Origin of the sequence: Glaciihabitans arcticus (assembly GCF_004310685.1) — a bacterium.
In the GTDB taxonomy this organism is placed as follows: Bacteria; Actinomycetota; Actinomycetes; order Actinomycetales; family Microbacteriaceae; genus Conyzicola; species Conyzicola arctica.
This window is the reverse complement of the sequence record NZ_SISG01000001.1, coordinates 962495-1018684: the sequence shown is the minus strand read 5'-3', so window position 1 is coordinate 1018684 and position 56190 is coordinate 962495. Positions and strand designations below refer to the sequence as shown.

60 protein-coding genes (2 of these 60 only partly in view) are annotated in these 56190 nt (G+C 67.8%); 51 read left to right on the top strand and 9 right to left on the bottom strand.

The window, feature by feature from the left end; genetic code table 11:
* The 9 genes in view from EYE40_RS04820 to aroB are tightly spaced (at most 54 nt apart) and all read left to right on the top strand, a layout consistent with a single transcriptional unit that may run on beyond the window.
* Nucleotides 1-64, top strand: partial view of a DUF948 domain-containing protein gene (locus EYE40_RS04820; protein WP_130980885.1) — the 3' portion only. The gene continues 290 nt to the left of window position 1, outside the view; the window shows 64 of its 354 coding nt (coding positions 291-354); its start codon lies off the left edge, out of view; its stop codon occupies nucleotides 62-64.
* A gap of 43 nt (nucleotides 65-107) precedes the next feature.
* Complete coding sequence (locus tag EYE40_RS04815) at nucleotides 108-335, top strand: hypothetical protein (protein WP_130980884.1); 228 nt, start codon at nucleotides 108-110, stop codon at nucleotides 333-335.
* Nucleotides 336-389: 54 nt separating this feature from the next.
* Complete coding sequence (alaS, locus tag EYE40_RS04810; RefSeq protein ID WP_130980883.1) at nucleotides 390-3044, top strand: alanine--tRNA ligase; 2655 nt, start codon at nucleotides 390-392, stop codon at nucleotides 3042-3044.
* 5 nt (nucleotides 3045-3049) lie between these two features.
* Nucleotides 3050-3517 (top strand): Holliday junction resolvase RuvX, encoded by a 468-nt coding sequence (gene ruvX, locus EYE40_RS04805; protein WP_193554483.1) that lies wholly within the window; start codon nucleotides 3050-3052, stop codon nucleotides 3515-3517.
* Nucleotides 3514-4809, top strand: a complete 1296-nt coding sequence (gene mltG, locus EYE40_RS04800; protein ID WP_130980882.1) for an endolytic transglycosylase MltG — start codon at nucleotides 3514-3516, stop codon at nucleotides 4807-4809. The genes ruvX and mltG overlap by 4 nt, the downstream gene beginning before the upstream one ends.
* Entirely contained in the window at nucleotides 4802-5659 is an 858-nt protein-coding gene (locus EYE40_RS04795) for a shikimate dehydrogenase family protein (protein ID WP_130980881.1), read from the top strand. Before mltG ends, EYE40_RS04795 begins: the two co-directional genes overlap by 8 nt.
* 22 nt (nucleotides 5660-5681) lie before the next feature.
* Nucleotides 5682-6890: a chorismate synthase gene (gene aroC, locus EYE40_RS04790; protein WP_130980880.1), complete on the top strand. Its 1209-nt coding sequence runs from the start codon at nucleotides 5682-5684 to the stop codon at nucleotides 6888-6890.
* A complete protein-coding gene (locus tag EYE40_RS04785) occupies nucleotides 6883-7407 on the top strand; it encodes a shikimate kinase (RefSeq protein ID WP_240034716.1) in 525 nt (174 codons plus the stop codon). The genes aroC and EYE40_RS04785 overlap by 8 nt, the downstream gene beginning before the upstream one ends.
* Nucleotides 7404-8480, top strand: coding sequence for a 3-dehydroquinate synthase (gene aroB / locus EYE40_RS04780; protein ID WP_130980879.1), 1077 nt, complete (start codon nucleotides 7404-7406; stop codon nucleotides 8478-8480). The genes EYE40_RS04785 and aroB overlap by 4 nt, the downstream gene beginning before the upstream one ends.
* A 9-nt stretch (nucleotides 8481-8489) precedes the next feature.
* On the opposite strand, the gene EYE40_RS04775 is transcribed toward aroB, so the two are convergent.
* A complete protein-coding gene (locus EYE40_RS04775) occupies nucleotides 8490-8798 on the bottom strand; it encodes a hypothetical protein (RefSeq protein ID WP_130980878.1) in 309 nt (102 codons plus the stop codon).
* 17 nt (nucleotides 8799-8815) lie between these two features.
* On the bottom strand, nucleotides 8816-9196 hold the full coding sequence (locus EYE40_RS04770; RefSeq protein ID WP_130980877.1) for a hypothetical protein: 381 nt from the start codon (nucleotides 9194-9196) through the stop codon (nucleotides 8816-8818).
* Nucleotides 9197-9229: 33 nt separating this feature from the next.
* Here EYE40_RS04770 and EYE40_RS04765 point away from each other — a divergent pair, with 33 nt between their 5' ends.
* From EYE40_RS04765 to nusB, 3 genes are read left to right on the top strand one after another with little or no spacing between them, the layout of a single operon-like run.
* Nucleotides 9230-9670: a type II 3-dehydroquinate dehydratase gene (locus EYE40_RS04765; protein ID WP_130980876.1), complete on the top strand. Its 441-nt coding sequence runs from the start codon at nucleotides 9230-9232 to the stop codon at nucleotides 9668-9670.
* Between the two features lie 60 nt (nucleotides 9671-9730).
* Nucleotides 9731-10297: an elongation factor P gene (efp, locus tag EYE40_RS04760; RefSeq protein WP_130980875.1), complete on the top strand. Its 567-nt coding sequence runs from the start codon at nucleotides 9731-9733 to the stop codon at nucleotides 10295-10297.
* Entirely contained in the window at nucleotides 10297-10710 is a 414-nt protein-coding gene (gene nusB / locus EYE40_RS04755) for a transcription antitermination factor NusB (protein WP_130980874.1), read from the top strand. Before efp ends, nusB begins: the two co-directional genes overlap by 1 nt.
* 3 nt (nucleotides 10711-10713) lie before the next feature.
* Here nusB and EYE40_RS04750 read toward each other — a convergent pair whose 3' ends face one another.
* A complete protein-coding gene (locus EYE40_RS04750; protein ID WP_204742213.1) occupies nucleotides 10714-11316 on the bottom strand; it encodes a LysE/ArgO family amino acid transporter in 603 nt (200 codons plus the stop codon).
* Between the two features lie 70 nt (nucleotides 11317-11386).
* Between EYE40_RS04750 and EYE40_RS04745 the strand changes: the two genes are divergently transcribed.
* From EYE40_RS04745 to rpe, 20 genes are all read left to right on the top strand, one after another.
* On the top strand, nucleotides 11387-12232 hold the full coding sequence (locus EYE40_RS04745; RefSeq protein WP_130980873.1) for a LysR family transcriptional regulator ArgP: 846 nt from the start codon (nucleotides 11387-11389) through the stop codon (nucleotides 12230-12232).
* Nucleotides 12233-12292: 60 nt separating this feature from the next.
* Nucleotides 12293-13102: an ABC transporter ATP-binding protein gene (locus tag EYE40_RS04740; protein ID WP_130980872.1), complete on the top strand. Its 810-nt coding sequence runs from the start codon at nucleotides 12293-12295 to the stop codon at nucleotides 13100-13102.
* A 7-nt stretch (nucleotides 13103-13109) separates the two neighbouring features.
* Nucleotides 13110-14147 carry an aliphatic sulfonate ABC transporter substrate-binding protein gene (locus tag EYE40_RS04735; protein WP_130980871.1) on the top strand — a complete coding sequence of 346 codons (1038 nt, stop codon included), beginning with the start codon at nucleotides 13110-13112 and terminating at the stop codon, nucleotides 14145-14147.
* Between the two features lie 25 nt (nucleotides 14148-14172).
* Complete coding sequence (locus EYE40_RS04730) at nucleotides 14173-14985, top strand: ABC transporter permease (protein ID WP_193554482.1); 813 nt, start codon at nucleotides 14173-14175, stop codon at nucleotides 14983-14985.
* Nucleotides 14986-15011: 26 nt separating this feature from the next.
* On the top strand, nucleotides 15012-15833 hold the full coding sequence (locus EYE40_RS04725) for a nucleotidyltransferase domain-containing protein (protein ID WP_130980870.1): 822 nt from the start codon (nucleotides 15012-15014) through the stop codon (nucleotides 15831-15833).
* 56 nt (nucleotides 15834-15889) lie between these two features.
* The gene (gene pyrR / locus EYE40_RS04720; protein ID WP_130980869.1) at nucleotides 15890-16417 is read left to right on the top strand and encodes a bifunctional pyr operon transcriptional regulator/uracil phosphoribosyltransferase PyrR; all 528 of its coding nucleotides are present in this window, start codon (nucleotides 15890-15892) and stop codon (nucleotides 16415-16417) included.
* Nucleotides 16414-17358: an aspartate carbamoyltransferase catalytic subunit gene (locus EYE40_RS04715; RefSeq protein ID WP_130980868.1), complete on the top strand. Its 945-nt coding sequence runs from the start codon at nucleotides 16414-16416 to the stop codon at nucleotides 17356-17358. Before pyrR ends, EYE40_RS04715 begins: the two co-directional genes overlap by 4 nt.
* Complete coding sequence (locus EYE40_RS04710) at nucleotides 17355-18665, top strand: dihydroorotase (RefSeq protein WP_130980867.1); 1311 nt, start codon at nucleotides 17355-17357, stop codon at nucleotides 18663-18665. The genes EYE40_RS04715 and EYE40_RS04710 overlap by 4 nt, the downstream gene beginning before the upstream one ends.
* Before the next feature lie 10 nt (nucleotides 18666-18675).
* Nucleotides 18676-19152 carry a PH-like domain-containing protein gene (locus tag EYE40_RS04705; protein WP_130980866.1) on the top strand — a complete coding sequence of 159 codons (477 nt, stop codon included), beginning with the start codon at nucleotides 18676-18678 and terminating at the stop codon, nucleotides 19150-19152.
* Nucleotides 19149-20303 carry a glutamine-hydrolyzing carbamoyl-phosphate synthase small subunit gene (gene carA / locus EYE40_RS04700; protein WP_130980865.1) on the top strand — a complete coding sequence of 385 codons (1155 nt, stop codon included), beginning with the start codon at nucleotides 19149-19151 and terminating at the stop codon, nucleotides 20301-20303. The genes EYE40_RS04705 and carA overlap by 4 nt, the downstream gene beginning before the upstream one ends.
* Nucleotides 20303-23629 carry a carbamoyl-phosphate synthase large subunit gene (gene carB, locus EYE40_RS04695; protein ID WP_130980864.1) on the top strand — a complete coding sequence of 1109 codons (3327 nt, stop codon included), beginning with the start codon at nucleotides 20303-20305 and terminating at the stop codon, nucleotides 23627-23629. Before carA ends, carB begins: the two co-directional genes overlap by 1 nt.
* Nucleotides 23626-24462 carry an orotidine-5'-phosphate decarboxylase gene (gene pyrF / locus EYE40_RS04690; RefSeq protein ID WP_130980863.1) on the top strand — a complete coding sequence of 279 codons (837 nt, stop codon included), beginning with the start codon at nucleotides 23626-23628 and terminating at the stop codon, nucleotides 24460-24462. The genes carB and pyrF overlap by 4 nt, the downstream gene beginning before the upstream one ends.
* A complete protein-coding gene (gmk, locus tag EYE40_RS04685) occupies nucleotides 24459-25352 on the top strand; it encodes a guanylate kinase (protein WP_130980862.1) in 894 nt (297 codons plus the stop codon). Before pyrF ends, gmk begins: the two co-directional genes overlap by 4 nt.
* 52 nt (nucleotides 25353-25404) lie before the next feature.
* A complete protein-coding gene (rpoZ, locus tag EYE40_RS04680; protein ID WP_130980861.1) occupies nucleotides 25405-25665 on the top strand; it encodes a DNA-directed RNA polymerase subunit omega in 261 nt (86 codons plus the stop codon).
* Nucleotides 25666-25745: 80 nt separating this feature from the next.
* Nucleotides 25746-26924 (top strand): bifunctional phosphopantothenoylcysteine decarboxylase/phosphopantothenate--cysteine ligase CoaBC, encoded by a 1179-nt coding sequence (gene coaBC / locus EYE40_RS04675; protein WP_130980860.1) that lies wholly within the window; start codon nucleotides 25746-25748, stop codon nucleotides 26922-26924.
* 23 nt (nucleotides 26925-26947) lie between these two features.
* A complete protein-coding gene (metK, locus tag EYE40_RS04670; RefSeq protein WP_130980859.1) occupies nucleotides 26948-28159 on the top strand; it encodes a methionine adenosyltransferase in 1212 nt (403 codons plus the stop codon).
* A 21-nt stretch (nucleotides 28160-28180) separates the two neighbouring features.
* Complete coding sequence (locus tag EYE40_RS04665) at nucleotides 28181-30208, top strand: primosomal protein N' family DNA-binding protein (protein WP_130980858.1); 2028 nt, start codon at nucleotides 28181-28183, stop codon at nucleotides 30206-30208.
* A gap of 27 nt (nucleotides 30209-30235) precedes the next feature.
* Nucleotides 30236-31168, top strand: a complete 933-nt coding sequence (gene fmt / locus EYE40_RS04660; RefSeq protein ID WP_130980857.1) for a methionyl-tRNA formyltransferase — start codon at nucleotides 30236-30238, stop codon at nucleotides 31166-31168.
* Between the two features lie 2 nt (nucleotides 31169-31170).
* Nucleotides 31171-32520, top strand: a complete 1350-nt coding sequence (locus EYE40_RS04655; protein WP_130982784.1) for an RsmB/NOP family class I SAM-dependent RNA methyltransferase — start codon at nucleotides 31171-31173, stop codon at nucleotides 32518-32520.
* 2 nt (nucleotides 32521-32522) lie between these two features.
* Entirely contained in the window at nucleotides 32523-33182 is a 660-nt protein-coding gene (rpe, locus tag EYE40_RS04650) for a ribulose-phosphate 3-epimerase (protein WP_130980856.1), read from the top strand.
* Here rpe and EYE40_RS04645 read toward each other — a convergent pair.
* Together EYE40_RS04645 and EYE40_RS04640 are read right to left on the bottom strand one after the other, a co-directional pair.
* Nucleotides 33179-33481 carry a hypothetical protein gene (locus EYE40_RS04645; RefSeq protein WP_130980855.1) on the bottom strand — a complete coding sequence of 101 codons (303 nt, stop codon included), beginning with the start codon at nucleotides 33479-33481 and terminating at the stop codon, nucleotides 33179-33181. The two genes, rpe and EYE40_RS04645, sit on opposite strands and share 4 nt — an antisense overlap.
* Nucleotides 33482-33491: 10 nt before the next feature.
* The gene (locus tag EYE40_RS04640) at nucleotides 33492-33755 is read right to left on the bottom strand and encodes a hypothetical protein (RefSeq protein WP_130980854.1); all 264 of its coding nucleotides are present in this window, start codon (nucleotides 33753-33755) and stop codon (nucleotides 33492-33494) included.
* Between the two features lie 91 nt (nucleotides 33756-33846).
* On the opposite strand from EYE40_RS04640, the gene EYE40_RS04635 reads away from it, so the two are divergent.
* Nucleotides 33847-34221: an FKBP-type peptidyl-prolyl cis-trans isomerase gene (locus EYE40_RS04635; protein ID WP_130980853.1), complete on the top strand. Its 375-nt coding sequence runs from the start codon at nucleotides 33847-33849 to the stop codon at nucleotides 34219-34221.
* A gap of 49 nt (nucleotides 34222-34270) precedes the next feature.
* Here the strand turns inward: EYE40_RS04635 and EYE40_RS04630 are convergent, their stop codons facing one another.
* Complete coding sequence (locus tag EYE40_RS04630; protein WP_130980852.1) at nucleotides 34271-35224, bottom strand: LLM class flavin-dependent oxidoreductase; 954 nt, start codon at nucleotides 35222-35224, stop codon at nucleotides 34271-34273.
* Nucleotides 35225-35307: 83 nt separating this feature from the next.
* Between EYE40_RS04630 and EYE40_RS04625 the strand changes: the two genes are divergently transcribed.
* From EYE40_RS04625 to EYE40_RS04595, 7 genes are read left to right on the top strand one after another with little or no spacing between them, the layout of a single operon-like run.
* Entirely contained in the window at nucleotides 35308-35571 is a 264-nt protein-coding gene (locus EYE40_RS04625) for a phosphoribosyl-ATP diphosphatase (protein WP_130980851.1), read from the top strand.
* A 43-nt stretch (nucleotides 35572-35614) separates the two neighbouring features.
* A complete protein-coding gene (gene hisG, locus EYE40_RS04620) occupies nucleotides 35615-36454 on the top strand; it encodes an ATP phosphoribosyltransferase (RefSeq protein WP_130980850.1) in 840 nt (279 codons plus the stop codon).
* Nucleotides 36451-37203: an imidazole glycerol phosphate synthase subunit HisF gene (gene hisF, locus EYE40_RS04615; protein ID WP_130980849.1), complete on the top strand. Its 753-nt coding sequence runs from the start codon at nucleotides 36451-36453 to the stop codon at nucleotides 37201-37203. The genes hisG and hisF overlap by 4 nt, the downstream gene beginning before the upstream one ends.
* The gene (gene hisI / locus EYE40_RS04610) at nucleotides 37200-37556 is read left to right on the top strand and encodes a phosphoribosyl-AMP cyclohydrolase (RefSeq protein ID WP_130980848.1); all 357 of its coding nucleotides are present in this window, start codon (nucleotides 37200-37202) and stop codon (nucleotides 37554-37556) included. Before hisF ends, hisI begins: the two co-directional genes overlap by 4 nt.
* Nucleotides 37553-39073: an anthranilate synthase component I gene (locus EYE40_RS04605; RefSeq protein WP_130980847.1), complete on the top strand. Its 1521-nt coding sequence runs from the start codon at nucleotides 37553-37555 to the stop codon at nucleotides 39071-39073. Before hisI ends, EYE40_RS04605 begins: the two co-directional genes overlap by 4 nt.
* Nucleotides 39073-39696, top strand: a complete 624-nt coding sequence (locus EYE40_RS04600) for a Trp biosynthesis-associated membrane protein (protein WP_130980846.1) — start codon at nucleotides 39073-39075, stop codon at nucleotides 39694-39696. The genes EYE40_RS04605 and EYE40_RS04600 overlap by 1 nt, the downstream gene beginning before the upstream one ends.
* Nucleotides 39693-40091, top strand: coding sequence for a hypothetical protein (locus EYE40_RS04595; RefSeq protein WP_130980845.1), 399 nt, complete (start codon nucleotides 39693-39695; stop codon nucleotides 40089-40091). Before EYE40_RS04600 ends, EYE40_RS04595 begins: the two co-directional genes overlap by 4 nt.
* A gap of 3 nt (nucleotides 40092-40094) precedes the next feature.
* Here the strand turns inward: EYE40_RS04595 and EYE40_RS04590 are convergent, their stop codons facing one another.
* Nucleotides 40095-41600, bottom strand: a complete 1506-nt coding sequence (locus EYE40_RS04590) for a M16 family metallopeptidase (protein ID WP_130980844.1) — start codon at nucleotides 41598-41600, stop codon at nucleotides 40095-40097.
* Between the two features lie 99 nt (nucleotides 41601-41699).
* On the opposite strand from EYE40_RS04590, the gene EYE40_RS04585 reads away from it, so the two are divergent.
* From EYE40_RS04585 to pyk, 8 genes are all read left to right on the top strand, one after another.
* Nucleotides 41700-41930 carry a DUF6704 family protein gene (locus EYE40_RS04585; protein WP_130980843.1) on the top strand — a complete coding sequence of 77 codons (231 nt, stop codon included), beginning with the start codon at nucleotides 41700-41702 and terminating at the stop codon, nucleotides 41928-41930.
* Between the two features lies 1 nt (nucleotide 41931).
* On the top strand, nucleotides 41932-42702 hold the full coding sequence (gene trpC, locus EYE40_RS04580; RefSeq protein WP_130980842.1) for an indole-3-glycerol phosphate synthase TrpC: 771 nt from the start codon (nucleotides 41932-41934) through the stop codon (nucleotides 42700-42702).
* A 22-nt stretch (nucleotides 42703-42724) separates the two neighbouring features.
* Entirely contained in the window at nucleotides 42725-43969 is a 1245-nt protein-coding gene (trpB, locus tag EYE40_RS04575) for a tryptophan synthase subunit beta (RefSeq protein WP_130980841.1), read from the top strand.
* Nucleotides 43966-44754: a tryptophan synthase subunit alpha gene (gene trpA / locus EYE40_RS04570; RefSeq protein ID WP_130980840.1), complete on the top strand. Its 789-nt coding sequence runs from the start codon at nucleotides 43966-43968 to the stop codon at nucleotides 44752-44754. Before trpB ends, trpA begins: the two co-directional genes overlap by 4 nt.
* A gap of 37 nt (nucleotides 44755-44791) precedes the next feature.
* On the top strand, nucleotides 44792-45832 hold the full coding sequence (gene lgt, locus EYE40_RS04565; protein ID WP_420810037.1) for a prolipoprotein diacylglyceryl transferase: 1041 nt from the start codon (nucleotides 44792-44794) through the stop codon (nucleotides 45830-45832).
* Nucleotides 45833-45953: 121 nt separating this feature from the next.
* Nucleotides 45954-50531, top strand: a complete 4578-nt coding sequence (gene gltB / locus EYE40_RS04560; RefSeq protein WP_130980839.1) for a glutamate synthase large subunit — start codon at nucleotides 45954-45956, stop codon at nucleotides 50529-50531.
* Complete coding sequence (locus EYE40_RS04555; RefSeq protein ID WP_130980838.1) at nucleotides 50524-51981, top strand: glutamate synthase subunit beta; 1458 nt, start codon at nucleotides 50524-50526, stop codon at nucleotides 51979-51981. The genes gltB and EYE40_RS04555 overlap by 8 nt, the downstream gene beginning before the upstream one ends.
* 47 nt (nucleotides 51982-52028) lie before the next feature.
* A complete protein-coding gene (pyk, locus tag EYE40_RS04550) occupies nucleotides 52029-53471 on the top strand; it encodes a pyruvate kinase (RefSeq protein ID WP_130980837.1) in 1443 nt (480 codons plus the stop codon).
* A gap of 78 nt (nucleotides 53472-53549) precedes the next feature.
* Here pyk and EYE40_RS04545 read toward each other — a convergent pair whose 3' ends face one another.
* Nucleotides 53550-53729, bottom strand: a complete 180-nt coding sequence (locus EYE40_RS04545; RefSeq protein ID WP_130980836.1) for a hypothetical protein — start codon at nucleotides 53727-53729, stop codon at nucleotides 53550-53552.
* Nucleotides 53730-53818: 89 nt separating this feature from the next.
* Between EYE40_RS04545 and EYE40_RS04540 the strand changes: the two genes are divergently transcribed.
* The 3 genes from EYE40_RS04540 to EYE40_RS04530 all read left to right on the top strand — a co-directional run bounded on the left by EYE40_RS04540 (nucleotide 53819) and on the right by EYE40_RS04530 (nucleotide 55760).
* The gene (locus EYE40_RS04540) at nucleotides 53819-54289 is read left to right on the top strand and encodes a hemerythrin domain-containing protein (RefSeq protein WP_130980835.1); all 471 of its coding nucleotides are present in this window, start codon (nucleotides 53819-53821) and stop codon (nucleotides 54287-54289) included.
* Nucleotides 54290-54357: 68 nt separating this feature from the next.
* Nucleotides 54358-54549, top strand: coding sequence for a ferredoxin (locus EYE40_RS04535; protein ID WP_130980834.1), 192 nt, complete (start codon nucleotides 54358-54360; stop codon nucleotides 54547-54549).
* Nucleotides 54549-55760 (top strand): NAD(P)/FAD-dependent oxidoreductase, encoded by a 1212-nt coding sequence (locus tag EYE40_RS04530; protein ID WP_240034714.1) that lies wholly within the window; start codon nucleotides 54549-54551, stop codon nucleotides 55758-55760. The genes EYE40_RS04535 and EYE40_RS04530 overlap by 1 nt, the downstream gene beginning before the upstream one ends.
* On the opposite strand, the gene EYE40_RS04525 is transcribed toward EYE40_RS04530, so the two are convergent.
* On the bottom strand, nucleotides 55757-56190 hold the 3' portion of the coding sequence (locus EYE40_RS04525) for a hypothetical protein (protein ID WP_130980833.1). 94 nt of this gene lie beyond the right edge of the window; only the last 434 of its 528 coding nucleotides appear in the window; its start codon lies beyond the right edge, outside the window — the gene reads right to left on this strand; it ends in the stop codon at nucleotides 55757-55759. The genes EYE40_RS04530 and EYE40_RS04525 overlap by 4 nt on opposite strands.

Genomic DNA, 56190 nt, shown 5'->3' with positions numbered 1-56190 from the left:
GATGAAGATCGCGGCCTTCTCGGCCGGCGTGCGCCTCGCCATCCGGGGGAGCCGAGCGAAGTAAGCTGGTCTTTTCCACTCTTTCGTCACACCCCAGGGAGATCACTATGCGTGGTGCACTGCTTCTCATCATCGGCATCGGCGTCGGATTCATCGCTGCCCACCAGGTCGCGCGGACTCCTCAGGGCAAGCAGTTCTTCGACGACGTGGACGCGAAGGCGCGCGAGTTCGGCGACGCCGTCGTCGAGGGCTACAAGCAGCGCGAGGCAGAGCTGCGCGCTGCGGTAGCGGAGGCCGAAGAGGTCATCGCCGACCTCAGCAGCCGCTCCAAGTAGCTGGTTTCGACAAGCTCGACCACCGAATCACCCCTCAAGTAGCAACAGGACTCCATGCAGACCGCTGACATCCACCGCCGCTGGCTCACTTACTTCGGAGACCGTGGTCACACGGTGGTGCCGTCCGCCTCCCTGGTGAGCGACGACCCCTCGTTGCTGTTCACCGTCGCCGGCATGGTGCCGTTCGTGCCGTACCTCACCGGTCTGGTGCCGCCGCCCTTCCCGCGCGCGACGAGCGTGCAGAAGTGCATCCGAACTCTCGACATCGAAGAGGTCGGCAAGACTCCGCGTCATGGCACGTTCTTCCAGATGAATGGCAACTTCTCCTTCGGCGACTATTTCAAGGAGGGGGCGATCAGCTACGCCTGGGAGCTCCTCACGAGCTCGGAGGCCGACGGTGGCTTCGGCTTCCAGGAGAAGGATCTCTGGGTCACCGTCTACAAGGATGACGATGAGGCTATCGCGCTCTGGAAGAAGATCGCGGGTCTGCCCGACGAGCGCATCCAGCGCCTCGACATGGACACCAATTACTGGTCGACCGGCCAGCCCGGACCTGCCGGACCCTGCTCGGAGATCTTCTTCGACCGCGGCCCCGCCTACGGCGCCGACGGCGGACCGGCAACGGATGACGACCGCTACGTCGAGATCTGGAACCTCGTCTTTATGCAGTACCTGCGCGGCGAGGGCCAGGGAAAGAGCTTCGACATCCTCGGCGAGCTGCCGAAGAAGAACATCGACACCGGCATGGGCCTCGAGCGTGTCGCCTTCATCAAGCAGGGCGTCGAGAACATGTACGAGATCGACCAGGTGCGCCCGGTTCTCGACCATGCCGCCGAGATCTCCGGCCGTCGCTACGGCGCCGTTCATGAGGATGACGTCCGCATGCGCGTGATCGCGGACCACGTGCGCTCCAGCCTCATGCTCATGTCAGACGGTGTCACGCCGTCGAATGAGGGCGGCGGCTATATCCTTCGCCGCCTGATGCGCCGCACCGTCCGTGCCATGCGCCTCCTCGGTGTGGATGCGCCCAGCTTCGCCGAGCTCTTCCCTGCGTCGCGCGACGCGATGAAGGCCGCCTACCCCGAGGTCGGCACCGACTTCGACCGCATCCAGCGCCTCGCCCTCGCCGAGGAGGAGACGTTCCTGCGCACCCTCGCGAGCGGAACGCAGATCCTCGACCTGGCCGTGCTGAAGACGCAGGAGTCCGGCGCGAAGGAGCTTCCCGCCGACACGACCTTCCTGCTGCACGACACCTTCGGTTTCCCCATCGATCTCACGCTCGAGATCGCGGAGGAGGCCGGGCTCACCATCGACCGCCCCGCGTTCGACGCGCTCATGCTGCAGCAGCGCACCATGGCCAAGGCCGACGCGCGCGCCAAGAAGGGCTCGATCGCCGACCTCTCGGTGTTCGGTGAGTTCCGTGCCCTCGGTGAGACGGTATTCACCGGCTACGAGTACCTGCAGACGGAGAGCACCATCCTCGGGCTCATCGTCGACGGGAACAGCGTTTCTGCCGCGGTGACAGGACAGATCGCCGAGGTGATCCTCGCCGAGACCTCGCTGTACGCGGAGTCGGGCGGCCAGGAGGCCGATGCGGGAACCATCGTCGGCAACGGCTTTGAACTCGAGGTGCTGGACGTGCAGAAGCCCGTCAAGGGCCTGATCAGTCACCGCGTGCAGGTCACGAGCGGCGAGGTCTCGGTGGGAGCCGAGGCGACCACCCTCGTCGACCAGGATTGGCGCAGGGGAGCGACCCAGGCGCACTCCGCGACCCACCTGATACACGCGGCACTGCGCCAGGTGCTGGGCAACGAGGCGCACCAGGCCGGCTCCTACAACAAGGCCGGCTACATGCGCCTCGACTTCAGCTGGAACTCGGCGCTCTCCGCCGCGACCCGCAGCGAGATCGAGGAGATCGCCAACCTCAAGGTTCGCGAGAACCTCGAGGTCGACACCCGGATCATGAACCTCGATGAGGCGAAGTCCCTCGGCGCCATGGCCCTGTTCGGTGAGAAGTACGGCGAGACGGTGCGCGTTGTCGAGATTGGCGGACCGTGGTCCCTCGAGCTCTGTGCGGGCACGCACGTCGCCCGGTCGAGCGAGATCGGCCTCATCAACGTCGTGAGCGAGACCTCGGTCGGCTCCACCGCGCGCCGCATCGAGTCGCTCGTCGGACTCGAGGCGTTCCGCGACCTGGCCGCCGAACGCGCCATCGTGAGCGAGCTCACGAGCAACCTCAAGACGCCGCGCGAGAACCTGCCCGACCGCATCGCAGAGCTCGTCGCCAACCTCAAGGCCGCCGAGAAGCGCATCGCCCAGTTCGAGGCCGCGGCGCTCTCCGAGCGCGTGCCCTCGATCGCGGCGAACGCCCGCAGCGTCGGATCGGTCACCCTCGTGAGCGAGAACGTCGGATCCGTGGCGTCGAGCGATGAGCTGCGTTCCCTGGTGCAGAGCGTACGCGAGCGTCTCGGCGCGGTTCCCGTTGTTGTGGCCCTGGCTGCAGACGTCGCGGGCAAGCCCGCCGTCATTGTTGCGACCAACCAGGCCGCGCGCGATGGTGGAGCCAAGGCCGGCGCCTTGGCGAAGATCGCCGCCGGGGTGCTCGGTGGCGGCGGCGGCGGCAAGGACGACATCGCGCAGGGCGGTGGCTCCGACCTCGGCGCCATCGGTGCCGCGCTCGACGCGATCACCGCGGCAGTCTCGGCCTGATCGGGATGCGCTCCGGAGTGCGGGTCGGTGTCGACGTCGGCACCGTCCGCATCGGGGTGTCCCGTAGCGACCTGCACGGCATGCTCGCGACCCCGGTCGAGACCGTGCAGCGCGGAGACGGCGATATTGCGCGCCTTGCGGCGATCGCCCGGGAACTCGACGCGCTCGAGGTGATCGTCGGGCTTCCGCTCGCGCTCTCCGGCCGCGCCACTGCCTCAACGGAGGATGCCTCGCGATTTGCCGCTAGACTCGCGATCGCACTTCCGGTGGCGGTGCGTCTCGTGGATGAGCGCCTTTCGACGGTCTCCGCGCAGGCAGCCCTCCGCACCTCCGGACGCAGTTCGAAGCAGTCGCGACCAGTGATCGATCAGGTTGCCGCCGTTATAATTTTGCAGCACGCCCTCGACTTCGAGCGCTCCCGTGAAATCCCTGCGGGCATCGTCGTTGACCCGGACGAAGGACTGGAATCGTGAGCAACGAGCCAAGCTGGGACGAGATCTTCACATCGCAGCCGCAGGACGCGGCCAGCGGAGCCATGCCCTCCGCCCGCGACACGGGTGCGCCGCTGTCCCGGCGCGAGCTGCGCGAGCTCGAGCACGGGCGAACGTCATCCCGAAGCGCAGCGAAGTCACCGAGGAAGCAGCGCGGCTCCGACGGCGGCGACAACGGGCTCGGAAAGCCCAAGCGCAAGCGCCGCTTCGCCTGGGTCTTTGTTCTGCTCGCCTTCATCGTTCTCATCGCGGGAGTCGGCGTATACGGCTGGACCAACTACGAGCCGCAGATCCGCAGCCTGCTCGGTATCGAGCTGCCGAGTGACTACGAGGGAACCGGCACCGACGAAGAAGTCGTCATCGTGATCGAGAAGGACCAGATCGGCGAGGATGTCGCGCGCACCCTGCAGCAGGAGGGCGTCACGATGACCTTCACCGCCTTCTACCAGCTGCTGCTCGTTCAGGATCCGCAGGTCAACTTCATGCCGGGTAACTACACCCTGCACAAGGAGATGAGTGCGAAGTCCGCCCTCGCCGCGCTGCAGGATCCGGCCAACAAGGTCACCAATCGCGTGACGATCAAGGAGGGCTCGACCCTCCCGAGCGCTCTGACGCTGCTCGCCTCGGCCACCGGCCTGCCGGTTGCCGACTTCGAGGCCGCCGCGAAGGACTATGTGTCGCTCGGGGTTCCGGCGAGCGAGGTCAGCCTCGAGGGCTGGATCTTCCCCGCGACCTACCCGCTCGAGCCCGGCCAGAGCGCCAAGCAGGTGCTGCAGGTGCTCGTCACCGAGATGATCAAGCGCCTCGACGCGGCCGGTGTCGCCGAGGCCGACCGCCACCGGGTGCTCACCATGGCCGCACTCATCCAGCGCGAGGCCGGGCCGAACAAAGACGACTTCTACAAGATCTCGCGCGTCTTCACCAACCGCCTGAACACCAAGGGCTGGAAGCTGCAGTCGGACGCCTCCGTCGCCTACGGCACCGGCAACTTCACGACCGTGTGGACGACCAAGGCCGAACGGGCCGACGCGAGCAACAAGTACAACACCTACGCCAACCCCGGCCTGCCGATCGGCCCGATCGGACTGCCCGGCGATCTCGCGATCGATGCGGCGGCACATCCCGTTGACGGCCCGTGGTTCTTCTTCGTGCCGATCAACCTGAAGACTGGTGAGACCGTGTTCTCCGAAACCGCCGACCAGCACGAGGCAGCTGCCCAGCGGCTGCGCGACTGGTGCCAGGCGAGTGAGGAAAACAAGGCCTACTGTGGTTAGCGGCACCCGGCTGGCCGTGCTCGGCCAGCCGATCGTGCACTCCAAATCGCCTCTGCTCCACGCCGCCGCCTACGCCGCGCTCGGGCTCGACTGGCAGTACGACCGGGTCGAGATGTCGGGCGAGGAGCTCGCGTCGTTCATCCTCTCCCGCGATTCGGGATGGCGCGGCCTCTCGCTCACCATGCCACTCAAGCGCGACGTGCTGCCCGTTCTCAGCTCGAGCGATTCGCTCGTGACCCTCACCGGGGCCGCGAACACCGTGCTGTTCGAACCGGGCGCCCCGGGTGCCGACGGCGAGGCCACCCGCACCATCCGCGGGTTCAATACCGACGTGCACGGCGTCACCCAGGCGCTCCGCGAGGCCGGGCTGGGGGAGTTGCGGCGGGTGCAGCTCCTCGGGGCGGGCGCGACGGCCGCATCCATCGTCGTCGCCGTCGCCGAGCTCGGGGCACGGGAGATCGCCGTGCTCGCCCGCACCGCAGCGAAGGCTGCTCCGCTTGTTTCGCTGGGCGATTCACTGGGGGTGGAGGTCACGGTTCACCCGCTTGAGGTTCTGGATGGCCCGGCTCCCGATCTCGTCGCGAGCGCGCTGCCCGGCAGCGTCGACTCCGGGGTGCTGTTCGACGAGGCCACCCGCCGCGGTGCCGTGCTGTTCGACGTCGCCTACGACCCCTGGCCGAGCACTCTCGCCGTGCAGTGGCTGCAGGTCGACGGAACCGTCGTGTCCGGGCTTGAGATGCTGCTGCACCAGGCCCTCGCCCAGGTGCGCATCTTCGTGACCGGATCGCCGGTCACGGTGCTGCCGAACGAGGCGAGCGTGCTTGCGGCCATGCGCGGCGCTGTCGCGTAGCAGGCTGTGGGAGGATTTACCCATGCTTCGTTGGTTGACCGCAGGTGAGTCTCACGGGCCCGAACTCGTTGCCATTCTCGAGGGGCTGCCCGCCGGCGTCCCGGTGAGCCTCGACGACATCCGGGCCGATCTGGCGCGTCGCAAGCTCGGCTACGGCCGCGGTGCGCGCATGAAGTTCGAGGAGGACGAGCTCACCATCTCCGGTGGTGTGCGCTTCGGTCTCACCATGGGCAGCCCGATCGCCCTGCGCATCGGCAACACCGAGTGGCACCGCTGGGTCGACGTCATGAGCGCCTCACCTGTCGATCTCGAGAGCCTGCCCAAGGGCCGCGGTGCACCCCTGACGCGTCCCCGCCCCGGCCACGCGGACCTCGTCGGCATGCAGAAATACGGCTTCGATGAGTCGCGCAACGTGCTCGAGCGCGCGAGTGCCCGCGAAACCGCGGCACGCGTCGCCCTCGGCGCCGTGGCCCGCGCCTTCCTCGGCGAGCTGGGGATATCCCTCGTCGCCCACACCCTGTCCATCGGTACCGTGCGCGTCCCCGAGGGATCCGCGCTGCCCGTGCCCGCTGACGTCGAGTTGCTCGACGCGGACCTGCTGCGCTGCTTCGACCCCGCGACATCCGCCCTGATGGTGGATGAGGTCGATCGCGCCCAAAAGGATGGCGACACACTCGGCGGCGTCGTCGAGGTGCTCGCCTACGGTGTCCCCCCGGGGCTCGGCTCGTACGTGCACTGGGATCGCCGCCTCGACTCGCAGCTCGCTGCGGCGCTGATGGGAATCCAGGCAATCAAGGGCGTCGAGGTCGGCGACGGCTTCGAGACCACCCGCCGTCGCGGCTCCGAAGCGCACGATGAGCTCGTACAGGGCGACGACGGCATCGAGCGACTGAGCGACAAGGCCGGCGGCACCGAGGGCGGCATGTCCACGGGCACCATCCTCCGGGTGCGGGCCGGCATGAAGCCGATCGCCACGGTTCCTCACGCGCTGCGGACAGTGGACGTCGCGACCGGCGGTGCTGCGGAAGCCCACCACCAGCGCTCGGACGTCTGCGCGGTGCCCGCCGCGGGTGTAGTCGCAGAAGCCATGGTCGCGCTCGTGCTGGCAAATTCGGTGATCGAGAAATTCGGCGGCGACTCCATCAAGGAGACGAAGCGCAACCTCGCCGGCTACCTTGCCGCGATCCCGGATGCGCTGACCACCGCCCGTTCCACCGGCGACCGTGCCTGACACCCTGCCTGGGACCGATCGTCCGGTAGTCGTGCTCATCGGCGCCCCCGGCGCGGGCAAGACCCGGCTGGGCAAGCGCCTCGCCAAATTGCTCGACGTGCCCTTCATCGACACCGACAAGACCATCGTCGCCGAGCACGGTGCGATCGCCGCGATGTTCGAGCTGCACGGGGAGCCGCACTTCCGCGCAATCGAGCGGGAACACGTCGCCGCTGCCCTGCAGAACAAGGCCGTGGTCGCGCTCGGCGGGGGAGCCGTGCTCGACGCCGACACACAGGTCGATCTCGCCGCCCACCGCGTTCTGTTGCTCACCGTGACACCCGAAGCAGTGGAGAAGCGCATCGCCGGCAGCAAGCGCCCCCTCGTGCGCGACGGCCTCGGCGCCTGGGTCGCCCTCGTCGAGGCGCGCACTCCCATATACGAGCGGCTCGCGACGCGCAGCGTCGACACCTCGAACCGCCCACTCGACCACATCGCCACCGAACTGCTCGGCTGGCTGCAGGAGGAACGACCATGAGCGCGCACACCGTCATCCCGATCACCGGACTCGACCCGTACGACGTGACCATCGGTCGCGGGCTGGTCGCGAACATCGCCGAAACGCTCGGCGGTGGCGTCGCCAAGGTGCTCATCGTGCACCCCGCGACACTCGGCGCCAAGGCAAATGCGCTGCGTGAGTCGCTCGTCGGGCGCTACGAGGTTCTGCTCGCCGAGGTGCCCGAAGCGGAGGATGCCAAGCGCGTCGAGGTGGCGGCCTTCTGCTGGCAGATCATGGGCCAGACCGACTTCACGCGCACCGACGCCGTCATCGGCTTCGGTGGGGGAGCGACAACCGACCTCGCCGGCTTCGTCGCCGCCACCTGGCTGCGCGGAGTGAAGCTCGTCCAGGTGCCGACCTCGGTGCTCGGCATGGTCGACGCCTCGATCGGTGGCAAGACCGGCATCAACACGGCCGAGGGCAAGAATCTCGTGGGCTCCTTCTACGCCCCGGCCGCCGTGCTCGTCGACCTCGACACCCTCGACACCCTGCCGAAGAACGAGATCCTGGCCGGCTTCGCCGAGATCGTGAAGTGCGGCTTCATCGGCGACCCGACGATCCTTGACACGATCGAAGCGGATGTCGCGGTCGCGACCGATCCGACGACACCCGAGTTCCGCAGCCTCATCGAGAAGTCCGTCGCGCTCAAGGCCCGCGTCGTCAGCGAGGACTTCAAGGAGTCGGGGCTGCGCGAGATCCTCAACTACGGACACACGCTCGGCCACGCCATCGAGCATGCCGAGCGCTATCGCTGGCGTCACGGTGCCGCGATCTCCGTCGGCATGGTTTTCGCCGCGGAGCTCGCATCGCTGGCCGGGAAACTCGACCCCAGCGTGGTGGATCGACACCGCAGCATCCTGAAGTCACTCACTCTGCCGATCGACTACCCGGTGGGCCGCTGGCAGACCCTGCTCGCCACCATGCAGCGCGACAAGAAGGCCCGTGCGGGCATGCTGCGCTTCATCGTGCTGGATGCCGTCGGAAAGCCGACCACGCTCGCGGGCCCCGAGGAGCCGATGCTCTTCGCGGCCTACCAGGAGGTCGGGGTCTAGCCAGGCCTGCTAGACGTCACCCAGCACTTTCGCGCGAGCTTCCTTGTATTCGTCGGCCGTGATCTTGCCCTGCATCATGAGGTTGTCGAGGGTCGCGAGCCGGAACTCGGTGCTGCGCTCGGGCCGCTCCTGCGGTCTCGAAGGCGGTAGGTCGGCGTCGAACATCGGCATAGTCGGCCGGGACTTCATCACGCGGCGGAGGTTGCGAGCACGACCGACGATCAGCAGGACGAAGCCGAACACGGCGATGAGGGCGATGACCCCGATGATGGCGGCGATGGCAGACGTCGGGTCGGCGGCGGGTGTCTCCGGAGGCATGCGAAAACCCTAGCAATCTAGGCGGTTCGATTCAGCAGCCGCTCGAGGTCAGCGGTCGATAGCAGACCGCGCAGGTGCTGGCCCATGCCGAGTTCGGCGAGGATCGACGGCCAGACCCCGCTGAGGATCTCCGTGAGAACCTGGCTGCTGAGACGGGTCGCGCGCAGCACGGCGACCACGTCCGGGCCGGTCGCCCCACCGTGGGTGAGCGTTTCGATGGGACCGGTGCCGATCATCGACAACGATGTATCTGCTGGCACAGTCTCGACCATGGCTGCGATCGCCCCCGGCAGCTCCGGCGAGTTGGCCGAGGCGTAGTCCTCGACGACCGCCCACTCATCGCCGCCGGGCTCGGCCCAGTACGCCGCAGCCAGTGCCCGCATAGCCTCGTCGTCCATGGCTCGACACTAGCGCGCCGCTAGGCTGGCCCCATGAGCAGCATCCTCGTCCTCAACGGTCCCAACCTCGGCCGTCTCGGCAGCCGCGAGCCCGACGTGTACGGCGACCAGGACCTGCCGGCACTCGAGGCGCTGCTGAACGCCGAGGCGCCGGAGGGCACCACCATCGACCTGCGCCAGACCGACGACGAGGGCACGCTCATCGGGTGGTTGCACGAAGCGGTCGATTCCGGCGCTCCCGTCATCCTCAATCCCGCGGCATTCACTCACTATTCGTACGGTCTTCGGGATGCCGCGTCGCTCGTCACCAAGGCGGGAGGCACCCTCATCGAGGTGCACATTTCGAACCCGCACGCGCGCGAGGAGTTCCGTCACAACAGCGTCATCTCCGGGGTCGCAACGGGGGTCATCGCCGGCTTCGGATTCGAGTCGTACGTGCTGGCGCTGAGCGCCATTCTCCGCGTCCGCGCCTAGACCGGTAGACTCGCTGGGGTTCTTCGAGAGCCCCGCAACCTTCACACGAACGGAAACACCATGGCTGACTCCACCGCTGACATCAAGAACGGCGTCGTTCTCAACATGGACGGCCAGCTGTGGACCGTCATCGACTTCCAGCACGTCAAGCCCGGCAAGGGTGGCGCGTTCGTGCGCACCAAGGTCAAGAACGTCATGAGCGGCAAGGTCGTCGACCGCACGTTCAACGCCGGTGCCAAGATCGAGACCGAGGTCGTCGACCGCGCCGACTATCAGTACCTCTACGCCGACGGCGAGAACTTCGTCTTCATGGACCTGGGCACCTACGACCAGATCACGCTGTCCGCCGCGCAGGTCGGCGACGCCAAGAACTTCATGCTCGAGAACCAGAACGTGACCATCGCGCTGCACAACGAGGCGCCGCTCTACGTCGAGCTGCCTGCGTCGGTCACCCTCGAGATCACGTACACCGAGCCGGGCCTTCAGGGCGACCGCTCGACCGGCGGTACCAAGCCCGCAACGGTCGAGACCGGCTACCAGATCCAGGTTCCGCTGTTCCTCGAGCAGGGCACCAAGGTCAAGGTCGACACGCGCGACGGCAGCTACCTGGGTCGCGTCAACGACTGATGGGTGCTCGCTCCAAAGCGCGTAAGCGCGCTTTAGATGTCCTGTACGGGGCGGATGTCCGTGGACAGTCCATCAACGAAGCCCTCGCGGCCGAGCAGGCTCGTGCCGACAATGATCCCAAGCGGGCGAACTCGTGGGGCTATGCCCGCGAGATCGTTGTCGGGATCACGGAGCACGGCGACGAGATCGACGAACTGATCGAGACGTACGCGCAGGGCTGGACCATCAGCCGGATGCCCGCCGTCGACCGCGCCATCGTTCGCATCGGCATGTGGGAGATCCTCTTCAACGAGGAGATCCCCGACGGCGTCGCGATCTCCGAGGCCGTCGAGTCGGCGACGGTGCTCAGCACCGAGGACTCCGCCGGATTTGTGAACGGCCTGCTCGCGCGGGTTGCCCAGACTCGCGTTTAGGACTCAGCGCAGCAATAGCATCACCGCGAGGGTCGCCATGACCACCGCGATGATGCCGTCGAGCACGCGCCACGCAATGGGTCTCGCGAAGACTCCCGCCAGCAGGCGAGCTCCGTAGCCGAGGGCCGTGAACCAGATGAAACTCGCGAGCACGGCACCCGCGGCGAACCACCACTTGCCCTCGATCCCGTGCGTCGCGGCGAGCGAGCCCAGCAGCAGCACGGTGTCGAGATAGACGTGCGGGTTCAGCCAGGTCAGTGCGACCGCGGTGAGGACCGCCGCAATCATGGTCGTCGCCGTGCCCGCCCCGGCCTCGAGGGCTGACGGGCGGATGGCCCGCTTGGCCGCAAGAAACGCGTAGCCGAGGAGGAAGAGCGCGCCCGCCCAGGTCACGATGGTGAGCGCGAGCGGCGCGGCCTCGACAAGCGCCCCGATACCGGCGACGCCGAGCGTGATCAGGATCGCGTCAGAGAGTGCGCAGACCAGCACGATCGGCAGCACGTGCTCGCGGCGCACGCCCTGACGCAGCACAAAGGCGTTCTGGGCACCGATGGCGATGATGAGTGAGGCGCCGGTGGTGAAGCCGGAGAGGAGGGGGAGCAGCACGGTTCCCACGCTAGAGTGCCGCTCATCCCGAGTCCAACTAATGATTCTCACCGTTCATTAGAATCGCTTCATGGATGTACAACTCGACCAGCTCCGCACCCTCATCGCCGTCGTCGACGGGGGCAGCTTCGATGCCGCCGCGCGTTCGATGAACGTCACGCCCTCGGCGGTGAGCCAGCGGATCAAGGCCCTCGAGGGCCAGCTCGGCCGGGTGCTCGTGCTGCGCTCCAAACCGGCCCGGCTCACCGACTCCGGCGCGATCCTCATGCGCCTCGCGCGGCAACTCGAACTGCTCGAACGGGATACGGTCGCGGCGCTCGACCCGGGAAGCGCGCGCACGAGCATCCCGCTCGTCGCCAACGCCGATTCCCTCGCGACCTGGCTGCTTCCTGCCTTCGTGGGCCTGGACGGCGTCTGCGTCGACGTGCTGCGCGAAGACCAGGGACACTCGACCGACCTGCTGCGGGACGGCACGGTCATGGCCGCGATCACCTCGGTACCCGAGGCGGTGCAGGGCTGCACGGTGACGCCGCTCGGCAGCATGACCTACCGTCCGCTCGGCGTGCCCGCGATAGCCGGGCTGCCGCTCGAGTCCGCGCCGGTTGTCGTGTTCGACCGCAAGGACACGCTGCAGGACGACTACCTGCGCTCTCGCGGGGTGGAGCCGTCCGCCCCGCCGCGCCACCACATCCCGGGATCTAATGCCTTTGTGGATTCCGTTGCCCTCGGCCTCGGCTGGGGCATGGTGCCCGACCTGCAGTCGCGCGACCTGCTCGCAGAGGGAACGCTGGTGGAGCTCGATCCCGGCGCTGCCGTCACCGTGCCGCTGTACTGGCAGCAGTGGGCGCTCGACTCCGCGGCGCTCGGGCGAGTGGCGGCGGCCGTGCAACGCGAGGCGCGGTCGATGTTGCGTTAGATTTCGCCGCGTTACGCCCCGATTGTCGGGGAGGTGGGCGCGAGCCCTACCGTCGTACCCATGTCCTCCACCGCGCTGCCCGTCTCGCTGAACGGCGTGGGCCGCACGTTCCCCGCCGCGGAGAAGGGCGCCCAGCCGCGCCGGGTGCTGCGCGAGGTGGACCTCGAGATCGCTCCGGGGGAGATCGTCGCCCTGCTCGGGCCGTCCGGTTGTGGCAAATCGACCCTGCTCCGCCAGATCGGCGGGCTTGACCAGCCGACCGAGGGAAACGTCGAGATTGACGGCAACCCGGTAACCGGCATCGACCCGCGCTCCGCCGTCGCCTTCCAGGAGCCGCGCCTGCTGCCCTGGCGCTCGGTGCGTCGCAACATCGAGGTGGGCCTTGCCCGAGGCACCGCCTCAGACGCCGGCAGGCAGCGCGTTGAGGAGCTGCTGCGGCTCGTGCAGCTCACCGACGCAGGCGGCCTGCGTCCCCGACAGATCTCCGGTGGGATGGCACAGCGCGCGTCCCTCGCGCGAGCCCTCGCCCGCGGCCCGGGTGTGCTCCTGCTCGACGAGCCGTTCGGTGCCCTCGACGCCCTCACCCGGCTCACCATGCAGGACCTGCTGCTCGACCTGCACGCGGCCGAGCCCGCGACCATCCTGTTTGTCACTCACGACGTGGAAGAGGCGCTCTATCTCGCCGACCGCGTGGTGCTGCTCGGCGTCGAGCCCGGCTACGCAGCAGACTCTGGTGCCGTCATCCGCACCGTCATCACCGTTCCCGGCGCGCGTCCCCGCGACCGGGGCAACGCAGCACTCGCCCACCTACGCGCCGAGCTCCTCGAGGGGCTCGGCGTTTCGACACACCATCCCGCACACACCCTCTGAGGACCCCATGACCCACAAACGCATTCTCTCGATCGCCGCCGTCGCCACGGCAGCGGCGCTCATCCTGACCGGCTGTGTCGCCGGTGAAGGCTCGAACATCGCGCCCGAGCCGAAGGAGACCCTCCCGGGCAGCTTCTCGAGCGACGTGCTCAACATCGACTTCGCGACCTACAACCCGCTGAGCCTGATCATCAAGGACCAGGGCTGGCTCGAAGACACCTTCGGCGACAAGGTCACCGTCAACTGGATCCAGTCCGCGGGCTCGGCCGCCGCCAACGACGCCCTGCGGGCCGGTTCCATCGACATCGGCTCGACCGCCGGTTCAGCCGCATTGCTCGCGCGCTCGAACGGCTCGCCGATCCAGTCGATCGACGTCTACTCGCAGCCGAACTGGGCGGCGATCCTGGTCGGCAAGGACTCGAGCATCGACTCCGTCGAAGACCTCAAGGGCAAGAACATCGGTGCCAACGCCGGAACCGACCCCTACTTCTTCCTGCTCCAGGCGCTCGAGGAAGCCGGTGTGGGCCTCGACGAGGTGACCATCACGCAGCTGCAGCACGCCGACGGCAAGACGGCTCTCGAAGCCGGAACCATCGACGCATGGGCCGGTCTCGACCCGCTGCTCTCCGCGAGCGTTGTGACCGCCGGATCGAAGATCATCTACGACAACCCCGACTTCAACAGTTACGGCCTGCTCAACGGCACCGAGGAGTTCCTCTCTGCGTCGCCCGACATCGCGCAGGTCGTGGTGAGTGCCTACGAGAAGGCCCGCGCCTGGGCCGCCGAGAACCCCGATGACGCCGCGCAGATCCTTGCAGACGTCGCCGGCATCGACATCGCGATCGCCAAGTCCGTGCTGCTCGAGCGCACCGCCCTCGACATCGACCCGAAGCCGGGCACGGCGCAGACCGACGTGCTCGCCATCATCGGCCCGATTTTCGTCGAATCCGGCGCGGTCGCTGACCAGGGCGCGATCGACGACGCCCTCGACAGCCTGTTCAACACCGAGTTCATCGACAACGCCAACCCTGACCTGATCGGCTGACTCGTTGTCCTCTGAACCACTCCGCGTGGACGATCTCGCAGCCGTGAGATCGTCCACTGCGGTGCGCCGCCGTGCGGGAGGCGACCTCCCCCTCGGCACGCGTATCCTGCTCGGTGCTGCACTGCCGGTGGCGCTCGTCGGCATCTGGCAGCTCATCATCGTGCTCGACGTCATCCCGGCCTACCGACTGCCGTCACCCGCGTCGGTGTTCCTCGCCGGTGTCGACCTCGTCAATCGCGGGGTGCTCGGCATCCATATCGCGATCTCGGTGCAGCGCGTCATTCTCGGCTTTGTGATCGGCTCGACGATCGGCCTGGTCATCGCGTCGTTCGTGGGGCTCTCGCGTCTCGGCAACTACCTCATCAGCCCGAGCCTCGGCGGCCTGCGTGCGATCCCGTCGCTCGCGTGGGTGCCGCTGCTCGGCCTCTACCTCGGCATCAACGAGGACTCGAAGGTAACCCTGATCGCGATCGGCGCGTTCTTCCCCGTGTACACGGTGGTGTCGAATGCGCTTCGGCACGTCGACCCCCAACTGCTCGAGGCGGGTCGCGCCTACGGCTATACGGGCGTGCGGCTGCTGAGCCTCGTGCAGCTGCCCGCGGTGGTCCCCGCTGTCATCTCCGGGCTCCGCCTGGCCCTCGCGCAGTCCTGGTTGTTCCTGGTCGCCGCCGAGCTGCTCGGAGCCTCGATGGGCCTCGGCTGGCTGCTCACCGACTCGAACCAGAACGGCCGCATCGACCGGCTATTCCTCACGATCCTGCTGCTCGGCCTGTTCGGCATCATCACCGACACCATCGTCGGCCTGATCGAACGCGCGCTACTCAAGCGCTGGGGTTGATCGCGCCTCTCGACTAGCCTCGTTGGGTGGCCGAAATCGACGAGCGCGCGCTGCCGCGCATCGAGACCTTCGTCTCGGCGCTTCTCGCGCGCTTCCCGGGCCTGGTCGAGAGCGTGTACGTCACGGGCTCTGCGGCAACCGACGACTGGCACGAGGCGCGCAGCGACATCGACCTGGTCATCGTGACCTGGCGTCCGATTCTCGAGCGGGATGTCGCGGCTCTCGTCGCACTACACGCCGCCACAAAGGCGACGACTCCCGTCGACGCCCTCTATCTCACCGTCGACCAGCTGGCCGACGGTCCCGACTCGGTGCCGTCGGCACCCCAGGTTGTGGACGGCGAGTTCCGCCTCGGTGTTGCGGGCGACCAGCTCTCGTGGGTCACCTGGCTGGAGCTCGGGGGAGCGCCCCGCGCGGAAATCGCACAGTCGGGGCTCGGGCCATGGAGTCCCGCGCCGGAGGCGGACGCGCGGACCGCACGCCGCGCCGCGGAGTTCAGCGCGGCCAACCTCGTCTCCTACTGGCGCCCCCTCGGCCGGAATGCCCGCAAGCGCGCCCTCTTCACGAGAGGCAGCGCACCGGTCTCGGCTGCCGCCGTCGCCTGGGTCGTGCTCGGCCCACCGCGGCTCGTGGTGACCATCGAGCAGGGGCGGATCGTCTCCAAGGCCGAAGCCGGCCTGTTCGCCATCAGCGAGTTCCCCGAGTACGCGGCCCTGATCTCCCGGGTGATCGATTGGCGGCGTACGGGCGAGGGCAGCTTCACGGCGGCGGACGCGCGCGAGGCCACCCGGCTCCTCGCCGCGTGTGTGAAACGCGGTTCGTCGAGGGACGCTCCCGTCGGGCTATAGTGGTCGAAACAGACATCCTTTAAGTTCCGTCCAGAGAGGCGGGGAAGGAGGTCAGAATGACTGCACGGATCGTCATGCAGCAGGCTGATATCACCCGGGCGTTGACTCGCATCTCACACGAGATCCTTGAGTCCAACCGTGGCTCCTCCGATCTGGTGCTTCTCGGCATCCCGACGCGCGGCGTCATCCTCGCCCGCCGCCTCGGACTGATCCTCGACGGCATCGAGCCCGGGGCCGTGTCGATTGGGTCCCTCGACGTCACCATGTACCGCGACGACCTCGCGAAGAACCCGACCCGCGCGCCTTCCCCGACGAGCATCCCGTCCGGCGGCATCGACGGAAAGACCGTCGTGCTGGTGGATGACGTGCTGTTCTCCGGCCGCACGATCCGGGCCGCACTCAACGCGATCAACGACCTCGGCCGCCCTCGCGCCGTGCGCCTCGCGGCCCTCGTCGACCGCGGACACCGCGAACTGCCCATCCGCGCCGACTTCGTGGGCAAGAACCTGCCCTCTTCGCTCGCCGAGCGCATCAACGTGCACCTCGAAGAGGTCGACGGAACGGATGAGGTGACGATCGAATGAGGCACCTGCTCTCCACAAAGGACCTTTCGCGTGACGAGGCCGTCGCGATCCTCGACATCGCCGAGGACATGGCGGATGTCGCGACACGCGAGGTCAAGAAGCTTCCGGCGCTCCGCGGCAAGACGGTCGTGAACCTCTTCTTCGAGGACTCGACCCGCACGCGCATCTCGTTCGAGGCTGCCGCCAAGCGCCTCAGCGCCGACGTGATCAACTTCAGCGCGAAGGGCTCGAGTGTCTCAAAGGGCGAGAGCCTCAAGGACACGGCGCAGACCCTGGCCGCGATCGGTGCGGATGCGGTGGTCATCCGGCACCATGCATCCGGAGCACCGAACGTGCTCGCGCAGAGCGGGTGGATCGACGCGGGAATCGTGAACGCCGGGGACGGCACCCACGAACACCCGACCCAGGCGCTGCTCGACGCGTTCACCATCCGCCGCCGGCTGCACGGTCACGGGGCGCGCGGCAAGGCCCTCGACGGGGTGCGCGTCACGATCGTCGGCGACATCCTGCACTCGCGGGTCGCGCGCTCGAACGTCTGGCTGCTGACCACCCTCGGAGCCGAGGTGCACCTCGTGGCACCCGCCACCCTCGTGCCGCTCGGCATCGATGGCTGGCCGGTCACCATCGGCTACGACCTCGACCAGGCGATCGCGGCGCAGCCCGACGTGATCATGATGCTGCGCATCCAGAGCGAGCGGATGCACGCCGCGTTCTTCCCGACCGCACGCGAGTACTCGAGGCAGTGGGGGCTCGACGACGAGCGGCTCGCGAAGCTGCCGGACGGTAGTCTGGTGATGCACCCCGGACCGATGAACCGCGGCCTCGAAATCTCCGCGAACGCCGCCGATTCTCCCCGATCGACAGTGCTCGAACAGGTCGCTAACGGGGTATCGATAAGGATGGCTGTGCTCTACTTGCTGCTCGCTGGCGGTGTCTCGTGACCTCGATTCTGATCACGGGCGCAACCCTGCCCGACGGAACCACCGGCGACCTGCACGTGCGCGACGGCCGCATCGCTGAGGCGGGCGGCACCATCGACCGCACGATCGACGCCGCGGGCCTCACCGCCCTGCCCGGCCTGGTCGACCTGCACACGCACCTCCGCGAACCCGGATTCGAGCAGAGCGAGACGGTGCTCACCGGATCCCGCGCGGCAGCGATCGGCGGTTTCACCGCGGTCTTCGCCATGGCCAACACCAAGCCGGTCTCCGACACCGCGGGCGTCGTCGAGCAGGTGCAGTCCCTGGGTGCCGAGCACGGCTACGTCACGGTGCGTCCGATCGGGGCCGTCACCGTGGGGCTCGGCGGCACGCAGTTGAGCGAGATCGGCGCCATGGCGTCATCCCGTGCACAGGTCCGCGTGTTCTCGGACGACGGCATCTGTGTCTCCGACCCGCTGCTGATGCGCCGCGCCCTCGAGTACGTGAAGACCTTCGACGGCGTCATCGCACAGCACCCGCAGGAGCCGCGGCTCACCGAGGGCGCCCAGATGAACGAGGGGGAGCTGTCGAGCGAACTCGGACTCACCGGCTGGCCCGCCGTCGCCGAAGAGTCGATCATCGCCCGTGACGTACTGCTCGCCCAGCACGTCGGAGCACGCCTGCACGTCTGCCACGTCTCGACCGCCGGATCCGTCGACGTGATCCGCTGGGCGAAGGCCCGCGGCATCCAGGTCACGGCAGAGGTCACGCCGCACCACCTCCTGCTCACCGAGCAGCTCGTGCGCGGCTACGACTCTCGCTTCAAGGTGAACCCCCCGCTGCGGCGCGAAGATGATGTGCTCGCCCTGCGCGCGGCCCTCGCCGACGGCACGATCGACATCGTCGCGACCGACCACGCCCCGCACCCGCTCGAAGCCAAGGAGTGCGCGTGGGATGAAGCGGCGAACGGCATGGTCGGCCTCGAGTCCGCGCTGAGCGTTGTGCAGGCCGCGGTCGTGGATTCCGGCCAGCTGAGCTTCGCCGACGTCGCCCGCGTGCTGTCGACGAAGCCCGCCGAGATCGGTCGCCTCGCCGGCTACGACGCCCCCTTCGCCGTGGGATCCGTCGCCAACTTCACGCTCTACGACCCGAGCGTCTCGCGCACCTTCACTGTCGACCAGCTGCACGGACGCAGCGTCAACTCGCCCTACCTCGAGCGCACGCTGCCCGGGCAGGTCATGGCGACCATCCACAACGGCTATGCCACGGTGCTCGACGGCGAGCTCGTGGACATCGAGACGGTCGCAGCGCAGGTGCGCCATGGATAGGGGCGTTCTTATGGCGTTCGTCCTGGCCTTTCTGCTCGTGCTGCTCGGACTGATGTACTGGGGGTGGCGCGGGCGCCAGCGCCGCCAGGGCGGTATCCCGAAACCGCAGCAGGTGCCCGCCGAGCTCGGTTTCGAACGCGGAACCTTCGAGGGCTTCTACGTCGCCACGACGGTCTCCGGCCAGCAGCTCAACCGCATCGCGGTGGGCGGACTGGGCTTCCGGGCGAAGGTCGAACTGGTGGTCGCGGACGTAGGCGTCGCGTTCGGCATCCCCGGCGAGAACGTCTTCGTGCCAACCGCCGACCTGACGGGCGTCGACCGGGCGACCTGGACGATCGATCGCGTGGTCGAGGAGAACGGGCTGATCCGCATCGCCTGGAACCTCGGCGAGACGGCTGTCGAGAGCTACTTCCGGGTGAACGAACCCGATGATCTGCTGGCCGCGGTCAGCGCAGTGATGTCAAAGAGAACAGGTGCAACACAGTGACACAACCCACGAGGGGCTTCGAGCCCGCGGTACTCGTACTCGAGGACGGCACCCGCTACGACGGTGCCGCGTACGGCGCACGCGGTCGTTCGCTCGGCGAGGCGGTCTTCGCGACCGGCATGACCGGCTACCAGGAGACGCTCTCCGACCCGAGCTACGCCGGCCAGATCGTCGTGATGACGGCGCCGCACATCGGCAACACGGGCATGAACGACGAAGACCTCGAGTCCGCCAAGCTCTGGGTCGCCGGGTTCGTCGTGCGCGACCCCTCCCGTGTGGTCTCCAACTTCCGCTCCCAGCGCAGCCTCGAGGACGACCTCGTCGCGCAGGGCATCATCGGGATCAGCGGCATAGACACGCGCGCGGTCACCCGCCGCCTGCGCGACGCCGGTTCCATGCGCGCCGGTGTGTTCTCCGGTGGTGACGCGAGCCTCAGCCCCGACGAGCAGCTGCGCACCGTGCAGGGCGGTGCGGCCATGGCGGGCCTCAACCTCTCCGGCCAGGTCTCGACGATCGAGAAGTACGTCATCCCGGCCGAAGGCGACCGCATCGGCAACCTCGCGGTACTCGACCTCGGCGTCAAGACCTCGACGCTGAACTACCTCGCCGCGCGCGGCTTCGACGTGCACGTGCTGCCGCAGTCGGCGACGCTGGATGACGTTCTCGCCCTCGATCCCGTCGGCGCCTTCTACTCCAATGGGCCCGGCGACCCCGGCGCCTCCGATCAGCACGTCGAGCTGCTGCAGGGCATTCTGCGAGCAGATGTCCCCTTCTTCGGCATCTGCTTCGGCAACCAGCTTCTCGGGCGCGCGCTCGGTTTCGGCACCTACAAGCTGGGCTTCGGGCACCGTGGCATCAACCAGCCGGTGGTCGACACCTCGACCGGAAGGGTGGAGGTCACCTCGCACAACCACGGATTCGCGGTCGATGCGCCCATCGGCGTCATCTCGGAGAGCTCGACGGGCTTCGGCCGGGTCGAAGTCAGCCACGTCAACCTCAACGACAACGTGGTGGAAGGGCTGAACGCCCTCGACATCCCCGCGTTCAGCGTGCAGTACCACCCGGAGGCGGCCGCAGGGCCGCACGACTCCAACTACCTGTTCGACCGGTTTAGAGACCTGGTTGTCGCCAACCTGAAGGACAAGAACTAATGCCCAAGAGGGAAGACATCAAGTCGGTCCTGGTGATCGGCTCCGGCCCGATCGTCATCGGCCAGGCGGCCGAGTTCGATTACTCCGGCACCCAGGCGTGCCGTGTGCTCCGCGAGGAGGGGGTGCGCGTCATCCTCGTGAATTCGAACCCGGCCACGATCATGACCGACCCCGATTTCGCTGACGCGACCTACATCGAGCCCATCACCTGGCAGATCATCGAGTCGATCATCCAGAAGGAGAAGCCGGACGCGATACTGCCGACCCTCGGTGGGCAGACGGCGCTCAACGCGGCGATCGACCTGCACAACCACGGCATTCTCGAGAAGTACAACGTCGAGCTGATCGGCGCCAACTTCGAGGCGATCAACAAGGGCGAGGACCGCCAGATCTTCAAGCAGCTTGTGCTCGACGCGGGAGCGGACGTGGCGAAGAGCTACATCGCGCACACCGTCGCCGAGGCCATCGACTTCGCGGAGGACCTGGGCTACCCGCTCGTCATCCGCCCCTCGTTCACCATGGGCGGACTGGGCTCGGGCTTCGCATACGACCGCGAGGAGCTCATTCGTATGGTCGGCGACGGCCTGCACCAGAGCCCGACCACCGAGGTGCTGCTCGAGGAGAGCATCATGGGCTGGAAGGAATACGAGCTCGAGCTCATGCGCGACACGGCCGACAACACGGTCGTCGTCTGCTCGATCGAGAACGTCGACCCGGTCGGTGTGCACACGGGTGACTCGATCACCGTCGCGCCCGCCCTCACCCTGACCGACCGCGAGTACCAGAAGCTGCGCGACATCGGCATCGACATCATCCGCGCCGTCGGCGTCGACACCGGTGGCTGCAACATCCAGTTCGCGATCGACCCAGCCAATGGTCGCATCATCGTCATCGAGATGAACCCGCGCGTCTCACGCTCGAGCGCCCTCGCCTCGAAGGCGACGGGGTTCCCGATCGCCAAGATCGCCGCGAAGCTCGCCATCGGCTACCGCCTCGACGAGATCCCGAACGACATCACGAAGGTCACCCCGGCATCGTTCGAGCCCACCCTCGACTACGTGGTCGTCAAGGTGCCGCGTTTCGCCTTCGAGAAGTTCCCGGCCGCCGACACCACCCTCACCACGACCATGAAGTCGGTCGGCGAGGCGATGGCCATCGGCCGCAACTTCTCTACCGCGCTGCAGAAGGCGCTGCGCTCGCTCGAGAAGCGGGGGAGCAGCTTCCACTGGCGCCAGGTCAAGCGCGACAAGAAGGCGCTGCTCGAGCTCGCCTCGGTTCCGACCGACGGCCGGATCGTCACGGTGCAGCAGGCGCTCGTCGCCGGCGCCACCGCGGCCGAGGTCTTCGACGCCACCAAGATCGACCCATGGTTCATCGACCAGATCGTCCTGATCAATGAGGTGGCTGCCGAACTCGGCACGCTTCGTGCACTGGATGCCTCGCTCTTCCGTCTTGCGAAGGACCACGGTTTCAGCGACGCGCAGATCGCCGAGATCCGCGATCTCTCCGAGGCCGAGGTACGCGCCCTGCGCTACCAGCTCGGCGTGCGCCCGGTCTTCAAGACCGTGGACACCTGCGCGGGCGAGTTCCCGGCCCTCACGCCGTACCACTACTCGAGCTACGACTCCGAGACCGAGGTGATCCCGAGCGATCGTCGCAAGGTGATCATCCTGGGCTCGGGTCCGAACCGCATCGGGCAGGGCATCGAGTTCGACTACAGCTGCGTGCACGCGAGCTTCGCGCTCTCCGCCGCCGGCTACGAGACGATCATGATCAACTGCAACCCCGAGACGGTCTCCACCGACTACGACACCTCGGACCGCCTGTACTTCGAGCCGCTGACGCTGGAGGACGTGCTCGAGATCGTGCACGCCGAGAGCCAGAGCGGCGAGATCGTCGGGGTCGTCGTGCAGCTCGGCGGCCAGACCGCCCTCGGGCTCGCGCAGGGTCTCAAGGAAGCCGGCGTGCCGATTCTGGGCACGAGCCCCGAGGCGATCGACCTCGCCGAGGAGCGCGGGCTGTTCTCGAAGATCCTCGACGAGGCCGGGCTCATCGCGCCCCGCAACGGCACCGCGACCAACGACCGCGAGGCCGTGGCGATCGCCGAGCAGATCGGCTACCCGGTTCTCGTGCGTCCCTCGCACGTGCTCGGCGGCCGCGGCATGGAGATCGTCTACGACACCGAGTCGATGTTCGACTACTTCGAGCGCGTCAAGGACCAGGCGATCATCGCGCCCGGCTCGCCGCTGCTCGTGGACCGCTTCCTCGATGACGCGATTGAAATCGACATCGACGCGCTCTACGACGGCAAGGAGCTGTACATCGGCGGCATCATGGAGCACATCGAGGAGGCCGGTATCCACTCCGGCGACTCGGCCTGCACGCTGCCGCCCGTGACTCTCGGCCGTGACGTGATCGACCGCGTTCGGGATGCGACGCTCGCCATTGCCAAGGGCATCGGGGTTCGCGGACTCATCAACGTGCAGTTCGCCATCGGCCAGGGGATCCTCTACGTGCTCGAGGCCAACCCGCGTGCCTCGCGCACGGTACCGTTCGTCTCCAAGGCCCTCGGAATCCCGCTCGCCAAGGCAGCCTCGCTCATCATGGTCGGGCAGTCGATCCGCGAACTTGTTGCGGGTGGCATGCTCCCCGTTCAGGATGGATCCGTGGTTCCCCTCGATTCGCCGATCTCCGTCAAGGAGGCCGTGCTGCCGTTCAAGCGCTTCCGAACCAAGGAGGGCCAGGTCGTCGACTCTGTGCTCGGGCCGGAGATGCGCTCGACCGGTGAGGTCATGGGCATCGACTCCAACTTCCCGAAGGCGTTCGCCAAGAGCCAGGAGGCCGCCTATGGTGGCCTCCCCACCTCGGGCAGCGTCTTCGTGTCTGTCGCCGACCGCGACAAGCGCGCGATCGTGCTGCCCGTGCTGCGCCTGCGCCAGCTCGGCTTCACCATCCTCGCGACCGAGGGAACCGCCGAGGTGCTGAACCGCAACGGCATCGAGGCCCGGGTGGTGCGCAAATACTTCCAGGGCCAGCAGGTCGTCGAGGGCGAGCCGTCGATCGTCGAGCTGATCAACCAGGGCGAGGTGGACGTCGTGATCAACACCCCGAGCGGTCGCAGTGCGCGCGCCGATGGATACGAGATCCGCACGGCCACCGTCGCCGCCGACAAGCCGCTGTTCACGACCATCGCGCAGCTCGGCGCGGCCGTCGCCTCCTTCGAGGCGATCCGCGAGGGCTTCGAGGTCAAGTCGCTGCAGGCCTACGCAATTGACCGCGCTGGGCGGCTGGCCGCCAAGGACGCAGACGGGCTCGCCGCCGGATGACCGCGTTCGGACAGCGACTCAGCGACGTCTTCGCGGCGAGCGGACAGCTCTGCGTCGGAATAGACCCGCACCCGTACCTGATGAGCGAGTGGGGCATCGCGGACACGCCCGACGGACTGCGCGAGTTCGGCCTCCGGGTCGTCGAGGCCGCCGTCGGTCGCGTCGGTATCCTCAAGCCGCAGGTCGCGTTCTTCGAGCGGCACGGCTCCGCGGGCTTCGCCGCCCTCGAGACCGTATTCGCCGCCGCGCGCTCGGGTGGCCTCCTCGTGATCGCCGACGCCAAACGCGGCGACGTCGGATCCACCGTCGAGGCGTACGGGCGGGCCTGGCTCACGCCGGGCAGCCCGCTCGAAGCCGACGCGATGACGATCTCCGCCTTCCAGGGTGTCGGCTCCATCGGCGCCCCGCGCGATCTCGCCCTGGCGACGGGCAAGGGATTGTTCGTGCTCGCCGCGACGTCGAACCCCGAGTCGGCGTCGATCCAGACCGCCCGCGGTGACGCCGGTACGGTCACGGCGACGATCCTCTCCGGGATCCGGGACTGGAACACCGCCGAGGGCGCGCCGCTCGGCTCCGTCGGTGCCGTCATCGGTGCGACAGTTGACTTCGAGAGCTTCGGCTTCGATGACGCGAGCCTCGCGGTAATCCCCGTGCTCGCCCCCGGGCTCGGCCATCAGGGCGCGAGCTTCAGCGACCTGCGCCGCATCTACGGGAGTGCGACGCCGAATGTCGTGGTGAGCGCATCCCGCATCATTCTCTCGGCCGGGCCGTCGGGACTCGCCGCCGCCATCACGGCGCAGGCCGACGAAGTCGCGAAGGCGGTGCAGTCGTGAGCCCGCGTCCCACCCCGCCCGACGTAGACCGCGTCGCCGCCGGAATCGCCGCCGTCGCCGCACGTCGGGCACGTGCGGCAGTGAAGAACGCCGTCGCGACGCGCGAGCGCACCGCCCTCGACGTTGCGGAGACCGGCTGGGCCGAGCCGGAGAGCGCCGAGGCGAGCCTGCGCGTGCGGGAGCTGCTCGGCAGCATCCCGAGCCTGGGTCCGACACGCACCGCCCGCATTCTCGACGAGCTCTCGATCTCCGACAAGAAGCGCGTGGGCGGCCTCGGCGTGCGCCAGCGCGTTGTGCTGCGCGATTACCTGCAGGCCCGTGCCGGCGGACGCCCCGCGCGCCTCACGGTGCTGGCCGGGCCTACCGCGGTCGGAAAGGGCACCGTCTCGACCTACATTCGCGAGAACTACCCCGATGTCTCGCTCAGCGTGTCGGCGACGACCCGTAAGCCGCGCCCCGGCGAAGTCGACGGTGTGCACTACTACTTCGTGTCCGACGCGGAATTCGATCGGATGATCGCCGAGAACGAGATGCTCGAGTGGGCGATCGTGCACAACTCCTACCGCTACGGCACCCCGCGCGGGCCGATCGACGCAGCCCTTGCCGAGGGAAAGCGCGTGTTGTTGGAGATCGACCTGCAGGGTGCTCGTTCGGTTCGGGCCGTGATGCCGGAGGCGCTGCTCGTCTTCCTGCTGCCACCGACCTGGGCTGAACTCGTGCGCAGACTCACCGGTCGCGGCACCGAGGATGCCGCCGAACAGCAGCGCCGACTCGAGACTGCGCGAGTCGAATTGGCCGCCCAGGACGAGTTCGACGCGAAAGTCGTGAACACCGAAGTCAGCGAAGCGGCCCGGGAGGTCGTAGAATTGATGGCAGTGCCCGGAGCCTGATGCCCGCACTCACTAGCTTTTTTGTCACACGTCCCTAACAAAGGAGACCGTTATGGTCAGCAAGAACACCGGAATCATCGATCCGCCCATCGACGAACTGCTCTCGAAAGTCGACTCGAAGTACCAGCTCGTCGTCTTCGCCTCGAAGCGTGCGCGCCAGATCAACAACTACTACGCCGACCTCCACGAGGGAAGCCTGTTCGACAACGTCGGGCCGCTCGTCGACTCCACGATCGACGACAAGCCGCTCTCGGTTGCTCTCCACGAGATCAACGAGGACAAGCTCGAACTGAAGCGCCTGTCGGAAGACTAAGCATTTCTCTTCTGGGGCTCTCGATTGACTTCGGGGGCCTCAGTACTCGTTAACGGAGGCACTGTGAATATCGAGGCACTGTGAACATCGTCGTCGGAATCACCGGAGGCATCGCCGCCTACAAGGCCGTGGGTGTTGTGCGCGCGTTCGTGCTGGCGGGCCACTCCGTGCAGGTCGTCGCCACCGATGCCGCCCTCCGCTTTGTGGGCAAGCCCACTCTCGAGGCCATCAGCCGCAATCCCGTGCACACCGACCTCTACGAGGGCGTCGCCGAGGTACGCCATGTGGCCATCGGCCAGGCCGCCGACCTCATCGTCGTCGCCCCCGCCACCGCCAACTCGATCGCCAAACTGGCCGCAGGCCTCGCCGACGACCTGCTCGGCAACACCATCCTCGCTTCGACCGCGCCCGTCGTGATCGCCCCGGCGATGCACACCGAGATGTGGCAGAACCCGGCGACGGTCGCGAACATCGCCCTGCTGCGCTCGCGCGGCGTCACGATCGTCGGACCCGGCATCGGGCAGTTGACGGGCAAGGATTCCGGCCCCGGCCGCATGGTCGAGCCCGACGAGATCGCCGCGGCAGCGCTGGCGGTTCTTGCACCGAAAGACCTGCTCGGAAAGCGCATCGTCATCACCGCGGGCGGTACGCGCGAACCGCTCGACCCGGTGCGCTTCATCGGCAACCGTTCGAGCGGCAAGCAGGGTGTGGCGCTCGCGCTGGCGGCTTCCGCGCGAGGCGCCGACGTCACCCTCATCGGCGCGAACCTCGAGGTTCATGCGCCCGACGCCGTTCACGTGGAGCACGTGTCGACCACGCTCGAGTTGCGGGATGCGGTTGCGGGCGCCGCGGCATCCGCCGACATCGTCATCATGGCCGCGGCCGTGGCCGACTACCGTCCGGAGGCCGTCGCCGAGGGCAAGATCAAGAAGGAGACGCAGGGCGACACCTTGCAGCTCACCCTTGTGAAGAACCCCGACATCCTGCACGGACTCGCCGAGGCTCGGCAGCCCGGCCAGGTTCTCGTCGGATTCGCAGCAGAGACGGAGAGTGATCGGGATGCGCTCCTCGCTCTCGGTCGCGCGAAGATCCTGCGCAAGGGTGCGGATGTTCTTGTCCTCAACACCGTGGGCTGGACCGAGGGTTTCGCCACAGACGGCAACACCGTCGTCGTCATCAATGCGGCCGGGGATATAGTGGGCGAGGCCGCAGGGACGAAGGCGTCGGTGGCCAACAGTATTCTCGACACCCTCGTCTAGCCATTCTCCAACCCAAGGTTTCCATGAGCACCAAGCTGCGTCTTTTCACCTCCGAGTCCGTGACCGAGGGGCACCCCGACAAGATCTGTGACCAGATCTCAGACAGCATCCTCGACGCCATGCTCACGCAGGACAAGAACGCGCGTGTCGCCGTCGAAACCCTTGTGACCACGGGGCTCGTGCACGTTGCCGGTGAGGTCACCACCTCCGGTTATGTGGACATCCCGTCGATCGTGCGCAAGCGCATCTGGGAGATCGGCTACAACTCCTCCGACGTCTGGTTCGACGGCCGCTCCTGCGGTGTCTCCGTCTCGATCGGCGGCCAGTCGCCCGACATCGCGCAGGGCGTCGACAACGCGTTCGAGACCCGCGAGGGAACAAGCGACGACGCCGCCGACGCACAGGGTGCCGGCGACCAGGGCATCATGTTCGGCTTCGCGACGACCGAGACGCCGCAGCTGATGCCGCTGCCGATCTGGCTGTCGCACCGACTCGCCGAGCGCCTTGCCGAAGTGCGCAAGGACGGCTCGGTGGACTACCTGCGTCCCGACGGCAAAACCCAGGTCACCATCGGCTACGAGGGATCCGTTCCCAAGAGTGTCGACACGGTTGTTCTCTCCACCCAGCACTCGCCCCAGATCAGCACGGAAGACCTGCGCGTCGAGATGAAGCGTCTGGTGATCGACCCGGTGCTCGCGAGCCTCGGCGAGCACGGACTCGATCTCGACATCTCGGCACCGACCGTGCACATCAACCCGACCGGCGTGTTCCATATCGGTGGACCGCAGGGTGATGCGGGCCTCACCGGTCGCAAGATCATCGTCGACACCTACGGCGGGGCATCCCGTCATGGTGGCGGCGCCTTCAGCGGCAAGGACCCGTCGAAGGTCGACCGCTCGGCCGCCTACGCGATGCGCTGGGTTGCCAAGAACGCCGTGGCCGCGGGGCTCGCCGACAAGCTCGAGGTGCAGATCGCCTACGCGATCGGCGTCGCCGCGCCCGTCGGCCTGTACGTCGAGACCTTCGGCACCGGCCACACCGACGACGAGACCATCATCGACGCCATCAACCAGGTCTTCGACCTGCGCCCCGGTTCCATCATCCGTGACCTCGACCTGCTGCGTCCGATCTACGCGCAGACATCGACCTACGGCCACTTCGGCCGCGAGCTTCCCGACTTCACCTGGGAACGCCTCGACCGGGTCGACGACCTGCGCAGCGCAGCAAAGCTCTAGGGCGCGCGGGAGAACACGACGATGCCCGAGGCGACCGAGGCTTTCGACCTCGGGCTGCCCGGCGCGGTCGACCTCTCCACGCGGCCGGTGGCCCGGGTGCTGCTCGACTCACCCCTGCCGCAGCTCGATCGACTGTTCGACTACGGAATTCCCGAAGAGCTGCTTGCTGCGGCCATTCCCGGCGTGCGCGTGCGGGTTCCGCTGCGCTCCGCCGGACGTGTAGCCGACGGCTACCTCATCGAACTCGGCGTGGCGGGGGACTACCAGGGTGTCCTGAGTGAGATCGAAGAGGTGGTCTCTTCCGTACCGGTGCTCACCCCCGAGGTCTGGGCGCTCGCGCGCAAGGCAGCCGACCGAGCCGCCGGAAACGCGAGCGACATCGTGCGGCTCGCCGTGCCGAAGCGCGCGGTGCGGGTCGAGAAGGCCTACCTCGCCCGCGGTGACGACCCCCAGTTGCCACCCGTGCTCGCCCGTCCGATCGCGGGCTACCCTGCGGGCGTCATCGAGGGCGCACTGGCTTCCGGCAGCAGGCTCGCGGTTGAGGCGATCCCTCTCGTGGCCGAAGCCTCGGTCGGCGTCTGGGTCGGACACTGGGCCGTGACGATGGCAGCGACGGCCGCCGCAACCGTCGCCGCGGGCAAGACCGCCATTCTCGTGGTACCCGACTACCGGGACCAGGAGCAGCTCACCGCCGCCCTCGCCGGTGTTGTACCGATCGAACGCATCGTGCGACTGGATGCCCGGCAGCCGAATCCCGAGCGGTATCGCGCCTTCCTGCGCTGCCTGGAGCCCTCCGGCCCTCTGGTGATCATCGGCAACCGCTCGGCCGTCTACGCTCCCGCAGCACATCTCGGGCTCATCGCCCTGTGGGATGACGGCGACCCCCTGCACGCCGAGCAACTCAGTCCCTACGTCCACGCGCGGGATGCAGCGCTCCTCCGCCAGGAACAGCAGGGCTGTGCGCTGATGTTCTTCGGCCACTCCCGCAGTACAGAGGTGGAGCGACTCGTGGAGGTCGGCTGGCTGACCGCGGTTCGTACGGCACCAGCGGTGCGCCCGCACATCATCCCGACCTCGCAGATGGATTCGACCGACCCTCTTGCGCGTCAGGCGCGCATTCCGACGTCCGCGTGGCGCGAAGCGAAGGCGGGGCTCGAGCACGGGCCGGTGCTCGTGCAGGTCTCCCGTCCTGGCTACGCGCCACGACTGGCCTGCGAGGACTGCCGCCGCAGCGCGCGCTGCCAGCGCTGCGAGGGACCGCTCGGCCAGAAGTCGGCCACCGCGACTCCCGCCTGCAGCTGGTGTGGTGCCCTCGCCGTCAACTGGGTGTGTTCCAACTGCGAGGGCACGAAGCTGCGCCTCGTCGGATCCGGCGCCGGTCGCACCGCAGAAGATCTCGGGCGTGCCTTTCCCGGTGTGCGCATCATCGTCGCCGACGGCGAGCGGCCGATCCTCTCCGTCGGGCCGGAGCCCGCGCTGGTGATCGCCACCCGCGGTGCCGAACCGATCGCCGCCGGCGGCTACCGCGCCGTACTGCTGCTCGACGGCGAGAGCATGGTCGCCCGCGAGAGCCTGCGCGTGGGCGAGGACTGTCTCCGCTGGTGGTCGAACGCGTCTGCCCTCGCGGCTCGCCGGGCGCCCATCGTGCTGGTCGGAGTCGGCGGCGCGCTCGCGACGACCCTCGCCACCTGGAACCAGGCCGAATACGCCCGCTCCGAGCTGGGCGACCGCCGCTCCCTGCGCTTCCCACCCGCGGTGCGTGTGGCCACCCTCACCGGCACGATCGATGCGGTCGCCGATGCGATCGGCGCGGTCGAGGTCGAGCCGCTCGACGTGCTCGGCCCCGTCGACACCGGTGGCGGCTCCGTGCGCACGATCGTGCGCTTCGACTACAACGCGGGCAGCACCATCGCGTCGGGCCTGCGCGCCGAGGTGGTGCGCAACGCCACGAAGCGCCGGCGTCCCGTTCCGGGCAAGGGCTTCGCAGGTCCCGTGCCACCGAGCCTCAAGGTGCGGTTCGACGACGTCGAGCCGTTCCTGGAGAGCTAGATCGCTTCGATACGCGACAATGGGCTAATGCCTTCCCTCCAGCTCGTGTTCGCGGGCAGTCCCGCCGCGGCCGTGCCGAGCCTCGACGCTCTCGTCGCGTCCGGTCACCGTATAGTCGCGGTCGTGACGCGCGAGGATTCGCCGCAGGGGCGCCGCGGCATCCTCACACCGACGCCGGTCGCCGATGCGGCCGAGCGGCACGGCATCCCGGTCATCAAGGCCAACCGTCTCGCCGGGGAGGCCACCGAGTTGATCACCGCGCTCGGCGCCGACCTCGGCGTGATCGTCGCCTACGGCGGCCTCGTGCGCGAACCGCTGCTGTCCGCACCGGAACACGGCTGGATCAACCTGCACTTCTCGCTGCTCCCGCGCTGGCGAGGCGCGGCCCCCGTGCAGCACGCGATCATTGCCGGCGACGAGGTCACGGGAGCCGCCGTGTTCCAGCTGGTGCCCGAGCTCGACGCCGGCGATGTGTTCGGCACTCTCAGCCAGCCGATCGCCCAGTTCCAGACCGCCGGTCACCTGCTCGAGGCGCTGTCGCAGAGCGGGGCGGCCCTGCTCACTCGCGTCGTCGACCAGATTGCGGATGGCACGGCTCGCGCCGAACCGCAGACCGGCGACGTGACGCTCGCCCCGAAACTCACGCTGCCCGACGGCAAGCTCGACTTCTCGCTCGAGGCCGCCAGCATCGCCGCCCGGGTTCGGGGAGTCACTCCGGAGCCCGGCGCCTTCACGGAGCTCGACGGCGCGCGCCTGAAGATCCTCGACGCCCGCATCGCGCGCGATGCCCCGCGGCTCGCCCCCGGTCAGCTCGCCCTCCACGGAAAGGCCGTTCACATCGGTACAGCATCCGAGCCGCTCGAGCTCGTCACAGTGCACCCGGCCGGCCGCAAGGCCATGAACGCGGGGGACTGGTGGCGTGGCCGCCCGGCCGACGCGGCAACACAGGTGACAGCGTGAGTGTGCAGCCCGCGCGTCGCATCGCGCTCGATGTGATCCTCGCTGTTCGCGAGTCCGACGCCTACGCCAACCTTCTGCTGCCGGTGCGCCTGCAGCGCGCCAAACTCTCCACGGCCGACGCCGGCTTCGCCACGGAGCTCACCTACGGCACGCTCCGTCGCCAGGGCTACTACGACGCCGTGATCGCCCTCGCCGCCGGGCGCACCGTGGACAGGATCGACGCCCCCATCCTCGACGTGCTGCGCCTCGCCTGCCACCAGCTGCTCTCGATGCGCACCGCCCAGCACGCCGCGGTCGACGAATCCGTGCAGCTCGCCAAGACCGTCGGCTCCAACTCGGCGACCGGTTTTGTCAACGGAGTGCTCCGCACCATCACGCGCAGCACCGCCGACGAGTGGCGTAAGCGGGTACTCGGCGACCTCGACGGCGATGCGCGACTCGCAGCCGAGTTCTCGCACCCGCTCTGGATCGTGCGCGCGTTCAAGGCGGCTCTTGCCGCCGAAGGACGCGACTCAGAGCTTGAGAACCTGCTCGAGGCCGACAACGTCGCACCCCGCGTCTCGCTCGTGGCCCTGCCCGGTTTCTCCACTGTCGAGGAACTCGACGCCTACCCCAGCCCGTTCTCGCCCGTCGGCGCCACGCTCGATGGTGGCGACCCGCTCCAGCTCGAGCCGGTGCGAGCCGGCCGGGCGCGCGTGCAGGACGAGGGCTCACAGCTCGCCGCCCTTGCGCTCAGTCGCGCACGGCCCGTCGTCGCGGGGGAGACCTGGCTCGATCTGTGCGCGGGACCGGGCGGCAAGAGCGCCCTGTTGGCAGCGGAGGCACGGGCATCCGGAGCAGTCCTGACCGCGAACGAGCTCGTTCCGGCACGCGCCGAACTGGTGCGGAAGGCCCTCGCCGTATTCGACCCTGCACCCGAGGTGTGGGAGCTTGATGGCACGACTATCGGGGATAGTCATCCCGATGCGTTCGACCGCATCCTCATCGACGCGCCCTGCACGGGCCTCGGCGCGCTGCGGCGTCGTCCCGAGGCGCGCTGGCGCAAGGTTCCACGGGATGTCGCACACCTCTCCGGCCTGCAGTCCAACCTGCTCGACGCGGGGCTCAAGGCACTGAAGCCTGGCGGGGTGCTCGCCTACGTCACGTGCTCACCGCACCTGGCCGAGACGAAGGTCATCGTCGAGGGTGCTCTCAAGAAGTGGGGTGCGGCAGTCGAGCGCATCGACACGCCCGCGGTGCTCAGCACCGTCACGGGGGAGCCGCTTGACCTGGGCGACGGCCAGCACGTGCAGCTGTGGCCGCATCGCCACTCCACCGACGCGATGTTCATCCAGCTTCTCACTAAGGTCTAAGCATGTCCGTGCGCATCAACCCCAGCATCCTGGCCGCCGACTTCGCCAACTTCGAGCGCGAGCTCGGCCGCATCGCGACCGCCGACCTCGTGCACGTCGATATCATGGACAACCACTTCGTGCCCAACCTCACCTTCGGCACGACCATGACGGAGCGCCTGCAGCAACTCTCAACGATCCCTCTCGACGTGCACCTGATGATCGACGACCCCGACCGCTGGGCGCCCGACTACGCCGAGCTCGGCGCGTACTCGGTGACCTTCCACGCTGAAGCCGCGCGGGATGCCCCGGCTCTCGCCCGCCAACTGCGCTCCATGGGCGCTCGCGCGGGGCTCGCGCTGAAGCCGGGTACTCCGGTGGAGCCGTACCTCGACCTCCTGCCCGAGTTCGATCAGATCCTCGTGATGACCGTGGAGCCGGGTTTCGGCGGACAGTCGTTTATGCCGGAGACGATGCCCAAGCTGCGCGTGCTGCGGGAAGCCGTCGCTCGCTCCGGCCAGGATCTCTGGCTCCAGGTCGACGGCGGCATCACCGAAGACACCATCGTGATCGCGGCCGAAGCGGGCGCCGACACCTTCGTCGCGGGCTCGAGCGTCTTCCGAGGCGAGCCGGCGGACAACATCGCGGCGCTCAGGGCCGCGGCCGAAGGCCACACGCACTAGTTGCGCTCGGGGTCGTCATCCCACTCATCGTCCACGTGCACGTCGACTTCGGGCTCGACGGGTAGCCGTAGCGCGAAGAATCCGATCACCATGCCTGAGATGCCGACGAACAGCAGGCCCGGGATGACCGCCCAGGCCGGCCCGGTGCGCTCGCCCTGGTAGATGGTCGATTGGTTGGTCACGGTGCGGGACAGGTCCCAGTCGATGCCGAACCCGATGGCCAGGCCGGTAAGGATGAACGCCGCGCTTGCGGACAGGAACACAACGCACCAGGTGAGGTGACGTGCGCGCGGGGACATGCTGCAAATCCTATGCGGACTCGTCGTCGTCAGGACTGCTCACGTAGCGGTCGGCGGGCAGCCGGATGACGAACAGCGACGCAACGATCGCGCCGAAGCCCAGGATGAACAGCGACGGCACGACGATGGCGGGAGAACTTCGATGCCTGCCGGGTGCGGGGTTCATCAAGTCCCACTCGACGCTGGCGCCCACAAAGATCGCGAAACCGACGAAAGCTGCGCCAAGAATCAGGATCGCCACACACCAGATCGTTTGACGAAGCTGCGGGCTCATTCCCGGAGTCTAGGGCGTGAGCTGTATCCGGCGTCGCTGGAATTTCCGAGCGCCGCACCATCCACGCCCCGCAGTCTGCTTGACTTAGCCCATGACAGATTCACCGAGAACCAAGCCAGAAGTCGAGTTCTACGCGGGCGAGGAGCCCACCGAGCTCGTGATCATCGACATCATCGAGGGTGACGGCGCAGAGGCCAAGCCCGGTGCGACGGTTGACGTCCACTACCTGGGGGTCGACTTCGAGACACTCGAGGAGTTCGACTCCAGCTGGAGCCGCGGCCAGTCCATCAACTTCCCGCTCAGCAACCTGATCGCCGGATGGCAGCAGGGCATCCCGGGCATGAAGGTCGGCGGCCGTCGCCAGCTGATCTGCCCGCCGCACCTTGCCTACGGCCCCGCCGGCGGAGGTCACCGCCTCTCGGGTCGCACCCTCACATTCGTGATCGACCTGCTCGGCACGAAGTAGAGAACACTGCAGGACCGCAACGGCCCGCCGAAAGGCGGGCCGTTCGTCGTTAGAGGGCTGTGCCGAGACTTTCCAACGCGTCCAGCGCATCCGGCCCCGTGATGATGAACACGACCACGCTGGCACCCGCATCCTGCAAAACACCGACCCGCGCTCGAACGTCCGCGGCCGCACCCACGATCGCGAGCTGGTCAACCCACTCGTCGGGCATGGCGGCGGCGAACTCCGCGGGAGACGAGGATGACGTTCCCAGCTCGCGGAGCTCGCGTGCGAACGGCAGCGGGTCGATGTGCGCTGCGACATCCGGCGAGTCCATGTGGGCCAGGTAGGGGCGCGCGATCGCACGCGCAGCGTCGAGGGAAGAAGCCACGACCGCGTTCGAGTAGGCGACGATGCGGTGCGGTCGGGTGGCACCGACCTGCGCGATCACGGCGGCGAGGTACTCGGGGGTGACCGGCTCCGCGAGCGCGGTGCCGTCGGCGTGGGCGCCCGAGATGGCGAGCGACTTGGGACCGCGCACTCCGGCGAGCACGAGGGGCGGGTGGGCCGGCGGGAACTCGAGCCGGGCATCCCGAAGCGACACGTAGTCGCCGGTGACGTTCACGAGCGAGCCGTGCAGGAGGGCGCGAACGGCGGACAGTGTCTCGCGGATCAGGCCGAGCGGCGACTTCGGCCAGGCGCCGACCTGCTTGATCCACTCCGTGACCCCGTGGCCGATGCCGAGAGTGACCCGCCCGGGGTACAGCTCGGCGAGGGTCGCGACTTCGAGCGCCGTGAAGGCCACGTTGCGGGCGGCCGCGGGCAGGATGCCGATGCCGACATGAATGGTCGATGTGGAGGCGAGGGCGACAGCGGCCTGCGCGATGCCGCCCCGGTAGAACAGGTCCTCGACGATCCACAGCTCGTCGAAGCCGAGTTCTTCCGCGCGCTGGCAGAAGTCGACGATCTGGTTCGCGGGGATATCGCGAGGGAGGGAGACGCCGACGGCGCGCTGCTGCAACATGGCGCAATGCTAGGCGAGCGGGCGACCAGGGGTCGAGAAGCGCTCAGTCGTAGCGACAAGCTCCGTACCGGTAACCTTGGAGCGTGAAGACTTTCGATGACCTGTTCGCTGAGATCAGCGAGAAGGCCGTGTCGCGCCCCGAGGGCTCCGGCACCGTCGCGGAACTCGATCGTGGTGTGCACGGCATCGGTAAGAAGATCGTCGAGGAGGCCGCCGAAGTGTGGATGGCCGCCGAGTACCAGTCCGATGAGGAGCTCGCCGAGGAGATCTCGCAGCTCGTCTATCACCTGCAGGTCATGATGGTCGCGAAGGGCCTCGCCCCGGCCGACATCTGGCGACATCTCTGAGTTGTACGTCGACCCCCTTCCGACAACCCCGAGAGACCACCCCATGCTTCGCATTGCAGTTCCCAACAAAGGCTCCCTGAGCGAGACGGCAGCCGAGATGCTGTTCGAGGCCGGCTACACCGGTCGCCGCGACCCCCGCGCTCTCAGCGCGAGCGACCCGCGCAACGACGTCGAGTTCTTCTACCTCCGCCCGCGTGACATCGCCACCTACGTCGGTTCCGGTGCACTGGATGTCGGTATCACCGGCCGCGACCTCCTGCTCGACTCGCGCTCCGAGGCGAGCGAGATCGCCAGCCTCGACTTCGGCGACTCCACCTTCCGCTTCGCGGCCCCCGCCGGTGCGTTCACCGCACTCACCGATCTCGAGGGCAAGCGGGTTGCGACGAGTTATCCCGGGCTGGTCGGGGACTTCCTCACCGCCCACGGCGTCACCTCGAAGCTCGTGAGCCTGGATGGTGCCGTCGAGTCCGCCGTCAAGCTCGGCGTCGCGGACGCCGTCGCTGACGTGGTGAGCACGGGATCGACCCTGCGCGCGCAGGGGCTCGAGATCTTCGGGCCCGTCATCCTCGAATCGTCTGCGGTTCTCATCTCGACCCGCGGCGACCTGCCCGGCATCGCAACGCTGCAGCGTCGCCTGCAGGGCGTGCTCGTCGCCCGCCAGTTCGTGCTGGTGGATTACGACGTGCCGAAGACGCTGCTCGAGGCGGCGACGGCCGTCACGCCCGGGCTCGAGTCGCCGACCGTCTCGCCGCTGCACGACCCCGACTGGGTTGCCGTGCGCGCCATGGTTCCGCGAACCGAGACGAACCACGTGATGGACGAGCTCTACGAGCTCGGTGCCCGCGCCATCCTCGTCAGCTCGATTCACGCCGCACGCATATGACCGTCGCGACGCGTGTCATCCCGTGTCTCGACGTCGCCGCGGGGCGCGTGGTCAAGGGTGTCAACTTCCTCAACCTGCGTGACGCGGGTGACCCGGTCGAACTCGCCCGCAAGTACTACGAACAGGGCGCCGACGAGATCACCTTCCTCGACGTCACAGCCACGGTCGACGGTCGCGCGACCATGTACGACGTGGTGCGCGCGACGGCCGAGCAGGTTTTCATCCCGCTGACCGTCGGCGGGGGAGTTCGCTCAGCCGATGATGTCGCACGCCTGCAGGCCCACGGCGCCGATAAGGTCGGAGTCAACAGCGCCGCGATCGCCCGCCCCGCCCTGCTCGGAGAGATCGCCGACCGCTTCGGCGCACAGGCACTCGTGCTCTCGCTCGACGTCAAGCGCTCCGGTGGCCGCTTCGTGATGACCACCCACGGCGGCCGTACCGAGACCGACCTCGACGCCCTCGACTGGGCGCGCGAGGCCATCGAGCGCGGCGCCGGTGAACTGCTCGTCAATTCGATCGATGCGGATGGCACCAAGCAGGGTTTCGACCTGGAACTCATCTCGGCCATGCGCGAGCTGAGCCAGGTTCCGGTCATCGCGAGCGGTGGCGCGGGTGCGGTCGATCACTTTGCTCCCGCCATCACCGCCGGTGCGGACGCCGTGCTCGCCGCGAGTGTGTTCCACAACGGCGAGCTCACGGTGGGCGACGTCAAGCAGGCACTTCGAGCTGAAGGAATACTGGTCCGATGAGCACCGTCGAAGAGATCCTCGAGCGCGTCACCTTCAAGGACGACGGACTGCTGCCCGCGATCATCCAGGAGCAGTCCTCGAAAGACGTGCTGATGCTCGGCTACATGGACGCGGAAGCGCTGCGCCGCACGCTCACCGAAGGCCGGGTGACCTTCTGGTCGCGCAGCCGCTCGGAGTACTGGCGCAAAGGTGACACGAGTGGTCACATCCAGCTCGTCAAGGGCGCAGCCCTTGATTGCGACGGGGATACCCTTCTCGTTACCGTCGAACAACACGGCCCCGCGTGCCACACCGGCGCGCACGCGTGCTTTGACGTCGACCCGCTCGAACCCACGATCGGATTTGCCGAATGACCTCCACAACCGCCGCCGACTTCGCCGAGCGCCTTGCCGCCGGGCACCGGGTCGTTCCGGTCATCCGCGAGCTCTTCGCCGACGGTGAGACGCCCGTGGGCATCTACCGCAAGCTCGCGCTCGGCAAGCCTGGCACGTTCCTGCTCGAGTCGGCCGAACAGGGCGGTATCTGGTCGCGCTTCTCCTTCGTCGGGGTCTCGAGCTTCGGTGTGCTCACCGAGACGAACGGCACCGTCGACTGGCTCGACTACGGCCTCGGTGCCGAGCGTGCGCTCGGCACGGACGCACCGACGACCCCGCTCGCGGCACTCGGCCACCTGCACAACCGCTGGAGCACGCCGCGCGTCGACGGCCACCCGCCGCTGACCGGCGGCCTGGTCGGATTCATCGGCTGGGAGGCGATCCGTGAGATCGAGAACCTGCCCGATGCCCCGCCCGCCGACTTCAGTGTGCCGAGCCAGGCGCACACCTTCGTCTCCGAGCTCGCCGTGCTCGACCACCGAGACGGCACGGTGCTGCTCGTGGCGACCGTGTTGAACGACGGCGTGCAACTCGAGTCCGAGCTGTGGGCGGATGCGCAGTCGCGCCTCGACGTTATGCAGGCCGAGCTCGCGAAGCCGAGCGAGGCCTGGCTCGCCGAGGTCGACCTGACGACCCCCGCGAAGCCGATCCCGCGCGTCGCCGAGGAGGCCTACAAGGCCGCGATCGAGTCGTCGAAGACCTACATCCGCGACGGGGACGTGTTCCAGGTCGTCGTGTCTCAGCGCTTCGACCACGAGATAACCGCCGACCCGATCGACGTCTACCGCGTGCTGCGCACGCTCAACCCTTCGCCGTACATGTACCTGCTCTCGCTGGTCGACAGTGCGGGCAAGCCGATCCACATCGTGGGCTCGAGCCCCGAGGCGCTCGTGAAAGTGCAGGACCGCCGCGTCTACATGCACCCGATCGCGGGATCCCGTCCCCGCGGCGCCACACCCGAGCGCGACCTCGAGCTCGCCGACGAGCTGCTCGCCGACGACAAGGAGAAGTCCGAGCACCTGATGCTCGTCGACCTCGCCCGCAACGACCTGCTTAAAGTGTGTGTGCCCGGCTCCGTCGAGGTCACCGAGTTCATGCTGGTCGAGCGCTTCAGCCACATCATGCACCTCGTGTCGAGTGTCGAGGGCAACCTGCGGCCTGACGCGAACGCGATCGAGGTGTTCCGGGCGACGTTCCCCGCCGGCACCCTGAGCGGTGCGCCGAAACCGCGCGCACTCGAGATCATCGACGCGCTCGAACCCGCCCAGCGCGGCATCTACGGGGGAGTCGTCGGCTACTTCGACTTCGCCGGCGACATCGACCTCGCCATCGCGATCCGCACGGCGACGATCGTCGGCGGACTCGCCCGTGTGCAGGCGGGAGCCGGTCTCGTCGCGGACTCCGACCCGCGGGCCGAGTACGAGGAGTCTCGCAACAAGGCCGCCGCACCGCTGCGCGCCGTCGCCATCGCGAATGCCATGCGCCGGGTGCACTGATGACGGACGCGCCGACCGACAGGGTCGCCATGAATGGCCGCAGGATGAAACTGCTCGCGATCGCCGCGGGTGCGGCCATCGCCGGGCTCATCCTGCTCGCCTGGACCCAGCCGTGGTTCGGCATCACCCTGACCGACGCGACGGACCTCGAGATCACGGGCGAGGTCGCGGCCGCCGGGCTCTCTGCGCTGGCCGTCGCTGCCCTTGTGCTCGTCGGTGCGATCAGCATCGCGGGCATGTTCTTTCGCTACCTGCTGGGGTCGCTGCAGGCCCTCATCGGCGTCGCAGTGATTCTCTCGGCGAGCCTCGCACTCGGCAACCCGATCTCGGCGTCCGCAACCACCATCAGCGACGCCACGGGCATCGCCGGGGCGGGACCCGTCGCGGCGCTCGTCGATAGCGTCAGCGTCACGCCCTGGCCGTGGGTTGCGCTGGTTGCGGGAGTGCTGCAGATCGTGGCGGCAGCGGGCATCCTCGCGACGGCGCGTTTGTGGCCCGGATCGACCCGCAAGTATCAGGCCGCGCGCCTGACCACCGAAGGCGGCTCACCCGTCGACGACTGGGACGCGCTCAGCAGCGGCGGCGACCCGACGGACGACACTCCCACCCGCAACCAGCCATGAGGCGTGTCGTTGTCGTCGTCATCCTGCTGCTGGCACTGACCGGCTGCGGACCCTACGCGGCGGCGTTCACCCCGAGTGAATCCATGCCGAGCGCGGCGGACCTCGCGGGCACCTGGACGAGCGATGACGGCGCGACAATCACTCTCACCGAGAACGGCGCCTTCGAGGTCGAAGGTGTGCCCGGCAGCTACCTGCCTTCCGGAGACGGGGCAGGAGCCTGGGCCGAGCCCGAACAGGATCCGACACCCTTCCCGCTCATCGAGCTGCGCTATGACGGCGGGGACATCGCCGAGCTGCACCACCAGAATGGCAGCCTGCTCGGGCGGGAGAACGTCTACTTCGTGCAGGGCGTCGTGGATGACGCGGACTGGTTGCGGTTGTACCGCGAGAACTGACTCTCAGGTTCGACGCTCGTAGACGACGGCCGGATCGAGCTTCGCCATAAAGGCACCGACGTGCTTGTCGCCGCCCCGCCAGTCCTTCGGGTCGATGATCGCCCCGTTGCCGTTCTGCAGCGTGAGATCCCACTTGCCGTCGGGCGATCGGCCCGCGAGCACGATCTCGTCCAGCGGCAGGCTGATGCTGCCGTCGGGGAAGAGGAAGCCGAGGCGGCGGGGCTCGATCACGAGCTGAGTGCCCCGCATCCCGCGACCGAAGCGAGGGGAGAGGATCTCTATGCCCGGGCGCATGAGCTCCTTGAACAGTTCGCGCGAGGACTTGCCCTCGCCGACGAGAGTGTGGCTGGTGATAAACGGCAGGTCGAGCTTCTTCAGCGTGTCGCCGTCGAGCTCCTGCCGGCCGACCGTCACGAGCAGGGACGGCATGCCCGCGGCAAGAGTCGCTCGGATCTGTTCAGCATCCAGCGTGTCGACGCCGGTGGCCATTTCGTTGAAGGACGTCGGCGTCTCACCGCGCAGCAGCTCGACCGCGTAGTCGTCGAGCCACATTCCGTGCGAGTTCGGAAGGGTCGCTTCGTTGCGAGCCATGTCGAGCGTATGGCGGAACAGTTCGTCGTCGAAACCGTCCCGCGCGAGCGCCCGGATCGTCTGGACCGCGAGCACAACCGTCTTCTCGAGATTGTCCTCGGGTGGGTTGATCCAGATGGTGAGCTCATGGCGGTCGCCCTCGATGCGCAGCAGAGCCGGCTCGACGCCGTAGACCAGGGACGAGTCGCGGCGCAGCGCGTCCATCAGGGCGATCTCGACCATCGCGCGGAGTGCGATCATCACCGTGGTGCTCCCGGTGAGCTCGACGGAGAGGCTGAGCGGCCCTGCCGGGCTCGGCGTCCAGCCGGGGAGCGGATGCTGGGGACTCGGCGTTGCGCCACGCACCGGCGCGATGCCTTCCGGCAGGTTCACAGCGAGTCCGGCCGGAATCGGCCCGGTGAAGGCGATCGCCGCATTGCCGGTGTGCAGCCAGCGCTTCGCGAAGGCGCGCACGTCATCGAGGGTGAAGCTCGAGAGTGCGGGGTGTCCCATGCCGATCAGGCCCGGTCCGGTGAGGCCGTAGAGAAGCTGCAGCGGGCCGAGCTCGGTGTCCTCGTAACCGTCGCCGAGTTCGGTGGCGACCGTGTCGATTTCGGCCTGCAGCGCCTCGGGCGTCGTCTGGCCCAGAGCGGCGATCGAGGTCGACACGCGGCTGAGGAAGTCAGCGACCAGATCGGGCGTGCCGGTGGCGTAAAAGGAGAGGTTGTCGGGAGCCGTCGTCGCGTTGTGCGGGATCGCCACCCGACCGACGCCCCGCATTACCAGGTGCTCGACGAGGTGCGCGAGCCCGACGGATCGCGGCGACTCGTCGCGGGAACCCACCCCGAAGAACAGGGTGCCGGTGAGCGGCAGGGCGATGTCCGCTTCGAGGAGCAGGATTCCGTTGTGGCGCCCGACGCGGGGCTCGGTAACTGACATGCACTCATCCTCGTGCACTCGGCCCGTTCGCGGCTAACACCCGACCAGGTCACGCTAGTCTTGAAACACCTTTTGTACCGCAATACCCACGGGAGCAGCATGTCCAACGAGACCGAAGACCACCACGGCAACTCACCCGCCTCCTGGACCACGGTGATCATCATGCTCGTCGCGTTCACGATCGGCACCTTCGCCTTCTGGTTCGACCTCCCGGTGATCGTCTGGGCCGCAGCCGGCCTCTGCCTGCTCGGCCCGATCGTCGGCCTGTTCCTCAAGCGCGCCGGTTACGGCGTCGGCGGCGACAAGGTCATCCCGAAGGCGCACAGCTAGGGTGCTGGATTCACTCGTATCCGGAGCTCTCGCCGACGCTTCGGAGCGTCGTGCTGTTCGCGGCCTCGACCTCGTCGAGGCTGCGGCTCTCGCGCGTCCTGCGGGGCTGGATGCCCTCGAGGCGCTCGCCCCCGCCGACCGCGTGAAGATCATCGCCGAAGTGAAGCGCTCGAGCCCTTCACGCGGCGCTCTCGCCGAGATCCCCGACCCCGCCCTCCTCGCCTCGCAGTACGAGACGGGTGGCGCGAGCGCCATCAGCGTGCTGACCGAGGTGCGTCGATTCGGCGGAACCCTGGCCGACCTCGAGGCGGTGCGTGCCGCCGTGAGCCTGCCGGTGCTGCGCAAGGACTTCATCGCCGAGCCCTATCAGGTGTTCGAGGCGCGCGCCGCGGGAGCCGACCTGGTTCTCCTCATCGTCGCGGCACTCGAGCAGCCGCTGCTCGTCGAGTTGCACTCCCTGATCCAGCAACTCGGGATGACGGCCCTCGTCGAGACGCACAGCGCAGACGAGGTTTCCCGCGCCGTTGATGTCGGCGCACAGGTGATCGGTGTCAACGCGCGCGACCTGAGTACCTTCGAGCTGGACCAGGACCTGTTCGGGCGTCTCGCCGACCAGATCCCGAGTGGTGTCATCCGCATCGCAGAATCTGCCGTGAAGACCCCCGCCGACGTCGCCCACTACCGTGCGGCCGGCGCGGATGTTGTGTTGATCGGCGAAGCCCTCGTGACCGGTGACCCCGTCGCGACCCTCACAGAATTCCTCGGCTCGTGAAGCTCATGAAAGACGGTGCCTGATGGCCAGCCTGCGCGAAGAACTCGGCCCGTACTTCGGTGACTTCGGCGGACGCTTCGTTCCCGAATCGCTCGTCGCGGCCCTCGATGACCTGAGTACGGCCTACGAGCTCACCAAAGCCGACCCGGCCTTCGCCGCCGAGCTCACCGAGCTGCACAGGACCTACACCGGACGGCCCAGCATCATCACCGAGGTGCCGCGTTTCGCCCAGCACGCGGGTGGCGCGCGCGTCATCCTCAAGCGCGAGGACCTCAACCACACGGGTTCGCACAAGATCAACAACGTGCTCGGCCAGGCGCTGCTCACCAAGCGCATCGGCAAGACCCGGGTGATCGCCGAGACCGGCGCGGGCCAGCACGGCGTCGCCACCGCCACGGCCGCCGCCCTGTTCGGCCTCGAGTGCGTCATCTACATGGGCGAGGTCGACACCGACCGCCAGGCGCTCAACGTCGCACGCATGCGCCTGCTCGGTGCGGAGGTCGTGTCAGTGAAGACCGGCTCGCGCACCCTCAAGGACGCGATCAACGAGGCCTACCGCGAGTGGGTACAGAGCGTCGACACCACCAACTACATCTTCGGCACAGTGGCGGGCCCGCACCCGTTCCCCGCCATGGTGCGCGACTTCCAGAAGATCATCGGCGAGGAGGCGCGCCAGCAGGTGCTCGACCTCACCGGCTCGCTGCCGACGGCCGTCGCGGCCTGCGTGGGCGGCGGCAGCAATGCCATCGGCATCTTCCACGCTTTCCTCGATGATGAGGATGTCGCGCTCTACGGTTACGAGGCGGCCGGCGACGGCCACCTGACCGACAGGCACGCCGCGACCCTGACCAGGGGGCGACCCGGTGTGCTCCACGGGGCTCGCAGCTACATGCTGCAGGACGAGGATGGCCAGACGCAGGAGTCGCACTCCATCTCGGCAGGGCTGGACTACCCGGGCGTCGGCCCCGAGCACTCCTGGCTGCACGACCTCGGCCGCGCCACCTACCTGCCCATCACCGACGACGAGGCAATGCAGGCCCTGCGCCTGCTCTCGCTCACCGAGGGCATCATCCCCGCCATCGAATCCGCGCACGCCCTCGCCGGCACCATCAAGCTCGGCAAGGAGCTCGGCCCGAAGGCCACGATCCTCGTCAACCTGAGCGGGCGCGGCGACAAGGACATGGAGACCGCCGGCAAGTACTTCGACATCCTCGACACCGCGGCCCTGGTCGCCGCAGATGCGACGCCCGAGGGAGAAGAACGATGAGTGCAGTAGCCGAGACCATCGCGGCCCGTAAGGCCGCCGGATCCGGCGCACTCGTCGGCTACCTGCCGGTCGGCTTCCCGAACCTCGCCGAAAGCATCGAGGCGGCAGTCGCCCTCGTCGAGAACGGCGTGGACGTGCTCGAGCTCGGGCTGCCGTACTCGGATCCGGTGATGGACGGCACCGTCATCCAGGAGGCAACGCAGCAGGCGCTCGCCTCAGGCTTCAAGCTCCAACAGGGCTTCGAGGCCGTCGCGGCGATCACGGCCCGCGTGAGCGCGCCCGTTCTCATGATGACCTACTGGAACCCCGTACTGGCGTACGGAGTCGAACGGTTCTCCGATGACCTTCTCGCCGCAGGCGGTGCAGGGCTGATCACACCCGACCTCATCCCGGATGAAGCGGCTGACTGGATGGCTGCCTCGGATCGCACCGGACTGGACCGTGTCTTCCTCGCCGCACCCTCGTCGACCACGGCCCGCCTCGAGCAGGCCGTCCAGGCCAGCCGTGGCTTCGTCTACGCCGTCTCGACAATGGGCATCACCGGTGCGCGCTCCGACGTGGACTCCGCAGCGCGCGGGCTCGTCGCCCGCCTGCGCGACGCAGGTTCGACGAGTGCGTGCGTCGGCGTGGGAATCTCCACGGCCGAGCAGGTGCGTGAGGTTCTCGAGTACGCGGACGGTGCCATCGTCGGCTCCCTTCTGGTGAAAGCCCTCGCCGACGGGGGAGTGGACGCCGTCGCGCGCGCCGCCGCGGCACTCGCGATCGGCACCCGACCCGCGAGCTAAGCTTGCTGCGTTCTTCTTTTTGAAAGGTGACACCCCCGTGTTCGTTCCCCACAGCATTCCGAGCCCCGACTACGCCTGGCAGGGCCTCGTCATCCCGCTCGGCGAATGGCTGCACGGCGTTTTCGCCTTCATCCCCGAGAGCTACGCGCTCAACATCCGCACCTACGCGATCTGCATCCTCATCGGAATCGTCGTCGCAGGTGTGATGACCCACCGCCGCCTCACCAACCGCGGCGCCGAGCCGGGCATCATGCTCGACATCATCATCTGGGCGATCCCGCTCGGAATCGTCGGCGCCCGCATCTTCCACGTGCTGACCCACCCGAACGACTACTTCGGCGAGGGCATCAACCCCCTGAGCGTGTTCTACGTCTGGGAGGGCGGCATCGCCATCTTCGGCGCGCTCATCGGCGGAGCGATCGGCGCCTGGATCGGCTGCTGGCGCACGGGCATCCGTTTCTGGACCTTCGCCGACGCCGTTGCCCCGGGCCTGCTGCTCGCCCAGGCCTTCGGCCGCTTCGGCAACTGGTTCAACCACGAGCTCTTCGGCCTTCCCGTGTCGAGCGACTTCCCGCTCGGCCTCGAGATCGAGTCCAGCAACATCGCCTACCCGCCGGGGTTGCCCGAGGGCACCCTGTTCCAGCCGACGTTCCTCTACGAGGTCGTCTGGAACTCGATCGGCGTCGTGGTGATCCTGCTTGCCGAGCGCGCCTTCCGCCTGCAGTGGGGCAAGACGCTCGCCGTCTACCTGATCTGGTACGGCCTCGGTCGCACCGTCTTCGAGTCGATCCGCATCGACCCGAGCGAGTACTTCATCGGCCTCCGCGTCAACGTCTGGGCGGCGCTCATCGCCATCGCCCTGGGAATCGCGATCATCTACGTGCAGTCGAAGCGTCATCCCGGAACCGAACCCAGCCCCTATGTCACGGGTCGCGAGTGGGTGCCGATTGCGACTGGGGTAGACTCTGAGGAGACCTATTCGGATACCGGCAACGTTGCCGAGACCACCTCCGAAGAGCTCACCAGCACATCCGCCACAAGCGGTGCAGCCTCAAGCGAAAAAGTCACCAAACCCTAGGGCACAAATCCTTCAGCCACGGGTAACTTCTCTCCCTTCGCACGCGTACATCTCACGCGTTACACACTCACGGGCCGCTGTTGTCCCACTCTGTATCCCTACATCGTGAGGACGGAACTCCATGGCTCTCACGCCACCCTTTGAGCAGGCAAGCTCGATCCCGAAGGCGGCAGGTCTCTACGACCCGCGTCACGAGAAGGATGCCTGCGGTCTCGCCATGGTTGCGACGCTGCGCGGAACCGCCGGACACGACATCATCGATGCCGCGCTGAACGCGCTCCGCAACCTCGAACACCGCGGTGCCATCGGGTCCGACGCGGGCACGGGTGACGGCGCGGGAATCATCACGCAGATCCCCGACGCCTTCCTGCGCGCCGTTGCCGGCTTCGAGCTGCCCGTCGTGGGTCGCTACGCGGTCGGCATGGCGTTCCTCCCCGTAGACGACGACGCCCGTGCCGCCATCAAGGCCGGTATCGACACGATCGTTGCCCAGGAAGACCTGGTCGTGCTCGGCTGGCGCGAGGTTCCGGTCCGCCCCGGCGAGGTCGGCGATCTCGCGCGCGGCGCGATGCCCGTCTTCGAACAGCTCTTCGTCGCATCGACCCGAACGGATGACACGGGCAAGACCCTGGCCGGCATCGAGCTCGACCGCCAGGTCTTCCGTCTCCGCAAGCGTGCCGAGCGCGAGTACGGCGCCTACTTCCCCTCGTTGTCGAGCCGCACGCTCGTCTACAAGGGCATGGTCACAACGCTGCAGCTCGAGCCGTTCTACCCGGATCTCTCCGACGAGCGCTTCACGTCGAAACTGGCCCTCGTGCACTCGCGCTACTCGACCAACACCTTCCCGTCCTGGCCGCTCGCCCAGCCGTTCCGCATGATCGCGCACAACGGCGAGATCAACACGGTGCAGGGCAACCGCAACTGGATGCGCGCGCGCCAGTCGCAGCTCGAGAGCGAGCTCATCGGCGACGTTCGTCCGCTGCTGCCGATCAACACGCCCGGCGCGAGCGACTCGGCGTCGTTCGACGAGGTCGTTGAGCTGCTCAGCCTCACCGGCCGATCGCTGCCGCACTCGATCATGATGATGGTGCCGGAGGCCTGGGAGAACCAGGTCGACGTGGACCACACTCGCAAGGCCTTCTACGAGTACCACGCGATGCTCATGGAGCCGTGGGACGGCCCCGCCGCCCTCGTCTTCACCGATGGATCCCTCGTCGGCGCGACGCTCGACCGCAACGGCCTGCGCCCCGGAAGGTTCCTCGTCACCGACGACGGACTCGTGGTGCTCGCGAGCGAGATCGGTGTGCTCGACATCGAGCCCAGCCGCGTCGTACGCAAGGGCCGCCTGCGCCCCGGCAAGATGTTCCTCGTCGACACCGTCGCCGGACAGATCATCGAAGACGACACGATCAAGGAGGAGCTCGCCGCAGCCGAGCCGTACTCGGAGTGGCTCGACCAGGGTCGCATCCACCTCGGAGACCTGCCGGATCGCGAGCACATCGTGCACACGCCCGCCTCGGTCAGCCGTCGCCAGCGCACCTTCGGATACACCGAAGAAGACGTGCGCATCATGATCATGCCGATGGCCAAGAACGGTGCAGAGCCGCTCGGCGCCATGGGCTCCGACACGCCCGTCGCCGTGCTGTCCGAGCGTCCGCGCGTGCTGTTCGACTACTTCACCCAGCAGTTCGCCCAGGTGACGAACCCGCCGCTCGACTCGATCCGCGAGGAGGTCGTGACCTCGATGAAGCTGGGGCTCGGCCCCGAGCGCAACCTCCTGGCTGCCACGCCGGAGCACGCGCGCCAGGTCATCCTCGACTTCCCGGTGATCGACAACGACGAGCTCGCCAAGATCCAGCACTTCGAGACCGCGAGCGGTCGACGCCCCACGGTCACCATCAAGGGCCTGTACCGCGTCGACAAGGGCCCGAAGGCAATGGAGAAGCGCCTCGCAGCGATGTGCGCAGAGGCCGACGAGGCGATCGAGAACGGCGCGGCCTTCATCGTGCTCTCCGACCGCGACTCGAACCGCGACCTCGCGCCCGTGCCCTCACTGCTGATGCTGGCCGCCGTGCACCACCACCTCATCCGCAAGGAGAACCGGATGAAGGTAGGCCTCGTCGTCGAGGCCGGCGACGTTCGCGAGGTGCACCACGTCGCGCTGCTCATCGGTTACGGCGCGTCCGCGATCAACCCGTACCTCGCCATGGAGACGGCGGAAGAGCTCGTCCGCAGCGGCATGATCCAGGGCGTGACCCCCGAGAAGGCCGTCAAGAACCTGATCAAGGCCCTCGGCAAGGGTGTACTCAAGATCATGTCGAAGATGGGCATCTCGGTCGTGAGCTCCTACGCGGGAGCCCAGGCGTTCGAGGCCCTCGGCCTCAGCAACGACTTCGTGGACCAGTACTTCACCGGAACCACGACCCTGCTCGGCGGCATCGGCATCGAGGTGGTCGCGGCCGAGAACGCCGCCCGCCACGCCGCCGCCTACCCCGAGGAGGGCGGTGCGATGGTGCACGAGCGCCTCGCAACCGGTGGCGAGTACCAGTGGCGCCGCGAAGGACCGCCGCACCTGTTCAACCCCGACACCGTCTTCCGCCTGCAGCACGCGACGCGCGAGCGCCGCTACGACATCTTCCGCGACTACACCAAGCTCGTGGACGACCAGGCGGAGAACCTGATGACCGTGCGCGGGCTGTTCAAGCTCAAGCACGGGCTGCGGCCACCGGTTCCGATCGATGAGGTCGAGCCCGTGTCATCCATCGTCAAGCGGTTCTCGACCGGAGCGATGAGCTATGGCTCGATCAGTGCCGAAGCGCACGAGACGCTCGCCATCGCAATGAACTCCATCGGCGCCAAGAGCAACACGGGTGAGGGCGGCGAAGACACCGACCGCCTGCTCGACCCGACACGTCGCAGCTCGATCAAGCAGGTCGCATCCGGGCGTTTCGGCGTCACGAGCATGTACCTGACACACGCGACCGACATCCAGATCAAGATGGCACAGGGAGCCAAGCCCGGTGAGGGCGGCCAGCTGCCGCCGAACAAGGTCTACCCCTGGGTCGCCCGCACCCGTCACGCCACGGCCGGCGTCGGCCTCATCTCGCCGCCCCCGCACCACGACATCTACTCGATCGAAGACCTCAAGCAGCTCATCTTCGACCTCAAGCGCGCCAACCCGCTCGCCCGGGTGCACGTCAAGCTCGTGAGCCAGTCGGGTATCGGTGCTGTTGCCGCGGGAGTCACGAAGGCCCTCGCCGACGTGGTGCTCGTCTCGGGCCACGATGGCGGAACCGGCGCCTCCCCGCTCAACTCGCTCAAGCACGCGGGCACACCGTGGGAGCTCGGCCTCGCCGAGACCCAGCAGACTCTGATGCTCAACGGCATGCGCGATCGCGTGGTCGTCCAGGTCGACGGCCAGATGAAGACGGGTCGGGATGTCGTGATCGCGGCTCTCCTCGGCGGCGAGGAGTTCGGATTCGCCACGGCGCCGCTTGTGGTCTCCGGCTGCGTCATGATGCGCGTCTGCCACCTCGACACCTGCCCCGTCGGCGTCGCGACCCAGAACCCCGAGCTGCGCGCGCGCTTCACGGGCAAGCCCGAGTTCGTCGTCAACTTCTTCGAGTTCCTGGCCCAGGAGGTACGCGAGTACCTGTCCGAGCTCGGTTTCCGCTCGATCGAGGAGGCCGTCGGCCACTCCGAGGTTCTCGACGTGAACGGCGCCATCGAGCACTGGAAGGCCGACGGACTCGACCTGACACCCGTGCTCATCGGACCGGAGTTCGCCGAGGACGAGCCGCGCCGCAACCGCGTCGGCCAGGACCACGAACTCGACAAGCACTTCGACGTCGAGCTCATCCGCCTGTCGCAGGCGGCGCTCGAGCACGGCACCCCCGTCTCGATCGAGCTGCCGATCCGTAACACCGAACGCGCCGTCGGCACCATGCTCGGCAACGCGGTCACCCTCAGGCACGGCGAGAACGGTCTTCCCGCCGGAACCATCGAGATCAACCTCAAGGGCACGGCGGGCCAGTCCTTCGGGGCCTTCCTGCCCAACGGCATCCGCCTGCGCCTCGAGGGCGACAGCAATGACTACGTCGGCAAGGGATTGTGCGGCGGGCAGATCGTCATCCGCCCCGATGCCCACAGCGTCTTCGCCGCAGAGCGCAACGTCATCGCGGGCAACGTCATCGGCTACGGCGCCACGCAGGGCAGCATGTTCCTGCGCGGCATCGTCGGCGAACGCTTCCTGGTGCGCAACTCCGGTGCAACAGCAGTCGTCGAGGGTGTGGGCGACCACGCACTCGAGTACATGACCGGTGGACTCGCCGTGATCCTCGGCGGCACTGGTCGCAACCTGGGCGCCGGAATGTCGGGCGGAACGGCGTACATCCACGACCTCCGCCCCGAGCGCGTCAACCAGGACTCGCTGTCGTCGGGGGAGCTCGTGCTCTCGCCGCTGGGCAGCGCCGACGTCGCGATACTGACCGACCTGCTCGAGCGTCACCGCGACGAGACGGGTTCCACCCTCGCCGCGAGCATGCTCGAGAACATCGACGAGACCGTCGGCCGTTTCACCAAGGTGCTGCCCCGGGGCTACGCGGCGGTGCTCGCGATCCGGCAGACAGCGATCGACGAACAACTCGACCCCGACGGCGACGTCGTGTGGAGCAGAATCATGGAGGTTACCGGTGGCTGATCCGAAGGGATTCCTGAAGGTCCAGGAGCGCGAGCTCCCGGCCCGCCGTCCCGTCGCGCTGCGACTCATGGACTGGAAAGAGGTCTACGAGCAGGGCGACTCCGCCACGGTGCGCAAGCAGGCGGGTCGCTGCATGGACTGCGGCATCCCGTTCTGCCACCAGGGCTGCCCGCTCGGCAACCTGATTCCCGAGTGGAACGACCTCATGTGGCGCGGCGAGGGTCACCAGGCCATCGAGCGCCTGCACGCGACCAACAACTTCCCGGAGTTCACCGGCCGCCTCTGCCCCGCCCCGTGCGAGTCTTCGTGCGTGCTCGGCATCAACCAGCCGGCCGTGACGATCAAGAACGTCGAAGTGTCGATCATCGACGAGGCGTACCAGAAGGGCTGGGTCACCCCGCACCCGCCCGAGCGCCTCACCGGCAAGACCGTCGCGGTCGTGGGCTCCGGCCCCGCCGGTCTCGCCGCCGCCCAGCAGCTCACCCGCGCCGGACACACCGTCGCCGTCTTCGAACGGGATGACCGGATCGGCGGACTCCTCCGCTACGGAATCCCCGACTTCAAGATGGAGAAGAAGCACATCGAGGCGCGTCTCGCGCAGATGAAGGCCGAGGGAACCCGGTTCCGCTCGGGCGTCGAGATCGGTGTCGACATCACCTGGAGCGACCTTCGCGCGCGCTACGACGCCGTCATCGTCGCGACCGGCTCGACCGTGCCGCGCGACCTCGCGATCCCCGGACGCGACCTGCTCGGCGTTCACTACGCGATGGACTACCTCGTGCAGGCCAACCGCGTGGGCGCCGGCGACACCGTTGCCGAGCAGCTCACTGCGGAGGGCAAGCACGTTGTTGTGCTCGGAGGTGGCGACACCGGAGCCGACTGCATCGGAACCGCTCACCGCCAGCAGGCGCTCTCGGTCACCAACCTCGCGATCGGCAAGCAGCCGCCCGCCGAGCGCCAGAGCGACCAGCCCTGGCCGACGAGCCCCACGCTTTTCGAGATCTCGAGCGCACACGAAGAGGGCGGCGAGCGGGTCTTTCTCGCTTCCACCGTCGAGTTCCTCTCCAACGAGGCGGGCGAGGTGCGCGCGATCCGCGTCGCCGAGACCGAATACCTCGATGGACGCCGCGTTCCCAAGGCGGGCACCGAGCGCGAGATCCCCGCGGACCTCGTGCTCCTCGCCCTCGGCTTCACCGGCCCCGAGCCCGAGACCATCACCGAGCAGCTGCCCGTTCCCTTCGACGGCAAGGGCAACTTCGAGCGCGACGGCGACTACCAGACCAGCGAGTCCGGCGTCTTCGTCGCGGGCGACGCGGGCCGCGGCCAGTCGCTCATCGTCTGGGCCATCGCTGAAGGACGTGCTGCGGCATCCGCCGTTGATCGGTACCTTGAAGGGGAGACGCAGTTGCCGTTCCCGGTCAAGCCGACCGACCACGCCATCGCGCTGTAGCTTTTCACCGCTTCACCACCACCACCACTGAAACCACTAAGGAACTCATGAGACGCGCGAAAATCGTCGCAACCCTCGGCCCGGCAACCTCCAGCTATGAGAACATCCGCGCGATCATCGATGCAGGTGTCGATGTCGCCCGGATGAACCTCAGCCACGGCTCCTACGCCGTGCACGAGGAGGTCTACGCCAACGTGCGCAAGGCTGCAGACGACTCCGGCAAGGCTGTCGCCGTCATGGTCGACCTTCAGGGTCCCAAGATCCGCCTCGGCAAGTTCGCCAACGGCCCGCACGACCTGGCCGTCGGCGACATTTTTAAGATCACCATCGACGAGGTCGAGGGCACCAAGGATCTCGTCGGAACGACCTACAAGGGTCTGCCCGGCGATGTCGCTCCCGGCGACTTCCTGCTCATCGACGACGGCAAGGTCAAGGTCGAGGTCGTCGAGTCCGATGACCGCACCGTCACCACGAAGGTGATCGTCGCCGGCCCTGTCTCCAACAACAAGGGCATCAACCTGCCCGGCGTCGCCGTCAATGTTCCCGCCCTCTCCGAAAAGGACGAGGACGACCTGCGCTGGGGCCTCAAGCTCGGTGCCGACCTCATCGCGCTCTCCTTCGTTCGCAATGCGGATGACGTGGTGCGCGTGCACGAGATCATGGCTGAAGAGGGCGTTCGCGTTCCCGTGATCGCCAAGATCGAGAAGCCGCAGGCCGTCGATGCCCTCGAGGGCATCATCGACGCCTTCGACGCGATCATGGTCGCCCGCGGCGACCTCGGCGTCGAGCTTCCGCTCGAGGCCGTGCCGATCGTGCAGAAGCGCGCCGTCGAGCTGGCTCGCCGAATGGCCAAGCCGGTCATCGTCGCGACCCAGATGCTCGAGTCGATGATCTCGAGCCCGGTTCCGACGCGTGCCGAGACATCCGACGTCGCCAACGCGGTTCTCGACGGAGCCGACGCGGTCATGCTCTCCGGTGAGACCTCGGTCGGCGAGTACCCGGTCATCACGGTGCAGACCATGGCGCGCATCGTGGAGTCCACCGAGGAGCATGGACTCGAGCGCATCCCCGCGCTCGGCACCAAGCCCCGCACGCAGGGTGGAGCCATCACGCTCGCCGCCGCTGAGGTCGCCGACTTCGTCGACGCCAAGTACGTGTGCGTCTTCACCGAGTCCGGTGACTCGGCCCGTCGTATGTCGCGCCTGCGCTTCAAGATCCCGATGAAGGCGTTCACGCCCGACCCGGCGATCCGTCGCCGCATGGCACTGACCTGGGGCATCGAGTCGTTCCTCGTGCCGCGGGTCACCCACACCGACGCCATGTACCTGCAGGTCGATGAGATCCTGCTCGGCGAGGGTCTCGCCGAGGTCGGCGACGTCGTTGTGGTCATCTCGGGTTCGCCCCCCGGAATCTCGGGTTCGACCAACGACCTTCGCGTACACCGCGTGGGCGACGCGGCGAACGCGGCAGCTCCGGCCTACGCACAGTAAGTCGGGCACGACTCGTTCGTGCACGCACAAGGCGGGCCTCCGGCACAACCGGGGGCCCGCCTTGTGTCGTTTAACCGGCTAATCCTGACGGGGCTGCTTCTGCTCGCTGCCGTCGGAGACGTCAGCCTCGGTCGTGCCGAACTCGGCCGGGTCGGCCGGGTCGGACGTTCCCGCGCCCGTCGCCGTCGAACCGGGGGAGACGATGCCGGGCGTCTCCGTGGGCTGCGGGTCAAGGTCTGTTCCGTCGGGGTCGCTCATAAGATCCTCCATTCGCGGCGCTGGTGCGCCTGCTGTCCGTGACCGTAGTAGCCCACCCTGAGAGCAGGGTCAGACGCTACGCTTCTACCGTGAATGCCGAGCGGGTGGTTGCGTGGGGATCCGAGTTGCGGGTCGTGCACGGCCGCCTGCGTGATGCCCTGGCCGTCGCGCGCGAGGCCGTCGAAGCGGGAGCCGACACGGAGACGCTGGCTCGGGACATCCGCCTTTTCTGCTGGGGCTTCTGCGTCGCGCTCGACGGGCACCACTCGGGCGAAGACATGGCTTTGTTTCCCGCGCTGCTCGCCGAACATCCCGAGCTCACCGACATCGTCGCCAACCTGATGCGCGACCACGGCATGATCTCGCACCTCATCAGCGGCCTGGAGGCGACACTGAACGCCGGAGGGAATCCGCAGGACCTGCTGCGCCACCTCGACGGCATCGAGGCCGTCATGGAGACTCACTTCGGGTACGAGGAGCGCCAGATCGCGGGGCTTCTCGACGGATTGCTGCCGGGTCTCACCGACCCGTCAACGGTTCTCGGACCGCTCGCGCGCTAACCCGGTCAGCACCGATCGGGCGAAGGTGAAAGAATCGGGTATCACCCGTCGAACGTGCAGGAGCAGCAGTGGTAACCGTCAAGGTCGATATGGACATGTGCCAGAACTACGGCCAGTGCGTCTTCGAGGCACCGCAGATCTTCCGTCTCGACGCTGACGACAAACTCGAGTACACCGCCGAATCCGACGAGGAGAATCGCGGCGACATCGAGGCGGCGGTCGACGTCTGCCCGATGCAGGCGATCCGAATCCTGTCCTAGTGGCCGATTCGCGCCCCGTCGTCGTCGTCGGCGCATCCATGGGTGGCCTGCGGGTCACCGAGGCGCTGCGCAAGTCCGGCTATGCCGGCCCGATCACCGTCATCGGCGACGAGAGCCACCTCCCGTACAATCGTCCGCCGCTGTCGAAGGACGTGCTGTCGACCGTGGTCAGCCACGAGGCGGTCGCCTTCCCGCAGCGCGCCGCAACCGCCAATGTCGACTGGATGCTCGGCTCACCCGTCTCGTCCGTCGATGTCGCCGCACACACCCTTGCCACCGCAGACGGGTCGACGCGCGAGTGGCGAGCCCTCGTGGTCGCCACGGGCCTCCGTCCCAGGCGTCTCGCGCTGCCGCCGCTCGCCGGGCGGCACACCCTGCGCACGCTGGATGACGCGATGGCCTTGCGTGACGAGCTCGTGCCCGGTGCCCGGGTGGTCGTGAACGGCTCCGGGTTCATCGGTTCGGAGGTCGCGGCGACCGCGCGCAAGCTCGGCTGCGAGGTGACCGTCGTCTCGTCGAACACGCTGCCGATGGAGCGCGCCCTCGGGCCCGTGCTGGGCGCAGAGGTGCAGGCGCGCCACGAGGCTCACGGGGTCGAGTTCCTGCCCGGACGGAGCGTTGTGGCCCTTCTCGGGGAATCCCGGGTCGAGGGAGTGGTTCTTGACGACGGTCGGGAGCTTGCGGCCGATGTCGTTGTGGAGGCTATCGGTGCCGATTGCAATGACGAATGGCTCGCGGCATCCGGTCTCGATCTGATCGACGGCGTGCTGGTCGACCCGGCGATGCGCGCCATCGGCCTGGACGGAACGGTTCACAGCGACATTTATGTCGTGGGCGACATCGCGCGCTTCCCGAACACGATGTTCGACTCCGTGCCGCGGCGCGTGGAGCACTGGAACATTCCCACAGACACGGGTCGCCGCGCGGGTGCCGTGCTCGGCGCCTACCTCGCCGACGATGGCAGTCTCGAGGATGTCGCGGCGCAGTCATTCACGCCGATGCCCTCGTTCTGGTCCAACCAGTTCGACCTCAGCATCCAGGCCTTCGGAATGCCCGGACTCGCCGATCCCGACGGAGTCCGCCTGCTCGAGGGGGAGATCTCGGGCGACTCGATCACCGGCTATTACCGGTCCGGGCGCCTGGTCGGCGTCGTCGGTTTCGGGATGAAGGCCGCGCTGATGCCCTACCGGGCGCAGATCGCTGCGGGCTAGCTCTTCCAGACCTTCATGCCCACGCGGGCGCAGAAGTACTCGTCGGTGATCGAGCGGAACTCGCGCGGGAAGCCGGCAGCCACACCATCGGCCTGCTCGCAACCGACGATGTCGGGCACGGGGAACTGGGCGGTGTTCGGGTCCTCGGGCGAGTCGTCCTGTCCGACGATGCCCATGCGCCACATGTTGCCGCAGGTCGAGATCGGATCGGCGCGCAGGCGAGTGCCCTTTCCGTCGCTCGCGTCGACCACGGGAGGCGATTCGACTGTGACGGTCTGCGAACCGAGGGTCTCGCCCGAGTAGCAGACCACCGAGTAGTTGATCTGTTCCTGGGTCGCCCGCACGATCACGAGGGCGCCGGCGGTCAGGGCGATGGTCGCGGTGAGGCCGAGAGCCAGGGCGCGGATCACCCGGAACTGGGTGGAACGTC

Excerpts from the sequence above, each read along its gene's own strand:
- pyk (WP_130980837.1), top strand. The coding sequence starts at position 52,029 with ATGAGACGCGCGAAAATCGTCGCAACCCTCGGCCCGGCAACCTCCAGC.
- EYE40_RS04815 (WP_130980884.1), top strand. The coding sequence starts at position 108 with ATGCGTGGTGCACTGCTTCTCATCATCGGCATCGGCGTCGGATTCATC.
- EYE40_RS04715 (WP_130980868.1), top strand. The coding sequence starts at position 16,414 with ATGAGGCACCTGCTCTCCACAAAGGACCTTTCGCGTGACGAGGCCGTC.
- EYE40_RS04740 (WP_130980872.1), top strand. The coding sequence starts at position 12,293 with ATGTCCTCCACCGCGCTGCCCGTCTCGCTGAACGGCGTGGGCCGCACG.
- rpoZ (WP_130980861.1), top strand. The coding sequence starts at position 25,405 with ATGGTCAGCAAGAACACCGGAATCATCGATCCGCCCATCGACGAACTG.
- trpB (WP_130980841.1), top strand. The coding sequence starts at position 42,725 with ATGGCCAGCCTGCGCGAAGAACTCGGCCCGTACTTCGGTGACTTCGGC.
- aroC (WP_130980880.1), top strand. The coding sequence starts at position 5,682 with ATGCTTCGTTGGTTGACCGCAGGTGAGTCTCACGGGCCCGAACTCGTT.
- EYE40_RS04665 (WP_130980858.1), top strand. The coding sequence starts at position 28,181 with ATGCCCGAGGCGACCGAGGCTTTCGACCTCGGGCTGCCCGGCGCGGTC.
- ruvX (WP_193554483.1), top strand. The coding sequence starts at position 3,050 with ATGCGCTCCGGAGTGCGGGTCGGTGTCGACGTCGGCACCGTCCGCATC.
- carB (WP_130980864.1), top strand. The coding sequence starts at position 20,303 with ATGCCCAAGAGGGAAGACATCAAGTCGGTCCTGGTGATCGGCTCCGGC.
- fmt (WP_130980857.1), top strand. The coding sequence starts at position 30,236 with ATGCCTTCCCTCCAGCTCGTGTTCGCGGGCAGTCCCGCCGCGGCCGTG.
- EYE40_RS04770 (WP_130980877.1), bottom strand. The coding sequence starts at position 9,196 with ATGGACGACGAGGCTATGCGGGCACTGGCTGCGGCGTACTGGGCCGAG.
- EYE40_RS04605 (WP_130980847.1), top strand. The coding sequence starts at position 37,553 with ATGACCTCCACAACCGCCGCCGACTTCGCCGAGCGCCTTGCCGCCGGG.
- trpA (WP_130980840.1), top strand. The coding sequence starts at position 43,966 with ATGAGTGCAGTAGCCGAGACCATCGCGGCCCGTAAGGCCGCCGGATCC.
- aroB (WP_130980879.1), top strand. The coding sequence starts at position 7,404 with ATGAGCGCGCACACCGTCATCCCGATCACCGGACTCGACCCGTACGAC.
- EYE40_RS04585 (WP_130980843.1), top strand. The coding sequence starts at position 41,700 with ATGTCCAACGAGACCGAAGACCACCACGGCAACTCACCCGCCTCCTGG.
- EYE40_RS04705 (WP_130980866.1), top strand. The coding sequence starts at position 18,676 with ATGGCGTTCGTCCTGGCCTTTCTGCTCGTGCTGCTCGGACTGATGTAC.
- hisI (WP_130980848.1), top strand. The coding sequence starts at position 37,200 with ATGAGCACCGTCGAAGAGATCCTCGAGCGCGTCACCTTCAAGGACGAC.
- nusB (WP_130980874.1), top strand. The coding sequence starts at position 10,297 with ATGGGTGCTCGCTCCAAAGCGCGTAAGCGCGCTTTAGATGTCCTGTAC.
- EYE40_RS04735 (WP_130980871.1), top strand. The coding sequence starts at position 13,110 with ATGACCCACAAACGCATTCTCTCGATCGCCGCCGTCGCCACGGCAGCG.
- EYE40_RS04745 (WP_130980873.1), top strand. The coding sequence starts at position 11,387 with ATGGATGTACAACTCGACCAGCTCCGCACCCTCATCGCCGTCGTCGAC.
- EYE40_RS04775 (WP_130980878.1), bottom strand. The coding sequence starts at position 8,798 with ATGCCTCCGGAGACACCCGCCGCCGACCCGACGTCTGCCATCGCCGCC.
- EYE40_RS04630 (WP_130980852.1), bottom strand. The coding sequence starts at position 35,224 with ATGTTGCAGCAGCGCGCCGTCGGCGTCTCCCTCCCTCGCGATATCCCC.
- metK (WP_130980859.1), top strand. The coding sequence starts at position 26,948 with ATGAGCACCAAGCTGCGTCTTTTCACCTCCGAGTCCGTGACCGAGGGG.
- efp (WP_130980875.1), top strand. The coding sequence starts at position 9,731 with ATGGCTGACTCCACCGCTGACATCAAGAACGGCGTCGTTCTCAACATG.
- hisF (WP_130980849.1), top strand. The coding sequence starts at position 36,451 with ATGACCGTCGCGACGCGTGTCATCCCGTGTCTCGACGTCGCCGCGGGG.
- pyrR (WP_130980869.1), top strand. The coding sequence starts at position 15,890 with ATGACTGCACGGATCGTCATGCAGCAGGCTGATATCACCCGGGCGTTG.
- gltB (WP_130980839.1), top strand. The coding sequence starts at position 45,954 with ATGGCTCTCACGCCACCCTTTGAGCAGGCAAGCTCGATCCCGAAGGCG.
- EYE40_RS04595 (WP_130980845.1), top strand. The coding sequence starts at position 39,693 with ATGAGGCGTGTCGTTGTCGTCGTCATCCTGCTGCTGGCACTGACCGGC.
- alaS (WP_130980883.1), top strand. The coding sequence starts at position 390 with ATGCAGACCGCTGACATCCACCGCCGCTGGCTCACTTACTTCGGAGAC.
- EYE40_RS04640 (WP_130980854.1), bottom strand. The coding sequence starts at position 33,755 with ATGAGCCCGCAGCTTCGTCAAACGATCTGGTGTGTGGCGATCCTGATT.
- EYE40_RS04600 (WP_130980846.1), top strand. The coding sequence starts at position 39,073 with ATGACGGACGCGCCGACCGACAGGGTCGCCATGAATGGCCGCAGGATG.
- EYE40_RS04635 (WP_130980853.1), top strand. The coding sequence starts at position 33,847 with ATGACAGATTCACCGAGAACCAAGCCAGAAGTCGAGTTCTACGCGGGC.
- pyrF (WP_130980863.1), top strand. The coding sequence starts at position 23,626 with ATGACCGCGTTCGGACAGCGACTCAGCGACGTCTTCGCGGCGAGCGGA.
- EYE40_RS04645 (WP_130980855.1), bottom strand. The coding sequence starts at position 33,481 with ATGTCCCCGCGCGCACGTCACCTCACCTGGTGCGTTGTGTTCCTGTCC.
- EYE40_RS04590 (WP_130980844.1), bottom strand. The coding sequence starts at position 41,600 with ATGTCAGTTACCGAGCCCCGCGTCGGGCGCCACAACGGAATCCTGCTC.
- hisG (WP_130980850.1), top strand. The coding sequence starts at position 35,615 with ATGCTTCGCATTGCAGTTCCCAACAAAGGCTCCCTGAGCGAGACGGCA.
- EYE40_RS04765 (WP_130980876.1), top strand. The coding sequence starts at position 9,230 with ATGAGCAGCATCCTCGTCCTCAACGGTCCCAACCTCGGCCGTCTCGGC.
- EYE40_RS04545 (WP_130980836.1), bottom strand. The coding sequence starts at position 53,729 with ATGAGCGACCCCGACGGAACAGACCTTGACCCGCAGCCCACGGAGACG.
- rpe (WP_130980856.1), top strand. The coding sequence starts at position 32,523 with ATGTCCGTGCGCATCAACCCCAGCATCCTGGCCGCCGACTTCGCCAAC.